The following is a 55,958-nucleotide window of genomic DNA, read 5'->3' as shown; positions in this document are numbered from 1 at the left end:
GACCTATACCATGACGACCCGGACGGGAGAGATTATTGAAACGCAGGGTAAGCCGGAGGTTGACTCCGCAACCGGAATGACGAAATACGCTGATGTTTATGGTTATCATCGCGTTATTAAAACCAGTGAAATAGTGCAGACAACAGAAGGCGCATCGAAGCTGGACTGGTAATGCGCTAAAGCAGTTGGGAGGCCGTGTCCAGTATGGGTACCGGACGGTTTCTGGGCCTGAATTGAATAGAGCGCCTGTATAGCCGAATTCCGGGTATCGGCTTGATTTGTGTTGTCAGTTATTTGGTTGTTCCCTGTATAGTGAAGATAAACAGTACTCATGGCTAACGGTCTGTTTTGGATTGCTAACTATCCCGGATTCTGCGCGTTTTATTTAGTCACAACCGTGGTTAAGAATATTTTGGGTCAGACTTACACGCCGGGTATTAAGATAATCCGTCGCATAGAGAGCTTGATCGGCATCATTCGGTTCAAGAAGAAACGGCGTGACTTTAGGTATGAGATCAGCAAAGAGGTTATATTGATCCACAGAGGCAAAATGCTGGGTAGCGCTGGCCCAGGGCATTCGCATCAGCTCTGCGTAAGGAGGGGATAGTTGAACAGGCAAATCAAATTCTTTCAGATTAGCAAGCATCTCCTTACTCATATAAAATGTGACCCTGTTTCGCGAAAAGGTGTTAAGCACTGCCTTCAGTCGTTTAACTTTTGCTTCTTTACTCATGCTATTATCAAAAAAACGTGGTGAAAGCATAATAGCAATCGATGCATTTGATGAAATAACATTATGTAGTGGTTTCAGGGCTACAACAATCTGATCGTTTGTGAAGATACGCTGCGTACCAGAGGAGGTAGTATAGTTTCCACCCAGCCAGATCACATAATCTGTTGTTTTGAGGGGAAGCGTTTTTTCCGGTATATTACCCCTGTCAGGTGCCACTGTTTCAATTGCTAGTGAGTCTTGTCCCCAGACATTATTTACTTTAGAACTCAAAAAATTATATTCTGAAATGTTCCTTAGTTTTAGTAGAGTTATCTGTGAGCGGGTAAAAAAGAGATTGAATCTCACTTTGTTCTGCAATTGCCGAAGTAATCTGAGCGTGTTCTGATCGATCAGATGAGTGTAAAGACCAACAGTTTTTCCGGAAAGTATTGCTGAGGCATTGTTCGCAAGAAGCATCTCTTTTATAGCTCCTTGCCCAATAATCAGTACGCAACGGTATTTTTCTGGTCTGATTTTATCTATGGGGATATCGGTAAGATTGACCAGGTCAGGAGTGCCATGCCGCCAATTATCATGAATGACTGTGGCTCCGGAGGCGTCTCCTCCGGCTCCCCTGGTGATAATAAGAGGAGGGTGGGTACTGGCATGTGCGATATACGAAAAACACGCTACCATTGCTAGCGTTGTGTTTCTGATGGTTGTATACATATCGTCTGCCCTGATTTCGAAAATATGAATAATGTCTCCTCTTATAATGTACATCAAAAAGAGAGCATTTTAATTAAACGTTATCTCAACGAGATAAAAGGTTAGCACAGTAAAGTATAGAGAGAATGTAATCATACCAACATTATAGATGTGGGAGCATGAAGGCCCCGCAAGCCGCCCGGCCAGCATACTCCCATTAATAGTTAAAGTATGGACTTTGCTTTTACCGTAAACTGTAGCCAATATTACCTGATCACTACACCGTACAGTACTGTCAGAAATCTGTCCCCGGTGTCGCGTGCACGCAAGTTATTTTTTTTCAATTCTTTCAAAACGTTAACTATATTAATAGTCACTTATTTTATCAGAATCAATACTGAGGGTTTTATTACCGCTCTGAAAAGAGAAGGCTTTTCAGATGAAATGCGTGGATGGTACGAAGTCATTACAGTACAGGGATGTAATAATAAAGATCGACAATGGATTCATTACTCTGTTGCTTTTGGACGGATGCCAAATGGAAGTATTCAATATCTTCTCCTTCTCTCCTGATAAGATTCAGTTTTGGCAATATACACATATATATTGTATTGGAAAATTGTTGATATTGTTCTTTATGACCAACGAAATGGAATTTTGCATATTTACCACATTTTATTACCCTCGACATGGGTATTTTGCCTCCATCGACGGAATTATGTTCCATACCAAAAAAACTGCTTACGGCGATGACCTGGTCTTTGGTATTATCCGGCTTAAAAGACGAGAGACAATACACATTTTCGCCCCACGTTCTGAGCGTCTCATGAATGATTTTCCATTTTATAGGCGACGCTTTTTTAGGAAGGTCATTTGTTGCGATCTGATGAGACGTTTGAAATCCGAAAATTTCTTTTGACGTAAGCTGACAAATTTCGAACTGATAATGCTCATCACAGTCAAGCCAGTAGGGAGGCCGTAGGTTTCTGAGATCCCAGAAATCAGCCTTGCGATAGTTATTGGGATTGACGCCAAATGTTTTTTTGAACTCTCGACTATAGGACTGCACTGAATCAAACCCCATTCTGAACGCGATATCTGTGACCGACTGAGAGGTCAGCTTTAGCAGAGTGGCGCTTCTGCTCAACTTGCGTTGTCTGATATATTTTCCGATTGAGACGCCACACTTTTCTTTAAAAAAATCCTGCAAACTCCTTCGCGAATAACCTGTTATAACAACCAGCTTTTCAATATCAATCCTCTCTTCAAGATTTTTTTCTATTTGCTCTAATACTGAGATTATTATGGCTTTTTTCATCATCATTCCTCTCTATTGAAGCCGAAAATATAAAAATTTAAGGTGTTTGACATACTGTGTTATTAAACTGGTGGGGGGTTGTTAGCTTTTCTGGCAAAACAAGAAAGATTTAAATTGCTTGACGTTTCTGAATAAACTTTACACTTGGAGATCGGCTTTTGCCAGTAAAGCTAAGTAATTGGCATGGCGAAGGGCATAATTTCACAGGCGGTTAAAATGATTGAATAACCCTGAATTTTTAGCTCGTGAGATTATAAATCTCATAATTATTTCTAATGATTTAATAAAAGGGAATTGTTTTGTACTTCAAAAGATCTTTATTAGCGTTAGCAATTTGTGCATCCGTGGTCTCAGTAGAGACGGTGGCGAATACCAGAGCCAATGATATGGCTTCTTCTGCTACACCTGCTTCTGTTGGTCACCGTCCTGTGGCAACTACTAATGCAAAAAAAATAGAAGTGTCTGGGGAACTGACGACCGGTTCAACCCTCCAGATAGCGGATGTTTTTATTAGGGATGAGGATGGGGATCCCTTATCGCTGGATAAAATGAATAATGCCGACGATATTAAATGGTATCTGGTGGATAATGAGGCCGCCGATCCTTCTGGAACCCCGGCGGCAACCGGGACGGCTTTTACCATTCCTGCTGATGCAGGCGGTAAAAAAATTAAAATCGTTTACCGGATTAAGACGGCAACGGGGACGCCGGATAGTGCATTCTTGCCTGCCACTGTCTTATTAACTTCTGCATCTTCTGGGGTGAGCGGCGACTCCGCCGCAGACGGTACAATTTCTAATAAGCTACGTTCTGTCACTATCAATGTGGTGAATGAAAGTGGTAAACCGACTGATGAACTCAACGGTACCAATGACGCCAACACTCCAGTGGTAGGCGGCACCCTTGAAGCGGTACTGGAATGTGCCGCCACAGCGGCGGCTGAGTGTGAGGTCAGTAATTATAACTTTACCTGGCAGATGGCGGATGCCGGGACACCAGATAAGTTCACCGATCTGAATAATACCAACGCTGAAAAGCATAAATATATTATTAAGGGAACTGAGCAGAATAAACTGTTCCGTGTCCACGTTACGCCTAAAACGACGAAAGCCACGCCGGAGAATAAACGCGCTATCCGTCGCTGATGGTTATCGCCAAATAAACATCTTATTTAAATACTCCCTCTGCCAGGCAGGGGGATATAGCAGGAGACAATAAAGTGGTTTTTTCTAAAAAACCCATTACTAAATATATAACCTGGGCCATTGTTACCAGTCAGATTCCACTGCCGGTCATTGCTGATAGCGATAATGAAATTCAGTCGTGGATTGCGGGGACGGCATCGTCTATTTCTCCGCATCTGCAGGAGGGGACGCTGGAGGATTATGCCAAAGGAAAAATAAAGGCGTTACCAGGGCAGGCCGCTAATCATCTGGTGAACGAGGGGATAAAGAGCGCTTTTCCGGAGATTATTTTCCGTGGTGGCGTCAATCTTGAAGATGGCGCGAAATATCGCTCATCAGAGTTCGATATGTTTATTCCCGTCCAGGAAACAACATCGTCTTTACTCTTTGGTCAGCTTGGCTTTCGCGACCACGACAACAGCAGTTTCGATGGCCGCACCTATGTTAACGTTGGTATGGGTTACCGCCAGGAGGTCAATGGATGGCTGCTCGGCGTCAATACGTTTCTGGATGCCGACATCCGTTATTCCCACTTACGTGGCGGCATTGGCGGGGAAGTTTATAAAGACAGTCTGGCCTTTTCCGGCAACTATTATTTCCCTCTCACCGGCTGGAAAACGTCAGCAGCGCATGAATTACATGATGAGCGTCCGGCATATGGCTTTGATCTGCGAACAAAAGGCACGCTTCCCGATTTTCCCTGGTTCAGTGGCGAGCTCACATATGAACAGTATTACGGGGATAAAGTTGATCTATTGGGTAACGGTACATTAAGCCGGAATCCCCGCGCCGCAGGTGCGGATCTGGTCTGGAATCCTGTCCCCTTGCTTGAGGTCAGAGCAGGATATCGGGACGCCGGTAACGGCGGCTCGCAGGCAGAGGGCGGTCTGAGAGTCAACTATTCCTTCGGTACGCCGTTACATGAACAGCTTGATTACCGCAACGTTGGTGCGCCGTCAAATACGACTAATCGGCGTGCCTTTGTCGATCGTAATTACGATATCGTCATGGCGTATCGGGAGCAGGCCAGTAAAATCCGCATTACGGCAATGCCGGTTTCAGGCCTGTCCGGGACGCTGGTGACATTAATGGCGACGGTAGATAGCCGTTACCCGATTGAGAAGGTTGAGTGGTCGGGTGATGCGGAACTTCTCGCCGGACTCCAGCTTCAGGGGAGTTTGGGCAGCGGCCTTATCCTTCCACAACTTCCGCTGACGGTGACCGACGGTCAGGAGTATAGCCTTTATTTAACGGTGACTGACAGCCGGGGTACTCGCGTGACCTCCGAGCGTATCCCGGTAAGGGTGACACAGGATGAGACCAGTTTCCGTTCATGGATAAATGTTATCAATGACGATGTTCAGGTTGAGGACGGCAACTTTGTTATCAGTACGCCGCTTCCTGCCGGCGAAGAGGGGAAGGTTATTGAGTGGCACTACGTGCGCGAGCGCTCTGAAGAGGAGTGGGCGTCGCTCAAACCACGTCATATTAAGTATCAATCAGATATGCCGGGTCTGGCATTTAAAGCGCTCGGTGGCACAGAGCGTGACGGCCATTGGGTTGAACGGGTTCTGGTGACCCATATCGGCGATGATACCCGCTCGCTCAAATTACATATTGAAGCAAGCGGACCAGACGATAAACATCCGGTGAAGGGGACCGTACTGCTGCAAGCGCAGCCAGACAGCATTGCGCAGAAGGTCACTTCTGTGGAGGTGCTTTTTACGCCGGGTACTGAAGAAGCCAACGGAAGCGTTACTGCGCCAGTCGTCGGAACAGAAATGCGAGCCAGAACGCTTTGTGTAAATAACACGGACTGTACTGATGCGTTTAATTATCAGTGGGAAATCTCGGATGAAATGAAATCCTGGCAATCCGTACCGGGGGCGACAAAGGCCACCTGGCTTATCCCTTATAGCCTTAATGGGGAATCGCTACAGAATAAATATATCCGCGTCAGAATTATTTCTGATAAAGAAAATGCCAAGAGTTCTACCGCAGCATCTGATGCGAATTAATGTTTTAAAAAGGATCAACAGTGTGTATGTCGAAACATAATCTTATTATCTATAGCCTGCTTCTGGCGGCTGCGCCGATAAGCGTCTTGGCGGATTCGTCGACAACTTCCGCGGCAACCGTCGGGATGTTTTCTCCTCCTACGGCGCCGAGCGTTGGGCACAGGCCTGGAACACCTCGCGATGGCTACGAATTGAAGTTTAATGGACTTGACTTTTCTATTGAAAAGTATACACCTTTTCCGGGAATGACTATTGAGAGGTATGCCAGAAATGTAGGCATCAGAGATCCGGATAATAACTATCAGTCTGCGGAAACTTTTACTACAGTATGTACGTATTATCAGATAAATAAAGATAACTCTCAGCATATACTTAAACGTGAAAATCCATGTGAGCATAAATTTAATATCCAAAAGGAACATCGGGGTTCAAAGATTAAACTAGAAATTTATAATGAAACGGATATGGCTTCAGCGTCAGGGTACACGCCTGCGCCATCGGTATCTGAATTTCAGTATATTGAAACAGAAACTATATCTAATACGCCAAGTCGAGATTTAACAGTTATGAGTATAGATAAGTCTGTATTATCGCCGGGTGAAAGTGCCACCATCACAACTATTGTTAAGGATATCGACGGGAATCCTATAAATGAAGTTTACATTAATAAGTCTGTAGCGTGTGAAATTTTAGAGTGCTTATGGGATTATGGTCCTCTTAAGAAAGAAAATGCTCCAGGTAAATATACACAAGTTATAACCTATCGTGGGCATAGTAATGAGCGTATTGACATATCTTTTAAATATTCAGCGGCTTTTACGAAAACAATTTCCATCAGAGGAAGACCATAAAACTATATTAATCATTATGGGTAATGTAATTCTTTTTATCACCATCATCTTATTATGGATGTTTACCTGGTTTTTTAGCGGATTGCTAAATAATTATTATGGCTAAAAGAATACAAACGTTAAAAGGAGAGGTTTTTATGACACCAGCAACAACACAAGATTATATTTCATTGGGTCAGGAACACGCTGTCACCTTTGGCAAAACGCAACTGACCCTCAAACCCGGTATACTGGCTGAAGGCGAACCATTACCCTGCACAAAGGGGCTGGTGAGCCATAATTTATTACCGGGTTACTGTATCCCGGGGATAAAAAAGCGGATTATTGTCGTCCCGTCACTGGATACGCCGGTTTGTGAATGGCAGGTAAAAGACTATAGTAACCGCCTTAAATCAGCGGGTAGCCACTCAAACCGGGCGGTATATGTGCTGAGTATGGATACGCCATTTGCTCAGGCCCGTTTTATTCTGGAACATGATATTCATCCCGGCATAACCTTTGTTTCTGACTACGCTTGCCGCCAGTTTTTGGATAATTCCGGGCTGAAAATTAATGAGCTCAGTATTTTTGCCAGAGCGTTGATAGAGTGCGATGAAAATAATGTGGTTACGCGTGTTATTGTACCACGAGATATCACTCATCTTCCTGTTTACTAATCACTTATATCAGCACCGTCCCTGCACAGAGAACCGAATAATCGGCAATGCAGGGGCGCAGGCATCCTCCTGTAGTGCCCCCACATTTAACACATATACTATTGCATCACGCATAAGGAACTGAAAATGATGCCAGCGGATGGGGCAGGTTAACGTTATGGCACCCCTGAATTTCTGCAATAATCGTCTGGTAACCGGAAAGCCACTTATGACTTTGTGATTTGGCCTGCTGGTGCTGTAAATTATTTATCAATAGCTCCATTGATTCGCGGGTCTGCCAGTAATAATTATTAACCATTCTTCCGCTGGCGGCATCGGTATAGCTTTCCATCCCAATATAGCCATCAATAGTCTGTGTATAGCGCTCAATCCAGCCATCCAGTTGATAAAACTCTTCGTCGTACTCTTTTTTTTCGAAAATAAAACTTGTCAGAAACAGCGACATGGTATTTCTCCTGTTACGCAATATCAATCAAACACCCATCAACGTGGATTCAAAACGTAAACCTGGCATCATTTTTTCAAGGCCGTCAGTCAGCATGTTTCCTGCCGCGTACAATTCATCAACCGGCATTTCCGGCAAGCTTTCAAGGATAAACCACATCGCTTTATCTGAAGCGCTTAGTCGGGTACGTACTCCCTGACGCCAGTTCCAGCGCCGACAGGTGACGCCTCTGTCATCGCGCCAGATAACTTCGCCCGGTTCTGGCGACTCGGTGACGGGTTGTCCTTCTTTCAGGGTATCAAATGTTTCACTTCCGTCTGCGAAAACCAGCCGCGGCGATCCACAATAAGCCGCGCTATTTTCGCCGCCTACCGGTACGGCATAGCGCAGGCTCACGGCGTTATAAAGATCAACGACCGGGTCCAGCGCCGCCATTGTTCCATCCTTCAACACGCGTTTTCGTAGCGCTTCAGCCGAGCAGGGGGTGCGCTTCGGTTTTGCGCCGAATGCTTTAAACACCGCATTCCAGGCGTCTATATGCGCCTGTGCCCACGTCGGTTGGCCGTTAATTACGGCCTGACAGGCCTCTTTTAGCGCGATTTCTCCGACCTGCGCATCGCGAATCGGAGCGGCAATAACATTAATACTTAATGCACGAAAGCCGGGAGCGATACGGGCCAGTTCCGGGCTGATTGACGGTAACATAGAAGACATCGCATAATCCTGTAATGACTATTTTCTTCTATGATATCGACCAATGACCAAAAAAGTCAACTTATCGACCACGACGGGCGCCGACGTCAGCACAATAAATGAAGCTGTTTCCCAACGTATCAAACAATTTCGTAGCCAAAAAAAGATGTCGCTGGATGAGCTTGCGCGGCGTTCCGGCGTCAGTAAAGGAATGCTGGTGGAAATTGAAGGCTGTAAAGCCAATCCAAGCATTGCGCTGTTATGTAAGATCGCGGCGGCAATGGGAGTGTCCGTGGCGGATTTTGTCAACGTCGCCAGCGAGCCGATGGTTCATCTTATCGACCGGGATGCTATTCCGGTGTTGTGGCGCGGCGAGAAAGGCGGCAGTGCAAAACTAATGGCGGGAACCAGCGGGCCGGATATGCTGGAACTCTGGCAATGGATAATGCATCCTGGTGAACAGTTTGAATCGGCAGGGCATCCGGCAGACACCTGTGAATTACTGTTTGTTAATCAGGGAACACTGACATTAACAGTCAATGGTAGACGCTTTATTATTCGGGAGGGCTGCTCCGCTGTAGCCAGAACCGACATGCCTCATGCCTACGTTAACGACACTAATGAGGTGCTTGAATTTACCATGACGGTGAATGAAAAGAGCCGTTGATCACCGTAAGGTGCTAACAACCCGTCATCCGGACAGGGAAGCCTCGGTGCCCGATAAGCGTTATCGGGCACCGGCTATCTTTTATTTTGTCGCAGGCGCGGCCTCCGGGTCATCGATATAGAGCGTCTGGCTTGGGAAGGCGAAGTCAGCGCCGTTTTCCTGGACAATCGCAATAATTTTCAGGTAAACATCCTGCTGTACGGCAAGCCATTCCTGCCATACTGTTGTTTTGGTAAAGCAATACACCATAATATTCAGCGAAGAGTCGGCGAATTCATTAAAATAGACCAACAGCGTCTGTTTCTGATCGATATCTCTGTGCGCCTGCAGCATGTTTCTGATAGCGTCAACAATGAGGCCAATTTTGTCGGCATCTTCGTAACGTAATCCAATAACCGTTTTTATTCGACGGTTGGTCATCCGTCCCGGATTCTCAACGCTAATGGATGAAAAGACGGAATTAGGCACGTACAACGGGCGGTGGTCGAATGTGTTAATTCGCGTAATTCGCCAGCCGATTTCGGCGACCGTACCTTCGATATTTCTGTCAGGAGAACGAATCCAGTCTCCGATACTGAAGGGGCGATCGAAATAGAGCATAATACCGGAGAAAAAATTGCTCAGGACATCTTTGCCCGCCATACCAACAGCGATACCGCCGATACCGCCAAAGGTCAGCAGACCGGACAGACTCATGCCAAAATGTTCGCCATACAGTAAGACAATCGCGACAATAATGGTTATTTTTATGACCCGTGCCAGAATACGGGTACTGGTGACATCTCTACCTTTATTGACCTGTGCTTTTTCAAATTGGTTAATAATCAGGAAAAGTTTTATCGTCAGAATAAGCGCAATGAGCGAGGTGCAGATAAAATCAATGACCCCGGAAGAGATAAAACGCAAATTATAATCTTCAATAGCATTATTCAGGATGCTCCCGATGGTTCCAATAATAATCGCGTAAATAAAAAACTGTGCCGCATGGAACGTGAATCCTTTCTTCCACTGTACGTTACGGCTGAGCCAAAATCTCACGACCAGCAACGCCATACCGCAACTGAAAAGTATCGCCAGATTAAATGCGTTTTTGAGAAAAAATTCAGTGAACATTATTGTTTTCCGCTCCTTCCTACGATAACAGCTCAGAATGACCTGATTAACAGGTATTTTACCCAGGATAAACGCGTAGATCATCGATAAGTAAAAAGAAGAAATAGTGCTATCAGCTTTAATCTCAGCGGTTTACTTTTTATGTAAATACAATGTCACGTTTTATGGAGCAGACATCGCGTGATTGTCATGGTATTGTTGCTATCAGGTAACAAAGTCATCTGTAAAGGACAATACTATGATCATGATGAAGCTGAAATCGGCGAAGGGGAAAAAATTTCTGTTATGCCTGCTGGCAGTGTTTATCGTTGCGGCATCGGTGGTAACGCGCGCGACTATCGGCGGTGTGATTGAGCAGTATCATATTCCACTGTCCGAGTGGACAAGCTCTATGTATGCCATTCAGTCGGCAATGATTTTCGTTTACAGTCTGGTGTTCACTATTCTGCTGGCGATTCCTTTGGGGATCTATTTCCTCGGCGGAGATGAGTAACAGGGATGAGGTGTTGGCCGGATGGCAGCGCCATCCGGCAGGACGCAAGAGGGATTAATCGTCCTCGTCGTCCAGTTCAACCGGTGTCTGATACTCATCAGGCTTAATGACTAACAGGTCGCAGCGCAGATGGTCAATGACCTGTTCGGCCGTGTTCCCCAAAAACGCGGCCGAGAGTCCGGTACGTCCAACAGTGCCAAGCACAACGATCCCCGCCTGGAGATGTTCAGCAAGATCCGGGATAACTTCTTCCGGCAAGCCTTTTTCTACATGCGTAACTTTTTCATCGATGCTGAATTTCTGGCGCAGCGCTTTCATCGCCAGTAAATGCTGGCCTCTGATGGCGTCGTTATACACGCTGGGATCAAATTCCGGCAGCTCAATGGCGATATTGATTGGCGTAACGGGGTAGGCGCCGACCAGGTGCACTTCGGTATGATTAACCTGCTCCGCCAATTGTAAGGTCTCTTTTACCAGCTTTTCGTTGAGAGCATTGTGATAAGGCTCTTCGCTTGCCAGGTTCACGGCGACCAGGGCTTTGCCGCCCTCTGGCCACGGCTGATCCTTGACCATCCACACGGGGCTTGGGCATTTACGCAGCAAATGCCAGTCGGTAGGGGTAAAAATGACCGCTTCCAGTCGATCGTGCTGATGCGCCATTTTCAACACCAGATCGTGACTGCCGGCGATAACCTCCTGGATGATGGCCTCAAAGGGACGATTGTGCCAGACCACTTTAATTTCAATGGGGACACCGGCTTCAAGATAATATTTCGCCTGCTCACGTATCCAGGCTGTGCGTTGGCTTATTACGCCCTGACGCATTGCGGTGCGTTCGTCAGGAGAAAGCAGGGTGGTCATCTCATACGAGAAATCGTAAATAGGCAGGAAAGCTTTAATTTTGCCGCCAATCCGTTGATGCAAATAAACTGCTCGCCGTAATGCGGGTTGGTCGTCCTGATTGGGATCGATGACCACCAGCATATTTTGATACATAGCCATACAGGGTCTCCTTACAACTGTCATCGCAGTTTGTAACTAAAGAGTAACTCAAATATGGTGAATGAAACAGAGGAAGCGCTTCTGCCAGATCAATAAATGAGAAAAATTTAACGATATGGCAGAAGATAACATCAATGGTTTAGCTGACGTTTAAGCGACGTTGCGGGTATGACCGGCGAGGGCCGCCAGCGCATCGCTGTTTTCAATAGTAATATACTTACCTTTCACCGCCAGCATGCCGCTTTTCTGGAAACGCCCCAGCAGACGGCTAATGGTTTCGACCGTTAAGCCCAGATAGTTGCCGATATCGCCACGGGTCATCGTCAGGCGGAATTCACGCGGTGAAAAACCACGCTGCGCAAAGCGGCGGGACAGGTTGTAAATAAACGCAGCCAGACGTTCTTCGGCGTTTTTCTTCGACAATAACAGAATCATATCCTGATCGCCTTTAATTTCACCGCTCATCAGACGCATCATTTGCTGACGCAGGTTAGGCATTTTGCCGGACAGGTCATCCAGTGTCTCAAAGGGTATTTCACATACCATTGAGGTTTCCAGCGCCTGTGCAAAGCTCGGATGATGACCGCTGCCAATGGCGTCAAAACCCACCAGGTCGCCTGCTAAATGGAATCCAGTAATCTGCTCATCGCCTTGCTCGGTAATGGTGTAGCTCTTAATCGTTCCGGAGCGGATAGCATAGAGCGATTTCAATTCATCACCTGCTTTAAACAGAGTTTGCCCTTTCTGAATGGGCTTTTTGCGCTCGATGATATTATCAAGCTGATCAAGCTCATGCTCGTTAAGTGTGAACGGGATGCAAAGCTGGCTGATACTGCAATCCTGGCAATGGATAGCACAACCGCCAGACTGAATGCGCCGTATAATTCGCTTTTCCGGGATCATAGGTCTGCTCAAGCCGTAATTGATATTTGTCAATTTTAACATCTTTTTGGTGAGCGCGTAAGTCTGAGCTATCCCGGAGAAGGAATAATTCAAGTATAAGTTTGATGAATACTTTTATCTATTTGAAAATACGTAATTTATTTGTTGTTGCTTTACATAAAAGTGTGACCGATAAGGCACTTTTGCCTGTATATTCATAATAAAAGATAGCCTTCATGGCGTAATAGCCACTCTTTTCGCTGCACGCCACCGGCGTATCCGGTCAGAGTGCCGTTACGCCCAATGACGCGATGGCAGGGAACAACAATACTGATGGGGTTAGCGCCATTCGCAGCACCGACTGCGCGTGCGGCGCCCGGTCGTCCCAATTGCGCCGCCAGCTGACCATAGTGCATCACCTGCCCGCAGGGGATAGCGCGCAACGCCTGCCATACTTCCCGTTGAAAAGGTGTGCCCCCCGTGGCGGTTTCCAGGGTATCAATTACGGCGAGATTGCCTGCAAAATAATCTGTAAGCTTATCGCTGAGTCCACCGGGGTTAGTTGCAGAAACGCGTTCATAGCCTTCGTGACGGTAGTGGATATTTAGCAGTTGTTCCATACGATCGCGGTACTGTTCCCACTCAATGGCCCGCAGTCGAAACTGCTCATCGCAAACCACCCATAACGGACCTAATGGCGTGGCTATCTTCTCTTCAAGTAATCTCAGCATCCGTTCTCTCACATCGTCTTAATCTAACGTAAGAGACAAGATATCATGCCAGGAATACCCGCAACCATACTCCTTAAAAGATAGTCAGGGATAACACATTTAGCGCCAGTAATATCGTAGGCGGAGAAAAAGAGAGCCTGGCGAGGCGGTTAATTGCCTGACATTGTCGCTGTTATTGGAAATAACTGTAAACCGTTGTCGGTATAACAGGGCACGGTTATGATAACGGCAGTCGCAAAAACGCTGGAGGATGAACCATGAACCTTGACGATAAAGCGCTGTTTCTTGACGCCATGGAGGATGTCCAGCCGCTGAAACGCCATACTGATGTACACTGGCAGCCAACGCGTAATCTTAAAACGCCCCAGCGTATCGACACGCTTCAGCTTGATAATTTCCTGACGACGGGCTTTCTGGATATTCTGCCGCTGAATGAACCGCTGGAATTTCGTCGGGAAGGATTGCAGCAGGGTGTCATCGACAAGTTACGCAGTGGGAAATACCCTCAGCAGGCCAGCCTCAATTTGTTACGCCAGCCGGTCGAAACGTGCCGAAAAATGCTATTTCGTTTTATCCTGGAGGCGCAGAAAGAGGGGTTGCGTAATGTCCTGATCATTCATGGTAAAGGGCGAGAGGCGAAGTCGCATGCCAATATCGTCCGAAGCTATGTGGCCCGCTGGTTGACAGAGTTTGAGGATGTACAGGCTTATTGTTCGGCGCTGCCGCATCATGGCGGCGGCGGGGCATGTTATGTCGCGTTACGTAAAACGGTGCAGGCTAAACAGGATAACTGGGAGCGCCATGCGAAGCGTAGTCGGTAAATCGTTGCCGCTGGCGGACAGGACCGCCAGCGCAAGCTCGCGCGAACCCGATTTTATGCCTGATATAACGCCTTATCCAAACGCTCAGGATTCTGCAAGAGAACGGGCGATAACGCTGTCCACAGTAATAACACGGAGAAACAGTCATTCGCTTATTTAAGCGTCTATTAAAATATACTGGCTTTCGACTTAACTATTAAGCAGAAAATGGTGATAAGTACATCACTTGTCAATATGGATGGATGAATATCCTGGCATAGCGAATATAGGTGATTTTATCTGTTGCACTAAGGGAAATGGCGATGGTCTGGTATTGAATATGGAGAATGTCAAAGAAACGAATGGCAATAGGTATCTGAAATGCTATAAAAATAAAACCTGTCTCCTATCCTGGTTGTAGGCCGTCAAAAATGTTGAGAAATATCAGCGTCAGAACATGCATTATTCTATTCATGGTATGTACGTTTCTTTTGGTGGATACTTTACAAATAACCTTTCTGCACGATCTCCCTATTTTAATTACGTGTAATATCATTTATCTGATCTCGACATTACTGCTTTGGTGGTATATGACCTGCTATCTGGTAGTGCCGATTAATACCGTGAAGAAAAGTATTGAAGAGGTCGCAGCAGGAAACTTGTCTATTCATATCTCCGAATTTGGCAATAATTGCGCCGGGCGACTCATCCCCGGAATTAATAGCCTGTCGGAGAATATTTCCGCGCTGGTACGCGAAATCAGATCCTCTTCGCAAACGGCAATGACCCTTTCCGAACAACTGGCGGCGCGCAGTATGTCGCTATCCGTAAAGACGGAACAGCAGTCGGCCTCGTTAATTCAAACTGCCGCCAGTATGGATGAAATGGCGGCGAGTACCAAAAACAATGCGGATAATACCCGAATGGCGAGCATACAGGCGGATTGTGCAACCCAATGCGCCCGTAAAGGCGGTGAATTAATGGTGCGGGTTACAGAAAATATGCGTTCTATTACCGACTGTGCCTCGCAGATGACGGAGATTATTTCATTGATTGACGGTATCGCATTCCAGACTAATATTCTGGCGCTTAACGCGGCGGTAGAGGCTGCGCGGGCGGGCGATCATGGAAAAGGTTTCTCCGTGGTGGCCGGGGAAGTGCGTAACCTGGCGCATCGTAGCGCCGAGGCGGCAAAAAGTATCAAGGCGCTGATCGACGTTACGCATGAGAATGTGCGGCAGGGGGCCGCCATAGTGCAGGAGGCTGAAAAAAATATGCAGGAGATTGTTGGCGGCTCCGGGCAATTAAACGTGCTGATGAGTGAAATTTCCACCACCACGCGGGAGCAGGAAAAAGGCATTAACCAGATAACACTGGCGTTGAGCGATCTGGAAAGCGCAACCCATAGCAATGTTTTAATGGTTGAAGCGTTATCTGCTTCTTCGGATGTTTTAAAGGCGCAGGTGATCGAGTTACAGACTAAAACCGACAAATTTCGTTTAAGCCAGCCGGGTTACAGTGAACATGCGCTGTCGCGCTCTCATGTATCACCTCTTTCGACCATCACCAGGCGCGGCCAGGCCTGATAATACATGTTTGGTAAGCGCCTGTTGCTAAGGCGCTTTTTTCGCACGTTCCCGTAATTCTTTTTGCGCAATGAGAAAATGAGAGATTGCTTAACCTTTCCCGAAAGCTAGACTAACGGCATCAGAGTTGTAACGTGGAGGCGCTGTGGAAGCCATTAAGGGATCGGATGTGAACGTGCCGGATGCCGTTTTCGCATGGCTACTGGATGGTCGTGGTGGAGTAAAACCGCTCGAAGATAATGATGTGATCGATAGTCAGCATCCCTGTTGGCTACATCTTAATTATACCCACCCGGACAGCGCCCGCTGGTTGGCTTCAACGCCTTTACTCCCCAATAACGTGCGTGATGCGCTGGCTGGTGAAAGCTCGCGCCCGCGCGTAAGTCGTATGGGGGAAGGGACGCTCATTACGCTGCGCTGTATTAATGGCAGTACTGACGAACGCCCGGATCAATTAGTGGCAATGCGTTTATATATGGACGAGCGATTCATTGTGTCTACCCGTCAGCGAAAGGTTCTGGCGCTGGACGATGTGGTCAGTGATTTGCAGGAGGGCACCGGGCCCGTAGATTGCGGCAGCTGGTTAGTAGATGTGTGCGATGCGTTAACCGATCACGCCAGTGAATTTATTGAAGAGCTACACGATAAAATTATCGATCTGGAAGATAATCTTCTCGACCAGCAAATCCCACCACGCGGTTTCCTCGCATTGCTACGTAAACAGCTAATTGTTATGCGCCGCTATATGGCGCCGCAGCGCGACGTCTATGCCCGGCTTGCGAGTGAACGGCTGCCGTGGATGAGCGACGATCACCGGCGCAGAATGCAGGATATCGCCGACAGGCTGGGAAGGGGGTTGGATGAAATTGACGCTTGTATCGCGCGTACTGGCATCATGGCGGATGAAATTGCCCAGGTGATGCAGGAGTCTCTGGCGCGCAGAACTTATACCATGTCGCTTATGGCGATGGTTTTTCTGCCCAGCACCTTCTTAACAGGATTATTTGGCGTTAACCTGGGCGGTATTCCTGGCGGCGGATGGCGGTTCGGCTTTTCTCTGTTTTGTATTCTGTTAGTTGTCCTGATCGGTGGTGTTACTTTATGGTTGCATCGCAGTAAATGGTTGTAACAAAAGCGCTTTTCAGACCATTTCGTATGAAAAAACGCCGAGAAATTTGAGCGAAGTCAATAAACCATCTACCTATTCGGGGCAATATCTCTCTCGCAGGTGAATGCAACGTCAAGCGATGGGCGTTGCGCTCCATATTGTCTTACTTCCTTTTTTGAATTACTGCATAGCACAATTGATTCGTACGACGCCGGCTTAGATTAGTCGGCTTTTTTTTGCCTGTAGAATATCAGCGTCTACCCTTTAAGAGTCTGAATGACATTCTGGAGGGTAATATGAGCTGTCTTTTGACCTTATTATATCTACACTCGTCCTTGTCGGACCCGATTCCCACTGACCCTGTTCCCATTCCTGAGCCGCTTCCCCGTCCTCAGCCGATGCCCGACCCGCCGCCGGACGAAGAACCGATTAAAATGTCGCATCAAACGCCCGGATCTGCGAGGATACGCGCCTGCTGACTATGAGTCGTTACCGCGAGAGTAAATTGTGACCGCTTTTTCAACCCTGAATGTTTTGCCCGCCGCCCAGCTCAATAACCTTACTGAGCTGGGCTATCTTGAGATGACGCCTGTTCAGGCCGCAGCATTACCCGTCATTCTGGCGGGTAATGATGTGCGTGTGCAGGCCAGGACCGGTAGCGGCAAAACGGCGGCGTTTGGTCTTGGGCTCTTGCATCGAATTGACGTCACTCTGTTCCAGACACAGGCATTAGTGCTGTGCCCGACGCGGGAGCTGGCGGATCAGGTTGCCGGAGAGTTACGTCGCCTGGCCCGTTTTCTGCCAAATACCAAAATTCTGACCTTGTGTGGCGGGCAACCCTTTGGCGCACAGCGCGACTCGCTTCAGCACGCTCCGCATATCATTGTCGCGACGCCGGGGCGCCTGCTGGATCATTTACAAAAAGAAACCGTATCGCTGGATGCGCTGCATATTCTGGTAATGGATGAAGCAGACCGAATGCTGGACATGGGATTCAGTGACGCCATTGATGAGGTGATCCGCTTTGCGCCTGCGACGCGCCAGACGTTATTGTTTTCAGCAACCTGGCCTGAGGCCATCGCGGCGATTAGCGGTCGTGTACAGCAGCAGCCAATACGTATTGAAATCGATACGGTAGATGCGCTACCGGCTATCGAACAACAGTTCTTCGAAACGTCTGCGCATGAAAAAATTTCGCTGCTACAAACGTTGCTTAGCCAGCATCAGCCAGCGTCCTGCGTGGTATTTTGCAATACCAAAAAAGATTGTCAGGCCGTTTGTGATGCGCTTAATGCGGTAGGACAAAGCGCGTTGGCGCTCCACGGCGATCTGGAACAACGCGACCGCGACCAGACGTTGGTGCGTTTTGCAAACGGTAGCGCGCGCATTCTGGTTGCCACCGACGTTGCCGCGCGAGGATTAGACATTAAATCGCTCGAACTGGTGGTTAACTATGAACTGGCCTGGGACCCGGAGGTGCATGTCCATCGTATTGGCCGTACGGCGCGCGCGGGAAGCAGCGGCCTGGCGATCAGTTTCTGCGCGCCGGAAGAGGCGCAGCGGGCGAATATTCTTTCAGAAATGCTGCAACTCAAGCTGAACTGGCTGAATGCGCCCGCCCGGCAGCCGTCACTCCCTCTGGCCGCAGAGATGGCTACCCTATGCATTGACGGCGGCAAAAAAGCGAAAATGCGTCCGGGAGATATTTTGGGCGCGCTGACCGGCGATATTGGATTAGACGGGGCGGATATTGGCAAAATTAACGTGCATCCAATGCACGTTTACGTCGCCGTACGTCAAGCAGTAGCGCAAAAAGCCTGGAAGCAGTTGCAAAACGGGAAGATCAAAGGCAAGTCATGCCGGGTACGGCTATTAAAATGATCGATAGCATGGCGTCTCAGCGGAGTGCTGAGACGCCTGCAGATTATTTCACTTCGATAACATCAAGCCGCAACGCCTCTAAGGCGGTGTCATCTTCTTCCGGCTGCCAGCCAGCGGGCTGCAAGGGAATCTCTTCACGATCGAACGCTAAATCGCCGCCGTCGACGACCTCGGAACCGTGAGTGATTCCTTTGAAATCGAACAGGTTAGTGTCACAAAGGTGAGACGGCACGACATTCTGCATGGCGCTAAACATCGTCTCGATCCGTCCAGGATAGCGCTTATCCCAGTCGCGTAGCATGTCGGCAATCACCTGGCGTTGCAGGTTTGGTTGCGAACCGCACAGATTACAAGGAATGATAGGGAAGGCTTTGGCCTCAGCAAAACGGACAATATCTTTCTCGCGGCAGTAAGCCAGCGGGCGGATCACGATATGTTTGCCGTCATCGCTCATCAGTTTCGGCGGCATCCCTTTCATTTTTCCGCCATAGAACATATTCAGAAACAGGGTTTGCAGAATATCGTCGCGATGGTGGCCCAGGGCGATTTTGGTCGCGCCCAGTTCAGTCGCCGTACGATACAGGATACCCCGACGCAAACGCGAGCACAGCGAGCAGGTGGTTTTTCCTTCCGGAATCTTTTCTTTCACAATGCCGTAGGTGTTTTCTTCGACGATTTTATATTCTACGCCCAGCTGCTCAAGGTAGGCTGGCAGGATATGTTCCGGAAAACCTGGCTGCTTTTGATCGAGGTTGACGGCGACCAGTGAAAAATTGATCGGGGCGCTTTGCTGCAAATTACGTAAAATTTCCAGCATCGTATAGCTATCTTTGCCGCCAGAAAGGCAAACCATAATGCGATCGCCTTCTTCAATCATATTAAAATCGGCAATCGCTTCGCCAACGTTACGGCGCAGGCGCTTTTGCAACTTGTTGAGGTTGTATTGTTCTTTCTTTGTATTCTTTTGAATTTCTTGCATTATTTCAGTTCTCTGGTACTAAATGGGGCAAATTGGGGGCAAACTTTGCAACTACGATAACCGTGCATTCAACATCGCTACTTGTTCGTCGTTCATGTCATCAATCCACATACCGTAAATTTCATACACCATCTGCGCAGTTTCATGCCCCATTTGGCTGGCGATAAATGCCGGGTTCGCTCCTGCCGTCAACAGCCAGCAGGCAAAAGTATGTCGCGTATGGTACGGATTACGGCGGCGAATACCAGCACGTTTTACTGCCGCATTCCACCTTGCCCCTAAACTGCTTACCGAGTAATAAGGTTTCTGTTTTCCTTTACTCATCCTGGGCATGAACCTGTTCAGACTTCCGCAATACCATTAACAGGTTCTGGATATAGCTGTTTTCCTGTTCCATTTCGAGAACGGTAATATGCCTGCGTTGAGCGCGGGTGGCGTGATGCAAATATTTTTTGTCTGTGGCAGCGTAAGTAAAAATGTGCAACACGCGCTGGGGGAACGGCAGGGTGGCGACGGAAACTTCGCAGTCCTGACATTCGTCGTTGTCACTGGTGTCTGTCCCGCTTTCTTCGGTGCCAGCGTCGTCGGCGCATTCCTCCGTTTTTTCGTCGTGGGCGTCAGTAGCGGGCGTGCCGGGGATGAGCATAAATGTTTTGCCATCTTCGCCGCCCAGCTCATATTTCTGACAGAAGGTGGTATCAAAACTTCCCTCCGGCGGAAGTTCGTTAACAGCGGGGGAATTAACGCGAACCGGTTTTGCAAAATCTGTCGGTTCGAATCCGGCGTCAAGCATTGATACGGCAAGGCGTGCTGTGGCAGCGGCTTCGCTGCTTTCAGTTTTCCACCAGAAAGCAAAAGGGAAGCCGAGACGTTTCCGGGCGCTTTCATTTTTAACCTTAATATAATATGAGTATTCTGTTTTATTGTCGCTCATTATCATTACCCTTATTACAAATCATACTTAATGAAGACTTTCATTTTTCATTGAGCAGAATGCGTTCGTGACGAGCTCTTTACACTCCATCAGTTTCAACAATGAAATAAAATTTTCGGGAGGAGCTTCGTTCATTTTTAACAGCATTATTGCGGCTGTTATTGACCTGTCATATGCGCCTGTTTCACTGTCTGTATATGCAACAAGAGTTCTGGAAACACTTTCATCGTCACAGTCCCGGGCATAAGAAACAACACAGGGCATATTGTTTTCGATACATAACGTACGAATTTTTCCTGAAAGCTGGCGGAGCTCTGCAATTACTGATTCAGGTACATTTTTCATATAGATTCCTTTTTTCAGGTTGAGTGAATTCCTGCCATTGCAGGCATATTTAAAAACAGGATGGTTTAAACGATTACTGTTCTGTTACCATGATTCAGCTTTGGCAGGCAGACCATTTCTGTTCAGCCAGACTTTTACCATGCAATCGGTAATACATCTTTGCGTTGTTAAATCACGGATATATAAACGGCGTTTTTTAATGTTATTCGCTGAGGCGATATAAGTACGACCATCATGGATAACATAATCTCCCGGCGTAATACACTGACGCGGTATTTCATCCGTTCCGAAGTGATGAGCAATCATAGCCCCTCCATTTCTGGTAAATAAATTTTGTGGTGCGGTGCCTGGTGCCTCCAGGTGACATTAACCAGTTAACAATTAATGCCGACTTAAACCACCCATACTGATTCAGGGAGTTTTAACTGTGCCGCGTGCGCTTAGCCGCATTCACCGCATCACAAAATTCACTTTAAAAAGGGCGGACATCAGAAAGGACTAAGAAAAACTGATGCCGCCAAGTACTACACACAGCATTATTGTCGCAGTGGCAACTACAACCGGAGGCGCACTTCCACTATTTGGATTTACAGACAAGACCGACTCAGAAAACATCAGAAATGCGCCTTCGTGTTGTGCCCGGCTTTATTTAACCACCTCCGGGCTTCGGTGGTCTCGGCTATACCCCTACAGCGAGAACCTGTGTTAACATTTCAATACCCTTACAGTTGAGAGTTATTGATATGTCAGAAACCGCTCTGGTTATCGTAAAATTCCTAATTGGTAAATCCGTCGGACAATTTATGCTCACAGTGGCTTTATTTTTCTTAATTATCATCTTCATTCCTAGAGATATTACGGAGCTTATTGAGGCGCGTAGCGATTTACCATATGCCGTTCAGATTTTTAGTTTTGCTGTGGCTTACCTTATAGTGCTGATCCTCAAAGTCACTGGTTATTTTTTCGTGTCGGCGCTGCCGTTGTGCCAGCGTAGGGGCAGGGCAAAACGCATGTTAAAAACGCTTAATTCATTGAGTACTGAACAGCTGTTTTTACTTGAACCCTTTCTTAAAACTCATTCTCCCACTTTCCGGGCGTCCTGGGATAACCCTGATGCAGATGCTCTGGTTAAGGCAGGTATCGTTCGTCCGGCTGGTTCGTGTATCGACGGTGTTTCTGTGATGTTCAAAATCGAACCCGAGTATGAGTCGTTAATGCTTTCCACCTGGAATCCCTGCACAAAACGGTTCGATATTAGCCGTTAGCTGAAAGCGCCAGCAGAAACTCACTGAAACTGAGTGCTTCTTCTCCTTCGTCAAGGCTTTCAAAGTATTCTTCGTAAGCCTTTTCCATGATTGTGTCGAAATCCATATCACTCACCTGAGTTTCTTTCTAACCAGCGACGTGCGCCTGTTTCAGTTTTAAACGTCCTGCTTCTGGTGTACGTCATGGCGGTGAACGTTCCATCCTGGTTGGGGAACACGCCACACACCAGGGATTCGTTATTGCCGAGGTGGATTTTTTGCAGCTTGTCCATTATCACCCCGGATAATACTGTTCCTGTAGCTCGCATTGAGCCAAAAACATATCCCATCCATTGTCGCGCAATGCTTGGAGAGCTGCGCTAAAGCTGACGTTGCAACTATCCATCAAATACTGAATCACTTCATTCCTTCCCATCTTTCCCTCTCCCCTTAACGCCGGGTGGCGGAACTAAAACCTACAGCGCCGTGCTGTTTCTGAGATTATATTAGCGATATTCATATAGTTGATCAAGATAAATATACATATATATCATAAATATGATCTATCCTAATGAAAATAAATGTGTTTTATCTGATGCAAGAGGGGGAGGGAGGAGCTTTAGCCAAAAGAAAACCGCCGGGAGAGGCGGTTTGATGTGGTTGGTTCGTCACTGATTTTTTAGGCGCTTTTGTGCAGCGAGCATGTTCTGGAAAGCCTCTTTATATAGCTCATTCTGACCTTTAAGCCGGTCAATGAGTTTTTCTTTCTCAGATTCAGGGAGTATATCAAAAAGGTTTAGTAAATCAGCCTGTTGTCTGCTCACCATTCGCCAGCCACCACCTTCGAAGTTGTCATCGTAAGTACCAGAAGAACGAACGTAGTTCATTAGATCGGCCAAATCCGGTCGTAACTCTTCGGGTTTAACTCTCAATAGAACAGAAAATTTTAAGGCCGCATCAGTGTTGAGAGGTGCCTTACCGTTCAAATAGTGACTGACGGTAGATTGTGTCTCAAAGCCCATAAGATCAGCGGCGATCTCCTGAGTAAGTTTGAGGTCTCGCTTTTTGGCGTCCCAGATGGCGCGTAAGCGCTGGGTAGCTTCTGGTGGAGCTATTTCTTCACGTTTTTTTCTCATGCGCTCATCTTATGAATGTGACTCATAAACTCAAACTGATATAAGTATTGATCATTTAAATTAGTATGGTTAATATTTAGCGAGAATTACTAAGGTGACCTTTATGACGTTAGATGAATATTTGAAAAAAAATCGTGTACGACAGTCTTGTTTGGCCACGCTGGCTGGTTGTTCGCAATCGATGATTAGCCTTGTTACTACTGGCCGTAGTCAGTTAAGCCCCGAAAAGGTATTGCGTATCGCAGAGGCTACGAATTTCGAGGTTACACCTCATGAACTCCGGCCTGATAACACTTACGGAGCTGAGGAGGATGACGGGGTTAACCATTTATTCGACCCGCCACTACCTGGACAAGGCAGAACGTTGTGGGGATGTGTACCAGGCGGGCAGAAGAGGGGGGATTTTCCCGTCAGAAGAGGCTTATCGTGCCTGGAAGAAACAGGCGAAAGTGGACGCTGACCTGATTTGGAAGCTGCCTGACGGTGAGGTACGTCGTTACGACAGGCACCACAACGTAATTTGTCGTGAGTGTCGTAAAAGCGAGTACATGCAGCGGGTACTGGCGTTTTATCGGGGAAACTTTCAGGAGGTGCTGTTGTGAGCCAAATTAACAATCGGAACTGCGTGAAGTGAAAGAGAAAGCATAATCCAAATATGAATAATTAAATTTAGTGATGTAAATAAACTTTAATCCTTAACCGGATGGATTCCTGCACGCTCAGAACACCAGGAGACCGCCCGAAAGGGCGGTAGCTCCATTGCTTAATTGTCTAAAATCGTGCTAAATCTTTTTATTACCATTAAGAAAGTTATGACAGTGATAAAAAAGGATGTATAGGCTAAAAAGCTAACGATATATGCGGGTGCGCGAAAATACCATTTCATTAAATCCACTGCATTGTCAGGCAGGAAATATATTATTACTGAAAATATAACCAATACTATTGAAGTTAATATTGCATAAGCGACGTTGTGGCATAACTGCTCATATATGGTTTTGTTAGTGTTTAATGATATCAATTTGTCTCTTGATTTGTTTCCTTCAATTATATCTGATATCTTAGTAATGGTTTTTTGTTTTTGTTCATAAATCATTATTACTGCACTCATTAATAGTGCTGTTGTAATAGCCCCGAAGTTAACGAAGACGGAAGCAATTGCCGGTTTCATTATTCCGTATGTCCAGCACAGAACGAAAGAAAGAGATAGAGGAACTATAAAATGTACGGTAATGTCGCTCATCAACATTGTTCCACGCTGATCTGACATTGTTTTGTAGTGTTTTATTATTACACCCAGCACATTTATTTTATTCATATAATCACCCCTTTATTTCCACAGTGCAGTTCTTCCAATATATCATTGGAAAGGTTTTTTATCGTGTCATGAAGTGCTGTTAGATCAGGTATACCTGTTAATGGGTTGATTTTTAGATCATTATCATCTAACTCTGCTGAAATTCCTTTTTTTAGTATGGTATCATAATTGAAAACGACAGTCCGACTGCCGAGCTGTAAGCTTACTTTTATTGCATCACATTTATCTTCAATAATCTCAATGATGTTTCCTATATTCTTGTTTCTTAAATCCCTGAAACTTCCGAATATGCCATCGTTTGCTTTTATTATTAAGTCTGTCTTGATGTTTGTTTTGTTTTTACCAAAGGAATCAGCAATATCTTCTGGTGCTTTATATCCTTGAGCTTTAATTTGTTTCAATTCAGAATTGAGAATGTATTGAGGGATTTTCTTATGATGTAATGGATTGATTCTTGCTTCTAGTTGAAATTGTTTTTTTAGATATTCAGTGATAGAATCAGAAAGAACACCTCGAGCAGAAATATTATCGCATGAATGGAATGCAATAATTCCTTCTTCAAGATTATCTGGTAGATATATTAAAATATAACGCTCTTTGAGTGTTACATCATAAGCAGTTGTTCTGTAATGGACTTTTTTGAGTTTTACATCTTTTATTTCACTGCTTTCTCCATATTTTCCAACTTTTATATAACCATATATGATTTTTTTTGTGTTATCAAAGTGAAGTTTAGTATGTTGTTCCAGAGATATTTTAGTTTTTGAAACGCCGAACTCGATGGGGGTGTTTTTATAAAGAGTAAAATAATCAACAAAAAGTTCATATGCCGTTTTTTTATTACTTAAACCTAAGTCATTAAGTTTTTTGCTGGCTCGACTGCCTTTATGGGTCAATACGCGGAATGAATAGAAATTAACGCTGTGCATGAAAAATCCTTTTGAGTATACAGGAATATACTAGAACATAAATGTATGCAATGCATAAAGGAAAAGCTACCGCAGGGCGAATTCACCCACCGATAGCTCTTAAATGATTGTTTTCAAGCGATAATACATAAATTTTGGTCTGTGTAAAGAGGGATGTATCGTCAGGGCAAGGGAGATGTATTAAGGGGTATTGGTAAAATTTGCGTTGGGGATAAAAACGGTTTGCGGGAAAAGGAGAGTTAAGTAGAATTGTTGCGGGTGCTTGAGGCTATCTGCCTCAGGCATGAACACCAAAAGGCAGATAGAGAAAAGCCCCAGTTAACATTACGCGTCCGGCAAGACGCTTAACATTAATCTGAGGCCAATTTCATGCTTTGCACATGTAGGTTAGCCTCTTACGTGCCGAAAGGCAAGGAGAAGCAGGCTATGAAGCAGCAAAAGGCGATGTTAATCGCCCTGATCGTCATCTGTTTAACCGTCATAGTGACGGCACTGGTAACGAGGAAAGACCTCTGCGAGGTACGAATCCGAACCGGCCAGACGGAGGTCGCTGTCTTCACAGCTTACGAACCTGAGGAGTAAGAGACCTGGCGGGGAGAAATCCCCGCCACCTCTGACGTGTCAGGCATCCTCAACGCACCCACACTTAACCCGCTTCGGCGGGTTTTTTGTTACCCGTAAAATAAAAATTCATAAAAATGATCAACTTTCAGATTGGTTGCGCAACAAGTGAAAAATGTCCTTGCTGGTGAACATAAAATAAGCAAATTTATATAATGAAATAAATAGTCGCAGTGTTTATATTTCCCGCCTCAACAGAAATCGCGTTGAAATCGCACCTTTTCATTTTTCCTTAGTTGTCTGGAGGTAACGTGAAAAAACTCAAGGATTTATTAGAGTTAGATGAAGACGGGCTTTATGCAGTACGTGTAAAAAATGGTGAAATCTCATTCTGTACGCTAATTCCTGACGACCATCTGATTCTGTCTGTTGAAGCGTTTATTGATTATCTGATAAGACTGGGTTTCACTGTCAGTTATTAATGTTTTAATATGTTACGGCTGACCTGAACAATCAGCAACCTACAGCGCCACCGGAGAGAACGATGGCGCATCTACAACTTGTTAAACAAACCTCATCAGGGCTTCTGCTCCCGGCAACGCCGGAGAGTGAGGACTTCCTGCGCTCAGTAAAAATCGGTGCGTGGATACACGCCGATTTTAAGCGAGTACGTAACTACGCGTTCCACAAACGTTTTTTCAAGCTCCTTCAGCTTGGTTTCGATTACTGGACTCCGATCGGCGGGGCGATCCTGCCTCAGGAACAGGAGCTGATTACCGGCTTTGTCGATTTCCTGTGTGAGTCAGCAGCGCAGGGCCACAGTCCCGCACTCAGTGACGCGGCGGAACAGTACCTGCATAAGGTTGCTGTCAACCGAACGCTCGATGTTGCGCTGCTCAAGTCCTTCGACGCTTTCCGCGAGTGGGTAACCATTCAGGCCGGGTTTTATACTGAGCATTATTATCCGGATGGCAGCCGTGGGCGCCGGGCGAAATCCATCGCTTTTGCGAATATGGACGAAACCGAGTTTCAGCAGGTTTATAAGGCCGTACTGAACGTCCTGTGGAACTGGATTCTGTTTCGTAAATTCTCCTCTCCGGAAGAGGTCGAAAATGTCGCAGCGCAACTGCTGGAGTTTGCGTAATGGCGGATTTACGTAAAGCGGCGCGGGGCCTGATGTGTACGGTAAGAATTCCCGGCCATTGCAACCATAATCCTGAAACGTCCGTACTGGCACATTACCGGCTGGCGGGTACGTGCGGAACGGCGACAAAACCAAACGATATGCAGGCAGCAATTGCCTGTAGCTCGTGCCACGATATTGTCGATGGGCGGGTAAAAATCGACGACTTCACGAAAACAGAAATTCGCCTGATGCACGCAGAGGGCGTTTTCCGCACGCAGGAAATCTGGAGAGAGAAAGGCATTTTATGATTTACCCAACAAACACCGGAAAAAGCGGAGAACACCTTCGTCTCAGCACGCTGGAAAGTGTGTGGATTCAGGGGAAATTGCGTATGTGGGGGCGCTGGTCATACATTGGTGGCGGCAAAACAGGGAATATGTTTAACCAGTTGCTGGCGTCCAAAAAACTGACGAAGACGGCCATTAACGATGCTTTGCGCCGTATGAAAAAAGCGGGGCTGGAGAAACCTGAACTGGAAGTGTTCCTGAGAGAGATGATCAACGGAAAGCAAAAAAGCTGGCTGGCACACTGTACGGATACGGAAGCGCTGATTATCGATCGGGTTGTAGGCGAGGTACTGACGGATCATCCGGGGCTGCTTGGTATCCTGAACCAGCGTTACGTGGGGCGGGGGATGAGTAAGAGAAGGATGGCCGAGTTACTAAACGAACAGTACCCAGAGTGGGCGTTGATTACATGCCGACGCCGTGTTGAGCAGTGGTTGAGTATCGCTGAGTTCATTTTGTATTCACCTATGAGAAAAGCGTTCGATTATGCTTAAAAAATCATTTGCAAAATGAGCCACAAACTGCTTCAATTCCAGTACGCTTCGCAAAGCTGTATCGCGAGGCTAATGACAGACATGAACGCATTTTGAAACCCGCCATCGTGCGGGTTTTGTCGTTTCTGCAATACAGAAAAATATTCGCCAGTGTAATCCGGGTTGTTAAACATGGTGCGTTTTAAATATGTTTTATGTACATTAAATTAATGTGAAATGTTTTGATAAAATAAAAATGTAATAATAACTTTACGTTTATTGACACAATGAATTGTTGAAACGCCTGTTCTGACTCGTATTATTTTCATCGGTCCGAAGGGGATGATGGATAACCTTCTTCTGCCCCCGAGGATCAGAGAGCCGGTTTTTTTGTGCATCCTGGAAAATTCACGTGAAGGAACCGGCTCTCAACCAGAGAAGAAGAGGCGTTTTTTTCGATACAACTATCGTAATTACTCCGTTGGTGGTGCTGGCACGTAAAGTGTGGATAGTGCGTTTATGATGAGTGCATGATGTATATCCTGATACAGCATCCGGTTTGTGGGGGCGGAGAAGCCCCGATGGACTCAGTGCCACAATTTTTTATTGCATTCAGATAGCGTACTGTGAATCGGATAAATGAGAATGTCAGTGTGTTGGTAATGCGGGGTTCTCAGTGCGCTATCTGAATGCAGTGAAATCTGCTCTGAGCAGAGCTAAACAGCATTGTCTGCGTTTGATCAATTTGTAGCGGGTCATAGTGGCTGACTAAAGACTCTCCGGGGCATCCCGGCACTGCATTTATTACTAAAAATCTTCATATCACAGAGGCAGAACATACGGAAAATTCTTGTCAATACAACACCTGACACAGCAATATTTTTCGGGAGTCCCCGGCGCCTCAGGTTTTTTATCGCCATCAATAAAACTATAATAATAACTCCATGTTATGATTACCACCTCTCTCTCATGAGGTGGTTTTTTTATTCCCGCAAATTGCAGAAATAAGATGGAGTCATCAGAATATGCCCTGATTGTATTTTGTCTTTTTTGAATTAATGCAAAACATTTGGAATAAATAAACATCTAATGATAAATTTACATTTCTTGACGCGACTGCTTGTTGAAATGAAATTTTTATGATTTATTATTGTCGACAGTTTGGCGGAGGTGACTGGCAGATTTCTCCACTCCGTCGAATAAGAGAGTTGATTCTTTATACCTCCTGAGTCGTCTGATTAAAGAATCATCACTCGATTTGGCATTAAGGTGAAATTAAGATTCCATTGATATAGGTATCGTTCTTACTCTTTGTGGTGCAGGCATATGGATATGGGGTGGTTACATTAATGTTCCTTTAATTTAACCTCCTGATAGTGAATCAGGCACCGCAATTTTTTTACTGCATTCAGATGGCGTACTGCAAAAAAACGGTCATTGCTTGCGCCACTGTCTGATGCTCTTGTAACACATACGGGATTTGTGGTACGCCATCTGAATGCAGTGAAACCCACATAAAGTGGGGCATAAACAGGATATGAGGTGCGTTTATTTTCGTCTGCGGGTCATGGTGACTGACCAACGGCCCTCCGGAGATAATTCCGGCACTGCATTATTTATTGAGGTGTTCCCCAGTGCGGGGGTGACCGGGAAAAATGTTCTGCCGATGGTCACAGACACATACCGGGCTAATATGTGTTTTCGGGAGGCACCCGACACCTCTACTGTTTTTCCAGTCGATAACTATAAAACATGCTTCAGATATTGAGCACCGCCTCCCGTGAGGCGGTTTTTTTTATTCCGGGAAAAAGTTCTGCCCGCCATATAATAAAGTTAACGTTTTCAGACCAGGGTGCGGGAAGTATCCGGGGCGGGAAATAATGAATTAAAAAAGAAGCGCGGCTGTCGGATTTAAGCCGCGGGACAATGTCCGTGATAGATAGTTGAAAAATTTCAGGCTATCCCTTTCGGGAGGTCGCCATTATTTTACTCATAACAAAATAAGACCGGAACCCCGGAAACAACCTTATTTTCCGGTAAGGCTTATTTCATTCCCCGCGCCACGCCCGGCGCACATTCATAACTAACCACGGAGCCTTTCAGGGGTGAGCTTACGGGATGGTCAGTGTGACTTTCTCTGTGGGCTGGTCACCCCCGGGCGCAGGCTCACCCACTAAAAGGAAAAGTCACGATGTTAGGTATTTTCAGAAAGAAAACCCGCAAGGCTATTGTTGAAGTGAAGAAGATGGAGAACCGGGATGCGGTGGAGGCGACCGTCTGGGGCGCATATTCCATTGCATACGCCGATGGCACCTGTGACGCGAAAGAAATTGCAGTGCTGGAGAAAACCATCGCGGCACTTCCTGCCTTTGCGCCGTTCTCCGGCGAGATTGCCCAGATGAGTGCCAATATCCGCGCCCGCTATGAGGCGTCACCGCGTAGCGCGAATGCTCAGGCACTGCGTGAGCTGGCTGACGTGGCAGGAACAGCAGAAGCGGTTGATGTGCTGTGCCTGTACTGGCCTCGTTCCTGTCCCGCCTTGCTGACTACAACGGTAAACCGCTGGATGCGCTGTGTGCAGTGGTGATGTCGGTGCTGTCAGTGAAATTTCTGACCTTCATTCATGACCAGGACATTTCATCGCTGACCGGGGTTTTTTCACGGATGCGGGGAGGAGGGAGTGGTCATGGAAAGTAATCTGACCGGCACACTGAATGCGGGCCTGTGCCTGGTGACAGTGCTGGCCCTTTTTCTCTACCGCCGGAACGGCGCCAGATACAAACCGGGAATAGCCTGGCTGTCGTACCTGCTGATGCTGGGCTATGCGCTGGTTCCGTTCCGTTTTCTGGCCGGACATTACCCGTCTTCATCCTGGCCTGTGGTGCTGATGAACGCGCTGTTCTGCGGGCTGGTGCTGTGGGCGCGGGGTAATGTGTCGAAAATACTTTCACTGCTGAGGCTGCGATGAAACCGAAGGACGAAATTTTTGATGAAATTCTGGGTAAGGAAGGCGGCTACGTCAACCATCCGGACGATAAAGGCGGGCCGACAAAATGGGGTATTACGGAAAAAGTTGCCCGCGCCCACGGATACCGTGGTGATATGCGCAATTTAACCCGTGGACAGGCGCTGGAAATTCTGGAGACCGACTACTGGTACGGTCCCCGCTTTGACCGGGTGGCGAAGGCCTCGCCGGATGTTGCTGCCGAACTGTGTGACACGGGCGTGAACATGGGGCCGTCGGTGGCAGCGAAAATGTTGCAGCGCTGGCTGAACGTGTTCAACCAGGGCGGGAGGCTGTATCCGGATATGGATACGGACGGGCGCATCGGGCCGCGAACCCTTAACGCGTTACGTGTTTATCTGGAAAAGCGCGGTAAGGATGGCGAGCGTGTACTGCTGGTGGCGCTGAACTGCACGCAGGGGGAGCGCTATCTGGAGCTGGCGGAAAAGCGGGAGGCTGACGAGTCGTTTGTCTATGGCTGGATGAAAGAGCGCGTATTGATATGAACCGAAAACACTGGACACACAGAATGCCGCGAATGGCGGCGAAATGGGCACTGGTAGCGATACTGGTGCCTTTTTTACTGGTGGGGTGCGCCAGCCTGGATAAGGCGCGCCAGATATTCGAAGCTGCCGGGCAGAGTCGTAGTGAACGTCTTTTGGGCCTGAAAAGTAAATCCCCAGTTGTTGCTGACAACTGGGGATTTTTATAACAGCATATAAATCGTAAAGGAAATTGTCATATGCCATATTCAAGAACGTGCTGAGGTTGAGAAGTTTTGGAATTTTTTCGGTGGCAAAAATGGGGCAAAATGCTGTAAAAGGGGCAAAAATGGGGCAACAAAAGAGTGGATTATCGTAGCTTATTGTTGTTGCTGATAATGCTTAACGCATTGAAAAATAAATAAAACTATTATGCATCAGATGGTTGTGATTTTTGCCCTTACTTGTTGAGGTTGTATTGCTCTTTCTTTGTATTCTTTTGAATTTCTTGCATTATTTCAGTTCTCTGGTACTAAATGGGGCAAATTGGGGGCAAACTTTGCAATTACGATAACCGCGCATTCAACATCGCTACTTGTTCGTCGTTCATGTCATCAATCCACATACCGTAAATTTCATACACCATCTGCGCAGTTTCATGCCCCATTTGGCTGGCGATAAATGCCGGGTTCGCTCCTGCCGTCAACAGCCAGCAGGCAAAAGCATGTCGCGTATGGTACGGATTACGGCGACGAATGCCAGCACGTTTTTATGGCAAGATACGCAATGGTTCAAAAGCGTCTTTATTCTGTCATCCGTATTACTTAAGATATCATCACGCCCCGAAAAATATTGGAACGAAGAGATGTATGACTAAAGAAGCTGTAATCTTTCTATTTATCGCCATCGTGGTAGAAGTTATCGCCACGATCTCATTAAAATTATCAGATAGTTTTACGCGTCTGGTACCGAGCCTCGTTACTATCATCGGATATTGTATTGCGTTCTGGTGTCTTACCATCCCAATGCGAACCATCCCTGCGGGTATCATTTATGCTATTTGGTCTGGGGTAGGGATTGTTCTTATTGGATTGATAGGATGGTTATTTCTCGGCCAAAAACTGGATATGCCGGCTATTATTGGCATGTTGCTTATCATCTGCGGCGTAATCGTAATCAATCTGTTTTCAAAAAGTGTCAGTCACTAGGCGATGATGATTGATTTGAGCCCGCACTCTCTTATGCGGGCTCGGGTATTTAGCGTACCACCAGTACGGAGCATTCCGCATGACGCACAACGGCTGCGGCGTTGGAACCCAACAGATAGGTAGTAATATCCGGGCGATGCGAGGCGATAATCACCATATCGGCCGGTAATTTTTTTGCCATTTCCAGAATCTTATCTTTAGGAGAGCCTTCTGCAACGTGAGCCTGCACGCGGTCCGCAGGAAGGTTGAATTTCTTGATAATCGCTTCCAGTTGAGATTTGGCTTCGGCTTTCAAATCGTCCATTGCGGGAAGCTCTGCTGAATAAGCCAGTCCCAGTGAAGCGTAATAGGGCAAAGACGGGATTACAGTCAAAAAGTGCACTTTAGCGTCGTCAATCTTTGCTTCAGCTTCAACATGCGAAATTACGCGTTGAGTTAATTCTGAATCTGAAATATCGATGGGTACAAGAATCGTTCTGTTCATAAAACCTCCTGTTTAAGTATCCACTGAAATTCTACTCCCTAAAGGCACTTTATGTACAATGACATACGTCACATTTTAGGTGCTGCTCCACGATACTCTGCGGGGACTGCCTACAGGGGAGGGCGACGTAATATTACGCGTATTCCACGTAAATAATCAGCGAGTTGACGTTAAAACGTTATTTCTGCCTTGTCAGGAAAGACCTAAAAAGAGATGTTACCGTTTAATTCAATAATTAATGAAATAATTCGCAGTGAAATAGATATAATTTATACGAATGCTTTTGGGGGTATTATACGAAATAAAAATTATACAATATCATTCGGTTACGATATTCTACGCCTGTTATATGCCTTTATTGTCACATATTCATTTTGTCGCTGGGCCATTGCGTTAACCTTTGCTTTCCAGCGTATAAATTGACAAGCCCGAACGGATGTTCGGGCTTTTTTTGTTTCCAGGTTAATCCTTAGAATATTTTTTAATCTGCGCCGGGTTTTTCCGCTTTTCCTGCCAGCAAGGCAAGAAAGTCATAGCGTTTTTGCAAATCCAATGCGGCATCTCGCCATAATTGTTCAGCTACTTCAGGCTGTTGCGCATTCAGGCGACGGAAACGCTGTTCATTAAGCAACGTTTCCGCCAGGGCATCAGACGGTGGCCGAGAGTCCAGAGCCAGCGGCGGCTTGCCTTCATCCGCACGGCGGGGATCAAAGCGGTATAACGGCCAGAAACCGGTCGCCGTTAACTGGCGCATCTGGTCATGGCTTAGCGCCAGATCGTAACCATGTTCCTCACAGGGGCTATAGGCAATGATCAGCGACGGTCCTGGCCAGGCTTCGGCCTCCTGGATGGCTTTCACCGTCTGGTTTAACTGCGCGCCCAGCGAAATTTGCGCGACATAAACATGACCATACATCATCATGCTGACGCCAAGATCTTTACGGGCTTTACGCTTGCCATGTTCGCCAAACTTAGTGACGGCGCCAAGCGGCGTCGCCTTCGACGCCTGGCCGCCAGTATTGGAATAACACTGCGTATCCAGAACCAGAATATTGACATTCTCCGTCAGGCTTAACACATGGTCTAAACCGCCAAAGCCGATGTCGTATGCCCAACCATCGCCGCCAATCAGCCAGATTGATTTTTCTACCAGCGCATCAGCATCCTTTAACAGTTCCTCTGCGCCCGCAACCGATTTCAGATGTTGGCGTAATGCGGCGACCTGTTCACGCCGAACGTCAGGCGTTGCTTCGGCATGCAGCGCATCGTTTAATTCCGCCGGAATGCGATCGGCGAATTGCGCCAGTAAACGCATGACGCGCGCCCGGTGCTGATCCACACTCAGACGGAAACCGAGGCCAAATTCCGCGTTATCTTCAAATAGCGAATTCGCCCACGCCGGGCCGCGTCCGTTGGCATCGGTGGTATAAGGCGTAGAGGGTAAGTTACCGCCGTAAATAGAGGAACACCCCGTGGCGTTAGCGATTAACATTCTGTCGCCATATAACTGAGTCAGCAGTTTAATATACGGCGTTTCACCGCAGCCGGAACAGGCGCCGGAATATTCAAACAGCGGCGTAATAAGCTGCGATGTGCGGATATCAATTCGTTCCAGTTTGCTGCGATCGATTTCCGGTAAGTCGAGGAAAAAGTCATAATTCACTTTCTCTTCTTCCACATGCTCCAGGCGCGACATCATGTTAATAGCCTTGATCTGTGGATTTTGCCGATCTTTAGCCGGGCAGACCTCTACGCATAAATTACAGCCAGTACAGTCTTCCGGCGCGACCTGCAGCACATATTTCTGGCCGCGCATATCGCGGGACTTCACGTCCAGCGAATGCAGACTGGCTGGCGCGTTCTCCATCGCCTGCGGGGAAACGACTTTTGCACGAATCGCCGAGTGAGGGCAGGCGGCGACGCAGTGATTACATTGTGTACACAGTTCCTCTTTCCAGACAGGAATCTCTTCGGCGATATTGCGTTTTTCCCAGCGGGTGGTGCCCATTGGCCATGTTCCGTCCGGCGGCAGGGCGGAAACAGGCAGTGCGTCGCCGAGGCCCGCCAACATGGCGGCGGTAACGGTTTTCACGAAATCCGGCGCGGCGTCGGAGACGACCGGCGGGCGATGCGCGCTATGCGGATTAACCGCCTGCAACGGCACTTCCGCCAGCGATTCCTGCGCCAGAGCCAATGCCTGCCAGTTACGCTCAACCAGATCCTGTCCTTTGCTGCTATAGCTTTTGGCAATCGCGCCCTGCAGCTCAACCAGGGCGCTATCGCCCGGAAGAATATGCGTCAGGTGGAAGAAAGCCATTTGCATGACGGTATTGATGCGGGCGCCAAGTCCACATTCGCGGGCGATTTTCGCCGCGTTAACCACGTAAAAACGCGCCTTTTTCTGATTCAACACCGCCTGAACTTCTTGCGGCAGACGCGACCAGACCTCGTCGGCGCTGTACGGCGTATTAAGCAGAAAGATACCGCCGGGCTTCAGACGCTCCGCCATCTGATATTTATCGATAAACTGTAATTGATGGCAGCCGACAAAATCCGCCTGAGCAATTAAGTAAGCGGAACGAATGGGTTTTTCGCTGACGCGCAGGTGCGATACCGTGAGCCCGCCAGCTTTTTTAGAGTCATAAACGAAATAACCTTGCGCATACCACGGCGTAGAATTACCGATAATTTTAATATTATTTTTCGTGGCGGATACGCTGCCGTCGCTTCCCAGACCGTAAAATAACGCTTCAAGTTTAGCGCTGCCGGGCAGGGTATTTTCCGGTAATGGCAGCGAGAGGTTAGTAACGTCATCATAAATGCCCACCGTAAACCGTGGCTTGGGTTTCGCACGGCTGAGTTCATTAAAGACCGCCAGTACGCACGCCGGGCCGAACTCTTTGGATGATAGCCCATAACGGCCGCCAATGGTGCGCGGCAACGTTTCGCGCTCGCCATTATTAAAGGCCTCCGCCAGTGCGGTCATCACGTCCAGATAAAGCGGCTCGGCCTGGGCGCCAGGCTCTTTGGTGCGATCCAGCACGGCGATAGCGCGAACGGTTTCCGGTAATGCCTGTAACAAATGTTTGGCGGAGAAGGGGCGGAACAGACGGACTTTCAGAACGCCGACCTTTTCTCCGCGTATCAGTAGCTCGTCCACGACCTCTTCGCAGGTGCCGAGGGCGGAGCCCATCATTATGATGACGCGTTCAGCCTGGGGATGGCCATAATATTCAAATGGCTGGTACTGACGGCCCGTAGCGTCGCCAAATGCCTTCATCGCCTCTTCAACATGATCATAAACGGCGTTGTACCACGGGTTGGTCGCTTCGCGAGACTGGAAGTAGGTGTCCGGATTCGCTGAAGTTCCACGAATCACCGGATGTTCCGGATTCAGCGCGCGGGCGCGGTGAGCGTCGATCTCCGCCTGCGGCATCAGGTTCAGAATGGTTTCATTCGTTAGCGGTATAATTTTGTTGATTTCATGCGATGTACGGAAGCCATCAAAAAAATGAATAAACGGAACGCGGCTTTTCAGCGTAGCCCTGTGTGCGATCAGCGCAAAATCCTGCGCTTCCTGAACGCTGGCGGCGCATAACATCGCGCAGCCTGTCTGGCGGACCGCCATCACATCGGAATGGTCGCCAAAAATAGAAAGCGCGTGTGTGGCGACAGTGCGCGCGGCAACGTGCAGTACAAACGGCGTGAGCTGCCCCGCCAGTTTATACAGCGTTGGAATCATCAGCAGCAGCCCCTGCGATGATGTAAATGACGTAGAAAGCGAACCGGTTTGTAACGCACCGTGAACGGCGGCGATCGCGCCGCCTTCCGACTGCATCTCTACCACACGCGGCGTATCGCCCCAGACATTTTTAAGCCCATTGCCGGCCCAGGCATCCGCTTGTTCAGCCATTGTTGAACTGGGCGTAATCGGGTAAATGGCGATAACCTCGCTGGTACGGAACGCCACCGACGCTACTGCGCCATTACCGTCAATTGTTTGCATATGACACCCTTACATTGCGCAAAAAAGAGGGACACGCATAATCGTGAGCGCATCCTGTAGTTATCCTTTTATTTTAGCAAAGCCCTTCAAGCCCCATTTTCGCTTTTGTGTCCCTGGCGGGAGGAGAATGGCGATTTCTTGCCGAAAAGACGTAAAAAATTGCCAATAAATGTTAATGAAGCGCATAAATGCGCGCTTTGCCTCTCGACGCGTCAGTTTCTGCTGCCTATTATTTAGGGCGGTGTCGTTTGGATGAATAAACAGAGGGGAGAGAAATGCGCGCAGCGTTTTGGGTGGGATGTGCCGCGTTATTATTGTCGGCTTGCAGTAGCGAACCTGTTCAGCAGGCAACCGCGGCACATGTTTCGCCAGGGATGAAAGCGGCGATGTCCAGCGCCGGCGAAGCGAATTGCGCTATGATTGGCGGTTCGCTTTCAGCGGCCCGGCAGCTTGATGGTTCAGTAATTGGTATGTGCGCGCTACCCAACGGCAAACGTTGTAGCGAACAGTCGCTTGCCGCCGGAAGCTGCGGGAGTTATTAAGCGCGGCGTTTCGCCTGACGCGTATAACTTTTCACTTAATGGCTTAGTGCGCTAAATCCGCCAGTTTATACATTAGCGTTGTTTCTGCCGTCGCCAGCGTTAATTGGTTCGCGGTTAAATCGACCTGTGCGCCCTTGCTGAAGAGCTTGCTGAGGGTGCCGTCCAGCGCGTTAAGCTGTGGATCGGCGCACATCATTCGGGTCATCGCTAAATTTTTCACTTTTAATTCGCCGTCCGACAGTTTTCCTTCGCCGGTGAATTGATTGCACATTTTGCCGGATACCGTCATGTCCTCGCCAAAGCTGAGCTCCGGGCCGGTGACCGTTTTACCGTTTACGCTTTCCAGAACAAAGCGGTGGTGCTCCAGTTGCTCGCGTTTGACGGACACTTTTCCACTGCTCACACACCCTGTCATTATGATGCTCAGGGCGACCAGCGTGACGCTTTTCTTCATTGATATTCTCTGTAATCTGATAGTTAACACTGACTATAGTAATGATATGACCGGATAGATCTTCAGGGGTTATCCGAAAATGCTCCCCTGAGCGCAGGGGAGCGACAGGATTAGAACAGCGCGTTCGGGCAGGCTTCGCCCTTCTCAAGCTGGCTTAAGTTTTGTAACGTGGTTTCAGAGATGCTGATCAGCGCTTCTGCGGTCAGGAATGCCTGGTGCCCCGTAAACAGTACGTTATGGCAGGCCGACAGACGGCGGAAAACATCATCCTGGATAACATCGTTTGACTTATCTTCAAAGAACAGGTCGCGTTCGTTTTCATACACATCCATCCCCAGCGAGCCGATTTTCTGATTCTTCAGAGCTTCGATAGCCGCCTGGGAATCAATCAGCGCGCCACGACTGGTATTAATGACCATAACGCCATTTTTCATTTGGTCGAATGCCGCATGGTTCAGTAAATGGTAGTTTTCCGGCGTGAGCGGGCAGTGCAGGGAAATGACATCCGATTCGGCAAACAACGTTTGCAGATCCACATACTCGACGCCGAGATCAAGCGCGGCGGTGCTGGGATAGGGATCAAACGCCAGTAAACGCATTCCAAAGCCTTTCAGGATACGCAGCGCGGCGACGCCGATTTTACCGGTACCAATGACGCCAGCGGTTTTTCCGTGCATGGTAAAGCCGGTCAGTCCCTCAAGGGAAAAGTTAGCGTCGCGGGTGCGTTGATAAGCGCGGTGAATACGGCGGTTCAATGTCATCATCATGCCAATCGCATGTTCAGCGACGGCTTCCGGAGAATAAGCCGGTACGCGCACCACCTGCAAACCGAGCTCTTTTGCGGCATCCAGGTCGACATTATTAAATCCGGCGCAACGCAGCGCGATGTATTTCACGCCGTGTTTTTTCAGCTCTTCCAGTACCGGTCGGCTCCCGTCGTCATTCACGAAGATACAAACTGCTTCACATCCATTGGCGGTTTTCGCCGTTTTCTCGGTTAGCAGAAAATCAAAAAACTCCAGTTCAAAACCGAACGCTTCGTTCACTTGCTGTAGATATTTCTTGTCATACTGTTTGGTACTATAGACGGCGAGTTTCATATGACCTTCTCCAGTGATGTTTGAATCACACAAATATGCTTAAAATTATCTTACAAAAAATCAAAAATAATTGATAGTCATACATATAATGAATAATTTTAGGTTATCATTCTCCACAACGCCTCAAATAGCCGGAGGGCGCCCCTGCAACATGAACTATTAGGCTATGTACGGGCAATCATGCCAAAATAAAGAGATAGCCGACTGAATTTTTCGTTAAATCAGGAAATTAATGGCCCATGAAGGGTAAATATAAAGCCGCCCTTGCGCTACTGTTACTGCTGATTCTTATCCCTCTGACGCTACTGATGACCCTCGGGCTGTGGGTTCCCACTCTGGCGGGAATTTGGCTACCCGTCGGTACCCGTATCGCTCTGGAACAAAGTCCACGCCTGACACGTCATGGGTTAGTGATTCCCGATCTTCGCTATCTGGTCAATGATTGTTCGTTAGCGCATATTACCCAGGCGGAACTGACGCATCCCAGCCGTTGGTTGCTGAATATTAAAAGCCTTAAACTGGATGCCGCATGCCTGGCGAAACTGCCCGCTACGGAAGCTTCTCCCGCCGCGCCGCGTACGCTGGCGCAGTGGCAGTCAATGCTGCCCAATACCTGGATTAACATCGATAATGTCATTCTCGCGCCCTGGCCGGAATGGCAGGGCAAGCTGGCGATCTCCATGACGCCGGTCATTCAGCAGATACGTTATCAGGGCGAAAAAGTAAAATTTCAAGGGCAGCTACGCGGTCAGGCATTGACGGTGAGCCAACTGGAGATCGCCGCGCTGGCCAACCAGCCTCCCGTTAGCCTGGCGGGGGAATTTGTGTTGCCGCTGGTACCGGATGGCCTGCCGGTCAGCGGTCATGCGGCAGCGACCTTGCGTCTGCCGCAGGAACCGTCGCTGGTGGATGCGGAACTGGAGTGGCGTGATAACGCCGGACAGCTCATCGTGATGGCGCGAGGTAATCCTGACCCGATTCTCGATCTCCCCTGGGCGGTAACGCGTCAGCGGCTTACCATCAGCGATGGCCGCTGGAACTGGCCATATCAGGGATTCCCCTTGAGCGGACGTCTGGCTTTTAATATCGATAACTGGCAAGCCGGGCTGGATAATGCGCAAGTCAGCGGACGCCTGAATATTCTGACCCAGGGCGATGCCGGTAAAGCGAACGCTGTACTGACTATCGGCCCGGGAAAACTCAGCATGGATAGCAGTGAGATGCCTCTACAGCTTACCGGCGAGGCTAAACAGAAGGATTTAATCTTTTATGCCGTATTGCCCGCTATGTTCCGCGGCAGTCTGGCCGATCCGCAGCTCACCTTTGCACCTGGCGCATTGCTACGCTCGCGCGGGCGGGTGATTGATGCGTTAGATATTGATGAAATTCGTTGGCCGCTGGCGGGCGTTAAGGTGACGCCGCGCGGCGTTGATGGCCGATTACAGGCTATTTTACGGGCGCACGAAAATGAGATGGGCGATTTCGTTCTTCATCTTGATGGCCTGGCCAATGATTTTCTCCCTGATGCTGGTCGCTGGCGGTGGCGCTATTGGGGGCAAGGAAGCTTTACGCCAATGCGCGCCCACTGGGATATTGCCGGACAGGGCGAATGGCATGATAACACCATCAGGTTGACCAGTTTGTCCACCGGTTTTGATCAGTTGCACTATGGCGCAATGACTGTCACATCGCCAAGACTGGCGCTGAATAAACCTATTGTCTGGGTTCGCGACGCCACAACGCCGTCGCTACAGGGCGCGCTGTCTCTGGTGGCGGGGAAAACCGTATTTACCAGTGGGAGCGTGCTGCCGCCTTCTACCCTTAATTTTAGCGTTGAAGGGCGAGAGCCAACCCTGTTCCAGTTTAAAGGCGACCTTCGGGCGGGGGCGATAGGGCCGGTACGGCTGAATGGGCGCTGGGATGGCGAACGCCTTCGTGGACAGGCCTGGTGGCCGAAGCAGTCGCTTATCGTTTTCCAGCCGTTGCTTCCACCGGACTGGAAAATGACGCTGCGCGAAGGCTCACTGTATGCGCAGGTGGCTTTTTCCGCCGCACAGGGGCAGGGGTTTGAAGCAGGTGGACACGGCGTGTTAAAAGGCGGCAGCGCCTGGATGCCGGATAACAAAATCAACGGCGTCGATTTCATTCTGCCATTTCGCTTCCACAACGGCGCGTGGCAATTGGGGACGCGCGGGCCCATCTCGCTGCGTATCGCCGGGATAGTTAACCAGGTCACGGCGAAAAATATCACCGCTGATTTACAGGGCGGTTATCCCTGGAGCGAGTCGAATCCATTACTGCTAAGCGATGTCAGCGTAGACGTGCTGGGCGGTCAAATCATTATGAAACAGTTGCGAATGCCGCAGCACGACCCGGCGCTTTTGCGGGTGCAAAATATTTCATCCAGCGAATTGATTAGCGCCATAAATCCAAAGCAATTCGCCATGTCTGGTCCGGTCAGCGGCGCGCTGCCGCTGTGGCTGAACAATGAAAAATGGATAATCAAAGATGGCTGGCTTACGAATCCTGGGCCAATGACGTTGCGTATCGATAAAGATACTGCGGATGCGGTGGTGAAGGATAATGTCACGGCAGGCTCGGCGATCAACTGGCTACGTTATATGGAGATTACGCATTCGTGGACGAAAATTAACGTTGATAACCTGGGCGTACTAACGATGCAGGCGGCTATTACCGGCAAAAGCCGGGTAGATGGTAAAACCGCGATCGTTAACTTGAACTATACCCATGAAGAAAATGTGTTTACGCTGTGGCGCAGTTTGCGTTTTGGCGACAATTTACAGGCATGGCTTGAACAAAATACAGTGTTGCCGCAACCTCCTTGCCGGAAAGACAAGGACTGTGAGGATAAATAATGAAAATGAGTATTGCCATGCTGTCAGCGCTTGCGTCATTTATCGTGGTGGGCTGCACGCCACGTATTGAAGTCGCCGCGCCGGAACAGCCGATTACCATCAACATGAATGTAAAGATCGAGCATGAAATACATATCAAAGTCGATAAAGATGTTGAAGAACTCCTGAAATCACGCAGCGATCTATTCTGAGGCCATAATGAAAAAGTATTTAATGCTATGGGTGCTGACGCTGAGCTTGCTCACACCTTCTGTGTGGGCCTTAACCCTGGACGAAGCGCGCACGCAGGGCCGGGTCGGGGAAACGCTGAATGGCTATCTGGTGGCCTTAAAGAATGATGCCGAAACCCAGAAACTGGTGCTTGATATTAATCATGCCCGCCGCGCCAGTTATCAGCAGTTAGCGGATAGCAATCATCTTCCCGTGGACGAGGTGGCGAAGATGGCAGGGCAAAAACTGGTTGAGCGCGCCAGGCCGGGAGAATATGTCCAGGGAATTAATGGCAAATGGATGCGTAAATAACCGCTTCCCGACAATTTTTTTACCGCAAAATGCATTTTTATATTGGTAATTTTTGAATACGGAGGTCGTATTTACATTAGGCGAACCGGAAGGCTATTTCTATACTGTCGACTGGTATCACTATTCGCGAGAGTAACCAGGTATGACGTCTGAAAAATTATCTGCTGCTTGCCATTGTGGCAGCGTCGTGTTTACCGTTCAACTTAGCGATGGCTTTCATACCGCCAGGCGCTGCAACTGTTCGTTTTGCCGGATGCGCGGAGCGGTGGCAGTGTCTGCGCCGCTATCGGGTATTAAAGTGCTAAAAGGGCAGGATAAGCTTACCGAATATCGCTTCAATACGGGCAAGGCGGTGCATTTTTTCTGTTCGGTATGCGGGATATATACTTTTCATCAGCGCCGATCCAATCCCGATCAATATGGGGTCAATGTGGCGTGCATCGAAAATGTGTCGCCTTTTGATTTCGCCTGCGTTGAAGTCAATGATGGGGTAACGCATCCCAGCGATGGCGGCAGTAGCGGCGTGGTAGGATATTTGCGCTACGAACCGGAGACGTTGCCTCCCGTCGAAACGGGAGGCAAAAATATTTAAGCGGCCACGACGCTGTCAATCGCGGCTTTAGCATCGGCCTGAGCTTTAGCCGCCACTTCCGGCCCGTAGGCGATGCCTTCGGCAAAGACAAAATTCACGTCGGTGATACCGATAAAACCAAGGAACACTTTCAGGTAAGGCGCAATCAAATCCGTCGGGGTGTCTTTATGGATACCGCCGCGGCTGGAGAGAACCACCGCGCGTTTACCGGTTACCAGACCTTCCGGGCCTTTTTCGGTATAGCGGAAAGTGATACCGGCGCGGGCAATCAGATCAAAGTAGTTTTTCAGCTGCGTCGGGATATTGAAATTGTACATCGGCGCCGCAATAACGATGACGTCGTGGGCTTTCAGTTCAGCAATGAGTTCATCAGACAGCGCCAGAGCGTCCTGCTGACGTGGCGTTAAAGGCGCATCGCCCGGACGCATCGCGCCCACCAGCTCGCCATCCAGCACCGGAACAGGGTTGGCCGCCAGATCGCGGACAGTAATTTCATCTGCGACGTGTTTTTCGCGCCATTGTTCAATAAAATAGTCAGTCAACTGACCAGACTGAGAGTACCCTGCCAGAATACTGGATTTAAGAACTAATACCTTGCTCATGGGTGTTTCCTTTTATGTGTTTGAAGGGGCGTGCCCCGTTGCTTGTTGACACTTTATTCACAAATATGTCGCAGGGATAGCGCAATATATCGAACCCTTTGTTCGAAATTATTGAACAACACAAAAAAAGCCCCAATGTGGTACTCTATACCTATCATTTAAAACGATTTTAAACAGGCAGAATGCTGCCCAAGAGCTTTATGACTGAACAATCTACGTTGACGCTTCAGGTGTTACAGCAGCGGCTGGATGCACTGATGCTGCGCGACAAACAGCGCTTTGCGCGCCGCCTGCATGGCGTAAAGAAAGTAAAAAATCCTGATGCGCAACAGGCCATTTTCCAGACGATGGCGAAAGAAATTGAACAGGCTGTGGCGCAAGTCGCCCTCCGTGAAGCGGCGCGCCCCTCAATCACTTATCCGCAAAATCTGCCTGTTAGCCAGAAGAAACAGGACATTCTGGAAGCGGTCCGCGATCATCAGGTAGTGATCGTAGCAGGGGAAACCGGTTCCGGTAAAACCACCCAGTTGCCGAAAATTTGTATGGAACTGGGACGTGGAATTAAAGGACTTATTGGTCATACTCAGCCGCGTCGCCTGGCGGCGCGCACCGTCGCTAACCGCATTGCCGAAGAGTTGCAAACGGAGCCAGGCGGCTGCATCGGCTATAAAGTTCGTTTCAGCGATCATGTCAGTAGCAACACCATGGTCAAACTGATGACGGACGGTATCCTGCTGGCGGAAATCCAGCAGGACAGACTATTGATGCAGTATGACACCATCATTATTGATGAAGCGCATGAACGCAGCCTGAATATTGACTTCTTGCTCGGCTATCTGAAAGAGCTTCTGCCGCGTCGCCCCGATCTGAAAGTGATTATTACCTCTGCGACCATCGACCCGGAACGCTTCTCGCGCCACTTTAATAACGCGCCGATTATCGAAGTCTCTGGCCGAACGTATCCCGTAGAAGTTCGTTATCGCCCCATCGTGGAAGAGGCTGACGACACTGAACGCGATCAGCTACAGGCAATTTTCGACGCTGTTGATGAACTGGGGCGTGAAAGTCCCGGCGATATCCTGATTTTTATGAGCGGAGAGCGGGAAATCCGCGATACCGCCGATGCCCTGAACAAGCTGAACTTACGGCATACCGAAGTGTTGCCGCTGTATGCACGCTTGTCGAACAGCGAACAGAACCGCGTTTTCCAGTCGCACAGCGGACGCCGTATCGTGCTGGCGACTAACGTGGCGGAAACCTCGCTGACGGTGCCGGGTATCAAGTATGTGATCGATCCTGGCACTGCGCGCATCAGCCGCTACAGCTACCGCACTAAAGTGCAGCGCCTGCCGATTGAACCGATCTCACAGGCTTCCGCCAATCAGCGTAAAGGGCGTTGCGGACGCGTATCGGAAGGGATTTGCATTCGTCTGTATTCGGAAGATGACTTTTTGTCACGTCCGGAATTTACCGACCCGGAAATTCTACGTACCAACCTGGCGTCGGTTATTTTGCAGATGACCGCACTGGGGCTGGGTGACATCGCCGCCTTCCCGTTTGTTGAAGCGCCGGATAAGCGCAATATTCAGGATGGCGTGCGTTTGTTGGAAGAGCTGGGGGCGATTACCGCCGACGAACAGCAAACGGCATATAAGCTGACGCCGCTGGGCCGACAATTATCCCAGTTGCCGGTCGACCCGCGCCTGGCGCGTATGGTTCTGGAAGCGCAAAAGCATGGCTGTGTGCGCGAAGCGATGATCATTACTTCCGCACTCTCTATTCAGGATCCGCGCGAGCGCCCAGTGGATAAGCAGCAGGCTTCCGATGAGAAACACCGGCGCTTTCATGATAAGGAATCCGATTTTCTGGCGTTTGTTAACCTGTGGAATTACCTCGGCGAGCAACAAAAGGCCCTGTCGTCGAATCAATTCCGCCGTCTGTGTCGCACCGACTATCTGAACTATTTACGCGTGCGTGAGTGGCAGGATATCTATACCCAACTGCGTCAGGTGGTAAAAGAGCTGGGGATTCCGGTAAACAGCGAACCCGCAGAGTACCGGGAAATTCACGTTGCGTTGTTAACGGGGCTGTTGTCGCATATCGGGATGAAAGATGCCGATAAACAAGAGTACACCGGCGCGCGTAACGCCCGATTCTCTATTTTCCCCGGATCCGGTTTATTCAAAAAACCGCCGAAATGGACAATGGTCGCAGAACTGGTGGAGACCAGCCGTTTGTGGGGGCGCATCGCTGCCCGCATTGAGCCAGAATGGGTGGAACCGGTAGCCCAGCACCTGATTAAACGTTCATATAGCGAACCGCACTGGGAGCGGGCGCAAGGCGCGGTGATGGCGACGGAAAAGGTTACTGTCTACGGTCTGCCGATTGTCGCCGCGCGCAAGGTGAATTACAGCCAGATTGACCCGGCGTTGTGTCGTGAGTTGTTTATCCGCCATGCGCTGGTGGAGGGGGACTGGCAAACCCGTCATGCCTTCTTCCGTGAGAATCTGAAATTGCGTGCGGAAGTCGAGGAACTTGAGCACAAATCTCGCCGCCGCGATATCCTGGTGGATGACGATACCCTGTTTGAGTTTTATGACCAGCGTATTAGCCATGACGTTATTTCCGCCCGCCACTTTGATAGTTGGTGGAAAAAAATCAGCCGCGAGACGCCGGATCTGCTCAACTTTGAAAAAAGTATGCTGATTAAAGAAGGCGCGGAAAAAATCAGCAAACTGGATTACCCGAATTTCTGGCACCAGGGCAATCTCAAGCTGCGTTTGAGCTATCAGTTTGAACCGGGCGCGGATGCTGACGGCGTGACCGTCCATATTCCGTTGCCGCTACTTAACCAGGTTGACGAGAGCGGTTTTGAATGGCAGATCCCGGGGCTGCGCCGTGAATTAGTGATTGCGCTGATTAAATCGTTGCCAAAACCGGTACGTCGCAACTTTGTTCCGGCGCCAAACTATGCTGAAGCGTTTTTGGGTCGCGTAACGCCGCTGGAGCTGCCGCTGCTGGACGCTCTGGAGCGTGAACTGCGCCGGATGACCGGCGTCACGGTCGACCGGGAAGACTGGCATTGGGATCAGGTGCCCGGGCATCTGAAAATCACGTTTCGCGTGGTGAATGACAAAAACAAGAAACTGCAGGAAGGGCGTTCGCTCGCCGAGCTTAAAAATGCGCTGAAAGGCAAAGTGCAGGAGACGCTCTCGGCGGTGGCGGATGACGGCATCGAGCAGAGCGGGCTGCATATCTGGAGTTTCGGCGAGCTGCCGGAAAGCTACGAACAGAAACGCGGTAATTATAAAGTGAAGGCGTGGCCAGCGTTAGTGGATGAGCGTGACAGCGTCGCTATCAAATTGTTTGATAATCCGCTGGAACAACAACAGGCGATGTGGTGCGGTTTACGCCGTCTGCTGTTGCTCAATATTCCTTCACCGATTAAGTATCTGCATGAGAAATTGCCGAATAAAGCCAAGCTGGGGCTGTACTTTAACCCGTACGGCAAAGTACTGGAGTTGATTGATGACTGTATCGCCTGCGGGGTAGATAAGCTGATAGATGCCAACGGCGGGCCGGTTTGGAGCGAAGCAGGTTTCACCGCGCTGCACGAAAAGGTTCGCGCCGAGCTGAATGATACTGTGGTGGATATCGCGAAGCAGGTTGAGCGGATCCTGACGACCGTATTCAATATCAATAAGCGTCTGAAAGGGCGGGTGGATATGAGCATGGCGTTGGGGCTTTCCGATATCAAGGCGCAGATGAGCGGTCTGGTATACCGTGGTTTTGTGACTGGCAACGGCTTTAAACGTCTCGGCGATACGCTGCGTTATCTGCAGGCAATTGAAAAGCGGCTGGAGAAACTGGCTGTCGATCCGCACCGCGATCGGGCGCAAATGCTGAAAGTCGAAAGCGTCCAGCAGGCGTGGCAACAATGGATAAATAAATTGCCTCCAGCGCGTCGCGAAGATGATGATGTTAAAGAGATCCGTTGGATGATTGAAGAACTGCGTGTCAGTTATTTCGCCCAACAGCTCGGTACGCCTTATCCTATTTCCGATAAGCGTATTTTACAGGCCATGGATCAGATTACGGCCTAAAAAGCCAGGCGACGACGTCTTTCAAAGCGATCCGGTACAAGTTCGGAACAAAAAGGAGGAATTATGAATACAACGCCATTTCCGGCGCTCTCTGCGGAAACATTGCTGGCGGTGAATACCGTCGGACAGTGGCTGGCGCAAAATGATTTTTCCGGCGAACAACCTTATTCGTCGGATTGCGTCGTCCTGGCGGGCAATGCGGTGATCCCCACTATCGACGCGGCCTGTCGCATCGCCAAAGCGCAAGGCGTTCCTTTACTGATTAGCGGCGGTATAGGTCATTCGACGCCGTTTTTGTACGCCGTGATTGCCCGGCATCCGCGCTACCACACTATTCGCACAACCGGACGCGCTGAAGCCGCGATCCTCGCGGATATCGCGAACCAGTTCTGGCATATTCCGGCTGAGAAAATTTGGCTGGAAGATCGGTCAACTAATTGCGGCGAAAATGCCCGTTTCTCTTGCGCACTGATCCGTCAGGCGAAAGAAAACATTAACACGGCTATCGTTGTGCAAGACCCCACCATGCAGCGGCGCACTATCGCGGCATTCCGGCGCGTGACAAACGACGACACCGATGCGCCGCGCTGGCTGAGTTTTCCTGGTTTTGTTCCGGTACTGCGCCACCTTAACGGCGGTACACGTTTTGCCAACGTTGAAGAGGGCATCTGGACGGTGGAGCGTTATCTGTCTCTGATTGCCGGCGAGCTGCCACGTTTGCGTGACGATGAAACAGGGTATGGACCGCGCGGTAAAGATTTTATCATTCACGTTGATATCCCACGCGATATTGAAAACGCATGGCAGGTATTGCAGGCAGATACGACGCTGCGCAGTGCGTTAGAACAGAGAGCGTTACGCTAAAAATCGCCCGTTTGCGAGGGTGAACGGGCAAGTGCGACCACCATCTCATAAATTTGATGAATTATTTATAAAAGCTGGTTATGTTGTCGCTTTACGGTTTTCATTCAGGACGCGCTATGGGCAATAAGTATTCCGGCCTGCAAATTGGTATTCACTGGTTAGTCTTTTTTCTGGTTATTGTGGCTTACGCCGCGATGGAACTGCGCGGTTTTGCGCCGAGTAGTTATCGGCCCTGGTTTAATATGACGCATGTTTCATGTGGTATCACTATTTTGCTTTTAATGGTGGCGCGCTTGATTATTCGGCTGAAATATCCCACGCCGCCCATTGTTCCTCGTCCAAAACCGATGATGACCGGAATGGCGCATTTAGGACATCTGGTGATTTACCTGTTATTTATCGTGCTGCCTGTTATTGGTCTGGTCATGATGTATAACCGCGGCAATCCCTGGGTCGCATTTGGCATTACTATGCCGCATGCCGCCGAAGCTAACTTTGAACGCGTAGATATGCTGAAATCCTGGCACGTCACGCTGGCGAATCTGGGCTATTTTGTTATTGGACTTCATGCCATCGCTGCTTTGATGCATCACTATTTCTGGAAAGACAATACGCTGTTACGGATGATGCCGCGTAAGCGTAACTGACCGTCCTGTATGACGTTTGCTACAGGCGGGGTTAACTGCTTCAGGCAAACAAGGCATCTATCAGAGGGGATGGCGTATTCCATACAGAAAACGCCTGCGTCTAACCAGGACCCGTGACGCAGGCGAAGGAGGACGGGTCTACATCGGAAGCGGGTATTATACTTATTTGTATGACAAATAAAATAAACAATTACTATTCCGTAATCCAATGTTTAATCAACGGGTTAAACCCACATGATCGCGCTGCCGACCGCCCGGAAGTGCCTACACTTACAATGAACGTGGCATAGTGGCGGAAAATAGCGCAACGGCGCCATGTTGCTCCAAAGTCACCTTAGCGAAATGTTCGTCCAACACGCTGCGTAACGTATCGGCTGAATCATTGGTATTACTGAATATTCCTTTCTTGTTATAAACAGCCATTAATTTCTTACCAAAAGCATTGTGAGGAACCTCTTTGCCCAGAATCGTGGCGCCAAAAAGTGTGCCGCCGGGTTTAAGCGCCATACCGGCATTTTTAATTGCCTTCGCTTTTGTTGTCATCTCACCGGGTAAGCAGTGCAGAAGATAGTACATCGAAACGGAATCGAAGCGCCCGTGCCAGTCCGCCGGGAACGTGTCGAAAACATCGTGTTGTAGTGTGGCGCGGATTTTCGTATTACCCACTCGGCTGGCGGCTATTTTCAGGCTATCCGGATTTAAATCCATCAGCGAAATGGCATGAGTCGCAGGTGCATGTTTCAGGTAATAACCTGTACCTACGCCAATATCCAGGTGAGTCTCGCCCATGTGATGCAGGAAGAAAGGAAGTAGTCGCGTATCAGTAGGACACTTCCATGCATATTTGTTTGAGATATTGAGTACCCACCAGTCATATAAGCTAAGCGTGAATGGGTTATAGACTTTTGCGCCTGATTGTTGTGTATGCTTCATTGTTCTCTCACTAAATAATTTCGCGCTGGAATTAAAACAACGAAGCAATCGTTAGGCAAGCATTAATCAGGTGAGTGAGTAATTTAATGCGATGAATAAAGGAGATATTATGAATTAAGCGGCTATCTTAAAGAATATAGAGGATAATAATAGCTGATAAATGAATTGAACAGTCATATTATTATAAGCTGATAATTAATAATCGTTGATGTACGCGTATTAAGCCCTTTGATAATAACAATGCAATTAAATGCAGGAAGAACAATATTTATTCAAACACATAAAGCGATTATTACACATTAATTGATATTTTAAATGTTACGCTGAGATAGCCATCTTTATTTAATATCACCTACCTGGAGGCGATATGATTGAGGTTTTTGAAGCGTTTGGCTGGACCTTACTTTTAGGCGGTCTGGCAGTGGCAGTACTGTTTATCACTGCACTGGATAAAAAACGGTAATCATTGCATTTGACGCGCCTGTTGAGTCGGTATTACAAATAACTGTACCTGAAATCTACCACTTCTGAAGTTTGCGATATTTTGCCATTCTGACGGCAAGGGATAATCCTGACTAAAGTTACCGCCGCTTACCAACCAGACACGATGGTAACTTTTTGAAAGCGTTGTCAGAGTATCAATATATGTCTGATCGGCTTGCGCATAAAACAGTGAACCAAATCCATAGGCATTCGGTCTGCCTGATGTTCCATGAGCGTTAGGCGGTGTATAAAGAAACGTACGATAATCTCGCTTATTATAATACACATAACTTAAATAATCGAACATTTTACTGACTACCACGGCATCATTAGGCTGGTGACGGGTATTAATATAGTTTACCAGTGGTTTAAACTCGTCTATGTGCTCAGGGTTATTATGATATGAACCATAGCCGAATAATAAGGTGAATAAGATAAACCAGAAGCCACAAACCGCTTTTTTTGCGCGGGTAAGTAATACCGCGAGCAGGGGAGGAATGCTCAGCGATGAGAAGAAGAAATAACGATCGATAAATAACGGCATCCACCAGGAAATGATGAAGACCAGCATTACAGGGATGACCAGATTACAAAATAATATCAGCTGATATCTTTCATATTCTCCGTTGCATAAAGATATTCGCCCCACAGTACCGATAAAACCTCCCACAGCCAGCCACAGAATGAACGACGGAAAACCCTGTCCGTTGTTTCCGGTAAAAAATGCCAATACATCGCAGGCAGGTCACGCCATGTTACGGGGGGAATCCAACCGATATCATTACCGGCTCTCAACTGCGCCAGATGAGTCAGTAAATTAAACAATACGGGCAACCAGGGGAGATAAGCGACAGCAATCGCCAGGTTAGCAAACCACCAGCCAGGAAGTTTAAGGTAGCAGGCCGTTTTATGGCTTTGGCAGGATAATATTGTTACTGCGATCCAGTGGGCAATAAGTGTAAATAGGGTGAAATAATGGGTGTAAAAGCTGAACGTCATAAGTAAAGCATACGCGATAAGATAGCGATTATGGGTGGGTGTTTTTATCCACATCATCAATGCTAACGCGGCAGCGAGCGTTAGCATTCCCATTAACGCGTACATGCGCGTTTCTTGACTGTAATGAACTGCCATCGGCATCAGGGCGGCGAACCATCCCGCCAATAAGGCTGTACGTTCATTTGCCAGCCATCGCGTAAGCGCGATAACCAGCACAACTGTCAGGATCCCAAAGAGTAGACTGAGAGAGCGTACCGCTGCAATGCTATCACCCAATAATATGATCCAGTCATGCAGTAACAGATAATAAAGCGGGGGATGCACGTCAAAAGCGGTATGGAATAGCAGATTATCTACGCTATGTCGACTAATCAGCACGCTGGACGCTTCGTCACACCAAAGGTAGCGGTCAGTTAAAAACAGCAACCGTATAAGGACGGAGAATATGACAATGAGACAAACATGATATTTATACTTTATTTTTCTTAACCCATCGCCGGGCTGCCATATTGATAGTTGTGGTAGCGCCATAATATCCTCAATGGAGTAAGACTTAGACCAGAATGGACACCTAACGCAATAATGAAGGTTAAAATCTTAACCAACACTAAATAAAAATAACTTTGATAATGTCAGTGGTGAATTAATCAGAATAGTGCAGTGCAACTCAGTAACCCTGACCGTAATGGCGAAGCAGTCTATGCTCTAAAAACCGGGTCAAACCGACGAGAAAGGTAACGCCAATAAGATACACTATGGCGGCAAAAAGGTAAGCATGGAAGAATTTAAAGCTGGTTGCAGCAACCTCCTGAATTCGCGCGAAAAACTCAGTATATTGGATAAGAAAAACGATGGTGCTGTCTTTAAGGTTATTAATCACCTGATTCGTTAAGGCTGGAATGGAAGACAGCAATACCTGAGGCAGTATAATCCACAAAAAGACCTGCCGTTTGTTCAACCCCTGAACGACTGCTGCCTCCGTTTCATACTTATTCAATGCGTTATAGGCCGTTGTCATGTACGCGGCATTATATGCGCCGACATTCAAGGTAAAACCTGTAACCGCCACGGTAAAAGAGGACAGGTGAATGCCAGATTGAGGTAAACCATAATAGATAACAAATAGAATAAGAATGAGTGGCGTACCGATAAAGAAATCCATGTACAGTCGAGTTATGGCTTTTACCACGGGGCGATGGCTCAGGCTCAGAAAGAAAATAATAATTCCCCACAAAAAACCGGTGATGGAAACAATCAGCGCAAGTTTACAGGTTTCTTTAATACCGTCCACAACAAGTGGCAGTTGTTCAGTCAGGTCATTAAAGAAGAGAGACCAGCCAGCGATCATCGTTGTGCCTCGCTAAAAAAACAGTGGATATCTGGATCCGTTTCTCGTAAGGCAAGATCGGTAAAAGCGCCTTCTGCACGAATCTTGCCATGATTAAGAAACGTTACGTTATCGCTTAGTAATCTGGCGAGGCGAATATCATGAGTGACGCATAATATAGTGACGCCATTGTCGTGAAGTTGCTTGATCAACATTCCGACTTCACGAGTCATGAGCGGATCAAGCGCAGACGTCGGCTCATCAAAAATAATGAGTTCTGGGTCGGTGACCATTGTACGGGCCAGGGCGACGCGCTGTTGCTGGCCGCCCGATAATTGCGAAGGGTATTTCGCGCTATGCGAGGCCATATCAAGTTTTTGTAGCTCATGTAAGGCTTTCTCCCGGGCTAGTTGTCCCGGCATGCCAAACACTTTACATAGGGCAAGGGTAATATTATCCATGACGTTAAGATGGCGATACAAAGCGTAATTCTGGAAGACACAACCAACTTTTTTTCTGAACTCAAGAATAGTAAATTCTTTGTCGTAAATATTTTTCCCGTGAAAATAAATATTGCCATAATCAGGTTCTTCTAATCGAAGCAGACAGCGTAAAAGCGTCGTTTTTCCACAACCTGATGGCCCCATGACTACTTTCATGTCTCCCGATTGAATTTTCAGACTAACCGTATCAAGAACCTTTTTTCCTGAATATTCCTTACTTATCTCTTTTAGTTTCAGTAAAGCCATGAGTATCACCTCTATTTTTATGGTTCAACTGATGCGATATTTTTTCTCAAACACTCCGGCCAGAAGAGTAAAAACTTTATAAATAATGAAATATAATACCCCGTCAAGAGTATAGATCTGTAACCCGTTCAGCGTGATGGCTGTCAGTGACATTGCCTGCTTCGTTATTTCAGCGATACCTACAGTATAAGCAAAGGGCGTCGCTTTTAATACAGAAGAAAACTCATTGATAATACCGGGCACAGAAAATCGCAACATCTGTGGCAGTTCAATATTTATTATAACCTGTAATTGACGCATTCCTGCTACTTTCGCTACCGTAATTTCGTATGGCTCAACTAATTTAAGCGCCCCTCTGAACACCTCGGCAAGATAGCTCCCACTGATTAAGCCGACGCTGAGGTTCATGGCCACCAGAGGTGAAACATATATGCCAATCGATGGCAATCCAAAATAAACAAGAAAAACAGCAATAAGTATTGGAATTCCCCGAAGAATAAAGACCAGTACGTCGAGTATCTTCTGTAGTGGAAGGGGGGATAGTCGCCGTAATACGGCGACTGTAAGCCCAAACAAAAACGCTGAGAGAAAACAGGTAAATGTTACAAGCAGCGTATTACCAATCCCTTCCAATAGGAAATAAAAGATAGCCAGCATATTACCTGATGACATAGCTTACTATTTCATCCAGCTATCGACAATGCCAGATATTTTTTGTGGCCCTTGCTCTTTAAGCCATAAGTTGAAATCATCGCGCACGGGAGAGCCTTTCTTAAAGGCAATGCCAAGCTGATCAACATTCTTGAAAACATAACGGCTTTCTATCGGCATCTTTTTCTTATTTTTGAAGGTAAAATAAACCGGCTCTTCTATAAAAGCCAGATCAAGATTGCCATTTTTTAGATCAGCCATCGTCTCATTATAGGTTGGATACAATTTTACTTTACTTAACGAGTAGTATCCTTTGGGCTCCAGATCGTTTTTGATAAGGTCGGAGTAAGCCATTCCTCGAGGGTATCCAATAGAATATTGATTTAATTCATTGAGGTTATTGAGCGTTATTTTATGATTGGCCATACTGACCAGATAAAAAGAGTTGATGTAATAAGGTTCAGAGAAATCAATAACTTTCTTACGTTTATCTGTGATTGAAATTCCCGAAAATGCTACATCTGCCTGACCACTCGCCACTGCGCCAAGCATTCCATCCCAGGCATATTCGGTGATGTTTAGCTTACAATGCCGTGACTGACAGTAAGACGAAAAAAGCTCCAGATCTATCCCCTGCAATTTGCCATCAGCACTTTTAAATAACATAGGGGGAGAGGCTGGTGATACTGCGACATTGAGTGTTCTCCCTTCAACGATGCTATCAGCAAACGCTGAAGACGACATTATTCCCAACACTATCATCGATAAGCCAAATTTTTTGGATAACATGCTATCTATTTCCTGTAGTAAGGTAATGCGTATTATAAATTAAGCATTAGGGCGTGAGCCTGACATTTGCAGGCGTAAAGTACTTAACGTTATGTATTCCATCGCTGTTAAGTAATTTAATCAGGAGGTTTGACAGGAATCATCAAAGGGAATGGATTGAATATACCATAAGATATCAACTGGATATGAGTGCAGCGACACCATGAAAGGTGAAAATGTAAAGATACCATAGACATTAGTATACTGGACATAGTTTATGCTCCATTTACGCATACATATTTACATGATAAGCAGATAAATG

Annotated in this window: 59 protein-coding genes and 5 pseudogenes (1 of these 64 running past the window's edge); 34 read left to right on the top strand and 30 right to left on the bottom strand. The window is 47.9% G+C overall.

Annotation, left to right across the window (positions count from 1 at the left end):
- Positions 1–172: the 3' portion of a YgdI/YgdR family lipoprotein gene (locus tag J1G48_RS11970; RefSeq protein WP_001168014.1), read on the top strand. 65 nt of this gene lie to the left of the window's left edge; 172 of the gene's 237 nt are visible here — the last part of the coding sequence; its start codon lies beyond the left edge, outside the window; it ends in the stop codon at positions 170–172.
- A 213-nt stretch (positions 173–385) separates the two neighbouring features.
- Here the strand turns inward: J1G48_RS11970 and J1G48_RS11965 are convergent, their stop codons facing one another.
- The gene (locus tag J1G48_RS11965; protein ID WP_000275516.1) at positions 386–1,495 is read right to left on the bottom strand and encodes a hypothetical protein; all 1,110 of its coding nucleotides are present in this window, start codon (positions 1,493–1,495) and stop codon (positions 386–388) included.
- A gap of 391 nt (positions 1,496–1,886) precedes the next feature.
- Positions 1,887–2,744, bottom strand: a complete 858-nt coding sequence (locus J1G48_RS11960; protein ID WP_012543356.1) for a GyrI-like domain-containing protein — start codon at positions 2,742–2,744, stop codon at positions 1,887–1,889.
- A 293-nt stretch (positions 2,745–3,037) separates the two neighbouring features.
- Here J1G48_RS11960 and zirU point away from each other — a divergent pair, with 293 nt between their 5' ends.
- The 4 genes from zirU to J1G48_RS11940 all read left to right on the top strand — a co-directional run bounded on the left by zirU (position 3,038) and on the right by J1G48_RS11940 (position 7,447).
- A complete protein-coding gene (gene zirU, locus J1G48_RS11955; protein ID WP_000273691.1) occupies positions 3,038–3,883 on the top strand; it encodes a two-partner-like secretion system exoprotein ZirU in 846 nt (281 codons plus the stop codon).
- Positions 3,884–3,957: 74 nt separating this feature from the next.
- Positions 3,958–5,940, top strand: coding sequence for a two-partner secretion translocator ZirT (gene zirT / locus J1G48_RS11950; protein WP_000232034.1), 1,983 nt, complete (start codon positions 3,958–3,960; stop codon positions 5,938–5,940).
- Positions 5,941–5,960: 20 nt separating this feature from the next.
- Positions 5,961–6,791, top strand: a complete 831-nt coding sequence (gene zirS / locus J1G48_RS11945; RefSeq protein WP_072100757.1) for a two-partner-like secretion system exoprotein ZirS — start codon at positions 5,961–5,963, stop codon at positions 6,789–6,791.
- 98 nt (positions 6,792–6,889) lie between these two features.
- Positions 6,890–7,447 carry a peroxiredoxin gene (locus tag J1G48_RS11940; protein WP_001119108.1) on the top strand — a complete coding sequence of 186 codons (558 nt, stop codon included), beginning with the start codon at positions 6,890–6,892 and terminating at the stop codon, positions 7,445–7,447.
- A gap of 106 nt (positions 7,448–7,553) precedes the next feature.
- On the opposite strand, the gene J1G48_RS11935 is transcribed toward J1G48_RS11940, so the two are convergent.
- The gene (locus J1G48_RS11935; protein ID WP_000051816.1) at positions 7,554–7,892 is read right to left on the bottom strand and encodes a hypothetical protein; all 339 of its coding nucleotides are present in this window, start codon (positions 7,890–7,892) and stop codon (positions 7,554–7,556) included.
- A 27-nt stretch (positions 7,893–7,919) separates the two neighbouring features.
- The gene (locus tag J1G48_RS11930; protein ID WP_000097255.1) at positions 7,920–8,606 is read right to left on the bottom strand and encodes a B3/4 domain-containing protein; all 687 of its coding nucleotides are present in this window, start codon (positions 8,604–8,606) and stop codon (positions 7,920–7,922) included.
- 43 nt (positions 8,607–8,649) lie between these two features.
- Here J1G48_RS11930 and J1G48_RS11925 point away from each other — a divergent pair, with 43 nt between their 5' ends.
- A complete protein-coding gene (locus tag J1G48_RS11925) occupies positions 8,650–9,252 on the top strand; it encodes a helix-turn-helix domain-containing protein (RefSeq protein WP_000163376.1) in 603 nt (200 codons plus the stop codon).
- Positions 9,253–9,333: 81 nt separating this feature from the next.
- Here the strand turns inward: J1G48_RS11925 and J1G48_RS11920 are convergent, their stop codons facing one another.
- Positions 9,334–10,365 carry a mechanosensitive ion channel family protein gene (locus tag J1G48_RS11920; RefSeq protein ID WP_000493665.1) on the bottom strand — a complete coding sequence of 344 codons (1,032 nt, stop codon included), beginning with the start codon at positions 10,363–10,365 and terminating at the stop codon, positions 9,334–9,336.
- 238 nt (positions 10,366–10,603) lie between these two features.
- Here J1G48_RS11920 and J1G48_RS11915 point away from each other — a divergent pair, with 238 nt between their 5' ends.
- Positions 10,604–10,858, top strand: coding sequence for a DUF2534 family protein (locus J1G48_RS11915; protein ID WP_000605645.1), 255 nt, complete (start codon positions 10,604–10,606; stop codon positions 10,856–10,858).
- A 54-nt stretch (positions 10,859–10,912) separates the two neighbouring features.
- Here the strand turns inward: J1G48_RS11915 and uspE are convergent, their stop codons facing one another.
- From uspE to ogt, 3 genes are all read right to left on the bottom strand, one after another.
- Positions 10,913–11,860: a universal stress protein UspE gene (gene uspE / locus J1G48_RS11910; protein ID WP_001262138.1), complete on the bottom strand. Its 948-nt coding sequence runs from the start codon at positions 11,858–11,860 to the stop codon at positions 10,913–10,915.
- A 150-nt stretch (positions 11,861–12,010) separates the two neighbouring features.
- Entirely contained in the window at positions 12,011–12,763 is a 753-nt protein-coding gene (gene fnr, locus J1G48_RS11905; RefSeq protein WP_000611914.1) for a fumarate/nitrate reduction transcriptional regulator Fnr, read from the bottom strand.
- 194 nt (positions 12,764–12,957) lie between these two features.
- The gene (gene ogt, locus J1G48_RS11900) at positions 12,958–13,473 is read right to left on the bottom strand and encodes a methylated-DNA--[protein]-cysteine S-methyltransferase (protein ID WP_000945041.1); all 516 of its coding nucleotides are present in this window, start codon (positions 13,471–13,473) and stop codon (positions 12,958–12,960) included.
- Positions 13,474–13,730: 257 nt separating this feature from the next.
- Between ogt and smrA the strand changes: the two genes are divergently transcribed.
- The 4 genes from smrA (at position 13,731) to dbpA (ending at position 18,848) form a co-directional block, all read left to right on the top strand.
- Entirely contained in the window at positions 13,731–14,294 is a 564-nt protein-coding gene (gene smrA / locus J1G48_RS11895; RefSeq protein WP_001046799.1) for a DNA endonuclease SmrA, read from the top strand.
- A gap of 410 nt (positions 14,295–14,704) precedes the next feature.
- Complete coding sequence (locus tag J1G48_RS11890) at positions 14,705–15,859, top strand: methyl-accepting chemotaxis protein (protein ID WP_000945632.1); 1,155 nt, start codon at positions 14,705–14,707, stop codon at positions 15,857–15,859.
- A 145-nt stretch (positions 15,860–16,004) separates the two neighbouring features.
- Positions 16,005–16,988 carry a zinc transporter ZntB gene (zntB, locus tag J1G48_RS11885; protein WP_000387374.1) on the top strand — a complete coding sequence of 328 codons (984 nt, stop codon included), beginning with the start codon at positions 16,005–16,007 and terminating at the stop codon, positions 16,986–16,988.
- 486 nt (positions 16,989–17,474) lie between these two features.
- On the top strand, positions 17,475–18,848 hold the full coding sequence (dbpA, locus tag J1G48_RS11880; RefSeq protein ID WP_000123686.1) for an ATP-dependent RNA helicase DbpA: 1,374 nt from the start codon (positions 17,475–17,477) through the stop codon (positions 18,846–18,848).
- Positions 18,849–18,891: 43 nt separating this feature from the next.
- Here the strand turns inward: dbpA and ttcA are convergent, their stop codons facing one another.
- From ttcA to kil, 5 genes and pseudogenes are all read right to left on the bottom strand, one after another.
- Entirely contained in the window at positions 18,892–19,827 is a 936-nt protein-coding gene (gene ttcA / locus J1G48_RS11875; protein ID WP_001156217.1) for a tRNA 2-thiocytidine(32) synthetase TtcA, read from the bottom strand.
- 51 nt (positions 19,828–19,878) lie between these two features.
- Positions 19,879–20,163: pseudogene (locus tag J1G48_RS11870) on the bottom strand (tyrosine-type recombinase/integrase); the annotation flags it as partial.
- Positions 20,144–20,761 (bottom strand): RecE family exodeoxyribonuclease, encoded by a 618-nt coding sequence (locus J1G48_RS11865; protein ID WP_001676915.1) that lies wholly within the window; start codon positions 20,759–20,761, stop codon positions 20,144–20,146. The pseudogene J1G48_RS11870 and the gene J1G48_RS11865, both read right to left, overlap by 20 nt.
- Before the next feature lie 27 nt (positions 20,762–20,788).
- Positions 20,789–21,106, bottom strand: a complete 318-nt coding sequence (locus J1G48_RS11860) for a hypothetical protein (RefSeq protein ID WP_000800272.1) — start codon at positions 21,104–21,106, stop codon at positions 20,789–20,791.
- An 84-nt stretch (positions 21,107–21,190) separates the two neighbouring features.
- The gene (gene kil / locus J1G48_RS11855) at positions 21,191–21,412 is read right to left on the bottom strand and encodes a cell division protein FtsZ (protein ID WP_000560208.1); all 222 of its coding nucleotides are present in this window, start codon (positions 21,410–21,412) and stop codon (positions 21,191–21,193) included.
- Positions 21,413–21,849: 437 nt separating this feature from the next.
- Between kil and J1G48_RS11850 the strand changes: the two genes are divergently transcribed.
- Positions 21,850–22,371, top strand: a complete 522-nt coding sequence (locus J1G48_RS11850; RefSeq protein ID WP_000004762.1) for a super-infection exclusion protein B — start codon at positions 21,850–21,852, stop codon at positions 22,369–22,371.
- A gap of 107 nt (positions 22,372–22,478) precedes the next feature.
- Here J1G48_RS11850 and J1G48_RS11845 read toward each other — a convergent pair whose 3' ends face one another.
- On the bottom strand, positions 22,479–22,634 hold the full coding sequence (locus J1G48_RS11845) for a DUF1391 family protein (RefSeq protein ID WP_085981757.1): 156 nt from the start codon (positions 22,632–22,634) through the stop codon (positions 22,479–22,481).
- Between the two features lie 384 nt (positions 22,635–23,018).
- Positions 23,019–23,486 (bottom strand): helix-turn-helix domain-containing protein, encoded by a 468-nt coding sequence (locus tag J1G48_RS11840; protein ID WP_001227859.1) that lies wholly within the window; start codon positions 23,484–23,486, stop codon positions 23,019–23,021.
- Positions 23,487–23,589: 103 nt separating this feature from the next.
- Between J1G48_RS11840 and J1G48_RS23575 the strand changes: the two are divergent.
- Positions 23,590–23,715, top strand: a pseudogene (locus J1G48_RS23575) (transcriptional regulator); the annotation flags it as partial.
- A 43-nt stretch (positions 23,716–23,758) separates the two neighbouring features.
- Positions 23,759–24,088: a DUF977 family protein gene (locus J1G48_RS11830; protein WP_001676916.1), complete on the top strand. Its 330-nt coding sequence runs from the start codon at positions 23,759–23,761 to the stop codon at positions 24,086–24,088.
- Between the two features lie 161 nt (positions 24,089–24,249).
- Here the strand turns inward: J1G48_RS11830 and J1G48_RS11825 are convergent, their stop codons facing one another.
- Together J1G48_RS11825 and J1G48_RS11820 are read right to left on the bottom strand one after the other, a co-directional pair.
- Positions 24,250–24,804, bottom strand: a complete 555-nt coding sequence (locus J1G48_RS11825) for a hypothetical protein (protein ID WP_001033796.1) — start codon at positions 24,802–24,804, stop codon at positions 24,250–24,252.
- A complete protein-coding gene (locus tag J1G48_RS11820; RefSeq protein WP_000556390.1) occupies positions 24,801–25,733 on the bottom strand; it encodes a hypothetical protein in 933 nt (310 codons plus the stop codon). The genes J1G48_RS11825 and J1G48_RS11820 overlap by 4 nt, the downstream gene beginning before the upstream one ends.
- Positions 25,734–26,159: 426 nt before the next feature.
- On the opposite strand from J1G48_RS11820, the gene hokD reads away from it, so the two are divergent.
- The 10 genes and pseudogenes from hokD to J1G48_RS11770 all read left to right on the top strand — a co-directional run bounded on the left by hokD (position 26,160) and on the right by J1G48_RS11770 (position 31,956).
- A complete protein-coding gene (gene hokD, locus J1G48_RS11815) occupies positions 26,160–26,315 on the top strand; it encodes a type I toxin-antitoxin system toxin HokD (protein WP_000813254.1) in 156 nt (51 codons plus the stop codon).
- Positions 26,316–26,605: 290 nt separating this feature from the next.
- Entirely contained in the window at positions 26,606–26,776 is a 171-nt protein-coding gene (locus tag J1G48_RS11810; RefSeq protein WP_000734094.1) for a hypothetical protein, read from the top strand.
- A gap of 62 nt (positions 26,777–26,838) precedes the next feature.
- Entirely contained in the window at positions 26,839–27,438 is a 600-nt protein-coding gene (locus J1G48_RS11805; protein WP_000940751.1) for a DUF1367 family protein, read from the top strand.
- Positions 27,438–27,728, top strand: coding sequence for a DUF1364 domain-containing protein (locus J1G48_RS11800; protein WP_000774470.1), 291 nt, complete (start codon positions 27,438–27,440; stop codon positions 27,726–27,728). Before J1G48_RS11805 ends, J1G48_RS11800 begins: the two co-directional genes overlap by 1 nt.
- A complete protein-coding gene (locus tag J1G48_RS11795; protein ID WP_000640113.1) occupies positions 27,725–28,261 on the top strand; it encodes a DUF1133 family protein in 537 nt (178 codons plus the stop codon). The genes J1G48_RS11800 and J1G48_RS11795 overlap by 4 nt, the downstream gene beginning before the upstream one ends.
- A gap of 2,170 nt (positions 28,262–30,431) precedes the next feature.
- On the top strand, positions 30,432–30,827 hold the full coding sequence (locus tag J1G48_RS11790; RefSeq protein WP_000900605.1) for a tellurite resistance TerB family protein: 396 nt from the start codon (positions 30,432–30,434) through the stop codon (positions 30,825–30,827).
- Positions 30,755–30,937: pseudogene (locus tag J1G48_RS11785) on the top strand (putative holin); the annotation flags it as partial. The gene J1G48_RS11790 and the pseudogene J1G48_RS11785, both read left to right, overlap by 73 nt.
- The gene (locus J1G48_RS11780; RefSeq protein ID WP_000445513.1) at positions 30,927–31,208 is read left to right on the top strand and encodes a phage holin family protein; all 282 of its coding nucleotides are present in this window, start codon (positions 30,927–30,929) and stop codon (positions 31,206–31,208) included. The pseudogene J1G48_RS11785 and the gene J1G48_RS11780, both read left to right, overlap by 11 nt.
- Positions 31,205–31,750 (top strand): glycosyl hydrolase 108 family protein, encoded by a 546-nt coding sequence (locus tag J1G48_RS11775; protein WP_000802786.1) that lies wholly within the window; start codon positions 31,205–31,207, stop codon positions 31,748–31,750. The genes J1G48_RS11780 and J1G48_RS11775 overlap by 4 nt, the downstream gene beginning before the upstream one ends.
- Before the next feature lie 32 nt (positions 31,751–31,782).
- Positions 31,783–31,956, top strand: coding sequence for a hypothetical protein (locus J1G48_RS11770; RefSeq protein WP_000729249.1), 174 nt, complete (start codon positions 31,783–31,785; stop codon positions 31,954–31,956).
- 335 nt (positions 31,957–32,291) lie between these two features.
- Here J1G48_RS11770 and J1G48_RS11765 read toward each other — a convergent pair.
- A pseudogene (locus J1G48_RS11765) lies at positions 32,292–32,495 on the bottom strand (tyrosine-type recombinase/integrase); the annotation flags it as partial.
- Between J1G48_RS11765 and J1G48_RS23570 the strand changes: the two are divergent.
- Positions 32,451–32,603, top strand: a complete 153-nt coding sequence (locus tag J1G48_RS23570; protein ID WP_000089155.1) for a hypothetical protein — start codon at positions 32,451–32,453, stop codon at positions 32,601–32,603. The pseudogene J1G48_RS11765 and the gene J1G48_RS23570 sit on opposite strands and share 45 nt — an antisense overlap.
- Positions 32,596–32,934, top strand: coding sequence for an SMR family transporter (locus tag J1G48_RS11760; protein WP_000159240.1), 339 nt, complete (start codon positions 32,596–32,598; stop codon positions 32,932–32,934). The genes J1G48_RS23570 and J1G48_RS11760 overlap by 8 nt, the downstream gene beginning before the upstream one ends.
- 49 nt (positions 32,935–32,983) lie before the next feature.
- Here J1G48_RS11760 and uspF read toward each other — a convergent pair whose 3' ends face one another.
- From uspF to J1G48_RS11745, 3 genes are all read right to left on the bottom strand, one after another.
- Complete coding sequence (gene uspF / locus J1G48_RS11755) at positions 32,984–33,418, bottom strand: universal stress protein UspF (protein WP_001082296.1); 435 nt, start codon at positions 33,416–33,418, stop codon at positions 32,984–32,986.
- A 481-nt stretch (positions 33,419–33,899) separates the two neighbouring features.
- Entirely contained in the window at positions 33,900–37,424 is a 3,525-nt protein-coding gene (gene nifJ, locus J1G48_RS11750) for a pyruvate:ferredoxin (flavodoxin) oxidoreductase (protein WP_001193266.1), read from the bottom strand.
- A 60-nt stretch (positions 37,425–37,484) separates the two neighbouring features.
- Entirely contained in the window at positions 37,485–37,784 is a 300-nt protein-coding gene (locus J1G48_RS11745) for a hypothetical protein (protein WP_001137722.1), read from the bottom strand.
- Between J1G48_RS11745 and J1G48_RS11740 the strand changes: the two genes are divergently transcribed.
- Positions 37,700–37,966 (top strand): DUF333 domain-containing protein, encoded by a 267-nt coding sequence (locus J1G48_RS11740; RefSeq protein ID WP_001200680.1) that lies wholly within the window; start codon positions 37,700–37,702, stop codon positions 37,964–37,966. The two genes, J1G48_RS11745 and J1G48_RS11740, sit on opposite strands and share 85 nt — an antisense overlap.
- 43 nt (positions 37,967–38,009) lie before the next feature.
- On the opposite strand, the gene hslJ is transcribed toward J1G48_RS11740, so the two are convergent.
- A complete protein-coding gene (gene hslJ, locus J1G48_RS11735) occupies positions 38,010–38,420 on the bottom strand; it encodes a heat shock protein HslJ (protein WP_000750317.1) in 411 nt (136 codons plus the stop codon).
- A 110-nt stretch (positions 38,421–38,530) separates the two neighbouring features.
- A complete protein-coding gene (gene ldhA, locus J1G48_RS11730; RefSeq protein WP_000762206.1) occupies positions 38,531–39,520 on the bottom strand; it encodes a D-lactate dehydrogenase in 990 nt (329 codons plus the stop codon).
- 239 nt (positions 39,521–39,759) lie between these two features.
- On the opposite strand from ldhA, the gene J1G48_RS11725 reads away from it, so the two are divergent.
- From J1G48_RS11725 to J1G48_RS11710, 4 genes are all read left to right on the top strand, one after another.
- Entirely contained in the window at positions 39,760–42,396 is a 2,637-nt protein-coding gene (locus J1G48_RS11725; RefSeq protein ID WP_000677011.1) for a YdbH family protein, read from the top strand.
- Positions 42,396–42,587: a YnbE family lipoprotein gene (locus J1G48_RS11720; protein ID WP_000784063.1), complete on the top strand. Its 192-nt coding sequence runs from the start codon at positions 42,396–42,398 to the stop codon at positions 42,585–42,587. Before J1G48_RS11725 ends, J1G48_RS11720 begins: the two co-directional genes overlap by 1 nt.
- A 7-nt stretch (positions 42,588–42,594) precedes the next feature.
- On the top strand, positions 42,595–42,918 hold the full coding sequence (locus J1G48_RS11715) for a YdbL family protein (RefSeq protein ID WP_000760414.1): 324 nt from the start codon (positions 42,595–42,597) through the stop codon (positions 42,916–42,918).
- A 142-nt stretch (positions 42,919–43,060) separates the two neighbouring features.
- Positions 43,061–43,510, top strand: coding sequence for a GFA family protein (locus J1G48_RS11710; RefSeq protein WP_001531579.1), 450 nt, complete (start codon positions 43,061–43,063; stop codon positions 43,508–43,510).
- Here the strand turns inward: J1G48_RS11710 and azoR are convergent.
- Entirely contained in the window at positions 43,507–44,112 is a 606-nt protein-coding gene (gene azoR / locus J1G48_RS11705) for an FMN-dependent NADH-azoreductase (RefSeq protein WP_000048924.1), read from the bottom strand. The genes J1G48_RS11710 and azoR overlap by 4 nt on opposite strands.
- 200 nt (positions 44,113–44,312) lie before the next feature.
- Here azoR and hrpA point away from each other — a divergent pair, with 200 nt between their 5' ends.
- From hrpA to cybB, 3 genes are all read left to right on the top strand, one after another.
- Positions 44,313–48,215 (top strand): ATP-dependent RNA helicase HrpA, encoded by a 3,903-nt coding sequence (gene hrpA, locus J1G48_RS11700; protein WP_001574290.1) that lies wholly within the window; start codon positions 44,313–44,315, stop codon positions 48,213–48,215.
- 63 nt (positions 48,216–48,278) lie between these two features.
- Positions 48,279–49,079: a YdcF family protein gene (locus tag J1G48_RS11695; RefSeq protein WP_001098507.1), complete on the top strand. Its 801-nt coding sequence runs from the start codon at positions 48,279–48,281 to the stop codon at positions 49,077–49,079.
- A gap of 116 nt (positions 49,080–49,195) precedes the next feature.
- Positions 49,196–49,726 carry a cytochrome b561 gene (gene cybB, locus J1G48_RS11690; RefSeq protein WP_000527283.1) on the top strand — a complete coding sequence of 177 codons (531 nt, stop codon included), beginning with the start codon at positions 49,196–49,198 and terminating at the stop codon, positions 49,724–49,726.
- Between the two features lie 270 nt (positions 49,727–49,996).
- On the opposite strand, the gene J1G48_RS11685 is transcribed toward cybB, so the two are convergent.
- The 6 genes and pseudogenes from J1G48_RS11685 to J1G48_RS11660 form a co-directional block, all read right to left on the bottom strand.
- Positions 49,997–50,659: a class I SAM-dependent methyltransferase gene (locus tag J1G48_RS11685; protein WP_000683309.1), complete on the bottom strand. Its 663-nt coding sequence runs from the start codon at positions 50,657–50,659 to the stop codon at positions 49,997–49,999.
- Positions 50,660–51,122: 463 nt separating this feature from the next.
- Positions 51,123–52,672: pseudogene (locus J1G48_RS11680) on the bottom strand (glycosyltransferase family 39 protein).
- Between the two features lie 136 nt (positions 52,673–52,808).
- A complete protein-coding gene (locus J1G48_RS11675; RefSeq protein WP_000560168.1) occupies positions 52,809–53,489 on the bottom strand; it encodes an amino acid ABC transporter permease in 681 nt (226 codons plus the stop codon).
- Positions 53,486–54,217 (bottom strand): amino acid ABC transporter ATP-binding protein, encoded by a 732-nt coding sequence (locus J1G48_RS11670; RefSeq protein ID WP_001196340.1) that lies wholly within the window; start codon positions 54,215–54,217, stop codon positions 53,486–53,488. The genes J1G48_RS11675 and J1G48_RS11670 overlap by 4 nt, the downstream gene beginning before the upstream one ends.
- A 24-nt stretch (positions 54,218–54,241) precedes the next feature.
- Positions 54,242–54,889 (bottom strand): amino acid ABC transporter permease, encoded by a 648-nt coding sequence (locus tag J1G48_RS11665; RefSeq protein ID WP_000094447.1) that lies wholly within the window; start codon positions 54,887–54,889, stop codon positions 54,242–54,244.
- 6 nt (positions 54,890–54,895) lie between these two features.
- Positions 54,896–55,657: a transporter substrate-binding domain-containing protein gene (locus J1G48_RS11660; RefSeq protein WP_000949374.1), complete on the bottom strand. Its 762-nt coding sequence runs from the start codon at positions 55,655–55,657 to the stop codon at positions 54,896–54,898.
- Positions 55,658–55,958: the final 301 nt, after the last annotated feature.

Origin of the sequence: Salmonella sp. SAL-020 (assembly GCF_017372215.1) — a bacterium.
Taxonomy (GTDB): Bacteria; Pseudomonadota; Gammaproteobacteria; order Enterobacterales; family Enterobacteriaceae; genus Salmonella; species Salmonella enterica.
This window is presented reverse-complemented; position numbering and strand designations above follow the sequence as displayed.

Excerpts from the sequence above, each read along its gene's own strand:
- J1G48_RS11920 (WP_000493665.1), bottom strand. The coding sequence starts at position 10,365 with ATGTTCACTGAATTTTTTCTCAAAAACGCATTTAATCTGGCGATACTT.
- J1G48_RS11865 (WP_001676915.1), bottom strand. The coding sequence starts at position 20,761 with ATGAGCGACAATAAAACAGAATACTCATATTATATTAAGGTTAAAAAT.
- J1G48_RS11935 (WP_000051816.1), bottom strand. The coding sequence starts at position 7,892 with ATGTCGCTGTTTCTGACAAGTTTTATTTTCGAAAAAAAAGAGTACGAC.
- kil (WP_000560208.1), bottom strand. The coding sequence starts at position 21,412 with ATGATTGCTCATCACTTCGGAACGGATGAAATACCGCGTCAGTGTATT.
- J1G48_RS11830 (WP_001676916.1), top strand. The coding sequence starts at position 23,759 with ATGAACTCCGGCCTGATAACACTTACGGAGCTGAGGAGGATGACGGGG.
- J1G48_RS11965 (WP_000275516.1), bottom strand. The coding sequence starts at position 1,495 with ATGTACATTATAAGAGGAGACATTATTCATATTTTCGAAATCAGGGCA.
- smrA (WP_001046799.1), top strand. The coding sequence starts at position 13,731 with ATGAACCTTGACGATAAAGCGCTGTTTCTTGACGCCATGGAGGATGTC.
- J1G48_RS11890 (WP_000945632.1), top strand. The coding sequence starts at position 14,705 with ATGTTGAGAAATATCAGCGTCAGAACATGCATTATTCTATTCATGGTA.
- J1G48_RS11930 (WP_000097255.1), bottom strand. The coding sequence starts at position 8,606 with ATGTCTTCTATGTTACCGTCAATCAGCCCGGAACTGGCCCGTATCGCT.
- J1G48_RS11795 (WP_000640113.1), top strand. The coding sequence starts at position 27,725 with ATGATTTACCCAACAAACACCGGAAAAAGCGGAGAACACCTTCGTCTC.
- ldhA (WP_000762206.1), bottom strand. The coding sequence starts at position 39,520 with ATGAAACTCGCCGTCTATAGTACCAAACAGTATGACAAGAAATATCTA.
- J1G48_RS11675 (WP_000560168.1), bottom strand. The coding sequence starts at position 53,489 with ATGATCGCTGGCTGGTCTCTCTTCTTTAATGACCTGACTGAACAACTG.
- J1G48_RS23570 (WP_000089155.1), top strand. The coding sequence starts at position 32,451 with ATGTCGCGTATGGTACGGATTACGGCGACGAATGCCAGCACGTTTTTA.
- J1G48_RS11925 (WP_000163376.1), top strand. The coding sequence starts at position 8,650 with ATGACCAAAAAAGTCAACTTATCGACCACGACGGGCGCCGACGTCAGC.
- uspE (WP_001262138.1), bottom strand. The coding sequence starts at position 11,860 with ATGGCTATGTATCAAAATATGCTGGTGGTCATCGATCCCAATCAGGAC.
- hrpA (WP_001574290.1), top strand. The coding sequence starts at position 44,313 with ATGACTGAACAATCTACGTTGACGCTTCAGGTGTTACAGCAGCGGCTG.
- J1G48_RS11915 (WP_000605645.1), top strand. The coding sequence starts at position 10,604 with ATGATCATGATGAAGCTGAAATCGGCGAAGGGGAAAAAATTTCTGTTA.
- J1G48_RS11710 (WP_001531579.1), top strand. The coding sequence starts at position 43,061 with ATGACGTCTGAAAAATTATCTGCTGCTTGCCATTGTGGCAGCGTCGTG.
- ogt (WP_000945041.1), bottom strand. The coding sequence starts at position 13,473 with ATGCTGAGATTACTTGAAGAGAAGATAGCCACGCCATTAGGTCCGTTA.
- J1G48_RS11695 (WP_001098507.1), top strand. The coding sequence starts at position 48,279 with ATGAATACAACGCCATTTCCGGCGCTCTCTGCGGAAACATTGCTGGCG.
- J1G48_RS11685 (WP_000683309.1), bottom strand. The coding sequence starts at position 50,659 with ATGAAGCATACACAACAATCAGGCGCAAAAGTCTATAACCCATTCACG.
- J1G48_RS11725 (WP_000677011.1), top strand. The coding sequence starts at position 39,760 with ATGAAGGGTAAATATAAAGCCGCCCTTGCGCTACTGTTACTGCTGATT.
- azoR (WP_000048924.1), bottom strand. The coding sequence starts at position 44,112 with ATGAGCAAGGTATTAGTTCTTAAATCCAGTATTCTGGCAGGGTACTCT.
- J1G48_RS11775 (WP_000802786.1), top strand. The coding sequence starts at position 31,205 with ATGAAACCGAAGGACGAAATTTTTGATGAAATTCTGGGTAAGGAAGGC.
- J1G48_RS11805 (WP_000940751.1), top strand. The coding sequence starts at position 26,839 with ATGGCGCATCTACAACTTGTTAAACAAACCTCATCAGGGCTTCTGCTC.
- J1G48_RS11960 (WP_012543356.1), bottom strand. The coding sequence starts at position 2,744 with ATGATGATGAAAAAAGCCATAATAATCTCAGTATTAGAGCAAATAGAA.
- J1G48_RS11670 (WP_001196340.1), bottom strand. The coding sequence starts at position 54,217 with ATGGCTTTACTGAAACTAAAAGAGATAAGTAAGGAATATTCAGGAAAA.
- J1G48_RS11770 (WP_000729249.1), top strand. The coding sequence starts at position 31,783 with ATGGCGGCGAAATGGGCACTGGTAGCGATACTGGTGCCTTTTTTACTG.
- uspF (WP_001082296.1), bottom strand. The coding sequence starts at position 33,418 with ATGAACAGAACGATTCTTGTACCCATCGATATTTCAGATTCAGAATTA.
- J1G48_RS11800 (WP_000774470.1), top strand. The coding sequence starts at position 27,438 with ATGGCGGATTTACGTAAAGCGGCGCGGGGCCTGATGTGTACGGTAAGA.
- J1G48_RS11660 (WP_000949374.1), bottom strand. The coding sequence starts at position 55,657 with ATGTTATCCAAAAAATTTGGCTTATCGATGATAGTGTTGGGAATAATG.
- J1G48_RS11850 (WP_000004762.1), top strand. The coding sequence starts at position 21,850 with ATGTCAGAAACCGCTCTGGTTATCGTAAAATTCCTAATTGGTAAATCC.
- hokD (WP_000813254.1), top strand. The coding sequence starts at position 26,160 with ATGAAGCAGCAAAAGGCGATGTTAATCGCCCTGATCGTCATCTGTTTA.
- J1G48_RS11720 (WP_000784063.1), top strand. The coding sequence starts at position 42,396 with ATGAAAATGAGTATTGCCATGCTGTCAGCGCTTGCGTCATTTATCGTG.
- J1G48_RS11790 (WP_000900605.1), top strand. The coding sequence starts at position 30,432 with ATGTTAGGTATTTTCAGAAAGAAAACCCGCAAGGCTATTGTTGAAGTG.
- cybB (WP_000527283.1), top strand. The coding sequence starts at position 49,196 with ATGGGCAATAAGTATTCCGGCCTGCAAATTGGTATTCACTGGTTAGTC.
- J1G48_RS11840 (WP_001227859.1), bottom strand. The coding sequence starts at position 23,486 with ATGAGAAAAAAACGTGAAGAAATAGCTCCACCAGAAGCTACCCAGCGC.
- nifJ (WP_001193266.1), bottom strand. The coding sequence starts at position 37,424 with ATGCAAACAATTGACGGTAATGGCGCAGTAGCGTCGGTGGCGTTCCGT.
- J1G48_RS11860 (WP_000800272.1), bottom strand. The coding sequence starts at position 21,106 with ATGAAAAATGTACCTGAATCAGTAATTGCAGAGCTCCGCCAGCTTTCA.
- J1G48_RS11665 (WP_000094447.1), bottom strand. The coding sequence starts at position 54,889 with ATGTCATCAGGTAATATGCTGGCTATCTTTTATTTCCTATTGGAAGGG.
- J1G48_RS11820 (WP_000556390.1), bottom strand. The coding sequence starts at position 25,733 with ATGCACAGCGTTAATTTCTATTCATTCCGCGTATTGACCCATAAAGGC.
- J1G48_RS11740 (WP_001200680.1), top strand. The coding sequence starts at position 37,700 with ATGCGCGCAGCGTTTTGGGTGGGATGTGCCGCGTTATTATTGTCGGCT.
- J1G48_RS11760 (WP_000159240.1), top strand. The coding sequence starts at position 32,596 with ATGACTAAAGAAGCTGTAATCTTTCTATTTATCGCCATCGTGGTAGAA.
- J1G48_RS11780 (WP_000445513.1), top strand. The coding sequence starts at position 30,927 with ATGGAAAGTAATCTGACCGGCACACTGAATGCGGGCCTGTGCCTGGTG.
- J1G48_RS11940 (WP_001119108.1), top strand. The coding sequence starts at position 6,890 with ATGGCTAAAAGAATACAAACGTTAAAAGGAGAGGTTTTTATGACACCA.
- J1G48_RS11715 (WP_000760414.1), top strand. The coding sequence starts at position 42,595 with ATGAAAAAGTATTTAATGCTATGGGTGCTGACGCTGAGCTTGCTCACA.
- ttcA (WP_001156217.1), bottom strand. The coding sequence starts at position 19,827 with ATGCAAGAAATTCAAAAGAATACAAAGAAAGAACAATACAACCTCAAC.
- J1G48_RS11825 (WP_001033796.1), bottom strand. The coding sequence starts at position 24,804 with ATGAATAAAATAAATGTGCTGGGTGTAATAATAAAACACTACAAAACA.
- hslJ (WP_000750317.1), bottom strand. The coding sequence starts at position 38,420 with ATGAAGAAAAGCGTCACGCTGGTCGCCCTGAGCATCATAATGACAGGG.
- fnr (WP_000611914.1), bottom strand. The coding sequence starts at position 12,763 with ATGATCCCGGAAAAGCGAATTATACGGCGCATTCAGTCTGGCGGTTGT.